The sequence below is a fragment of the Kribbella sp. NPDC026611 genome (assembly GCF_040638345.1).
GTDB lineage: Bacteria > Actinomycetota > Actinomycetes > Propionibacteriales > Kribbellaceae > Kribbella.
The window spans coordinates 278,670-335,474 of the sequence record NZ_JBEZYC010000001.1 but is presented as its reverse complement, the minus strand read 5'-3'; the positions used below and the strand labels follow the sequence as shown (position 1 = coordinate 335,474).

The window sequence follows — 56,805 nt, the reverse complement described above, 5'->3', positions numbered from 1 at the left end:
CTCCTCGGAGTCAGCGACGACACAGTGCGGCGCTGGATCGACCAGGGCCGGCTGCCGTCCGTTCAGGACAGCGGCCGGATGGCAATCGACGGGCAAGCGCTCGCCGCGTTCGCCCAGCAGCTCGCCGACTCCCCCGACCCGGGGAACACGACCGCCGCCTCGGCGCGGAACCGGATGCGGGGCATCGTCACCCGCGTGCTGAAGGACGGTGTGATGGCCCAGGTCGAGCTGCAGGCCGGGCCGTTCCGCGTCGTGTCGCTGATGAGTCGTGAGGCCGCCGACGAGCTCGGGCTGGAGCCCGGTGTGGTGGCCGTCGCCTCGATCAAGTCCACCCATGTCGTCGTCGAGATCCCGGAGGCCTGATGTTCCGCCGTACCGCGTTCGCCGCCCTCGTCGCCGTTGCCGCGCTGACCGTCGCCGGCTGCGGCAACGACAGCCCGGCGGCGTCCTCTGACGGCACCTCCAGCTCGAGCAGCACGCCGGCCGTCTCCGGCACCATCACCGTCCTGGCGGCGGCGTCGCTGACCGGGACGTTCACCCAGCTCGGCAAGGACTTCGAGGCCGCCCACCCGGGCGTGAAGGTGACCTTCAGCTTCGCCGGCAGCTCGGCCCTCGCGAAGCAGATCAACGAGGGCGCGCCCGCCGATGTGTTCGCCTCGGCGGCGCCGAAGAACATGGACGCTGTCACGGACAAGAACGCGCCGGCGAACTTCGTCAAGAACACGCTCGAGATCGCCGTACCGAAGGGGAACCCGGGCAAGATCACCGGGCTGAAGGACTTCGCGGACAAGAACAAGAAGATCGCGCTGTGCGCGGCCCAGGTGCCGTGCGGTGCGGCGGCCGACAAGGTGTTCAAGGCGGCCGGGATCACCGCGGCGCCGGACAGCCTCGAGCAGGACGTGAAGGCCGCGCTGACCAAGGTGAGCCTCGGCGAGGTCGACGCCGCGCTGGTCTACAAGACCGACGTACTGTCCGCCAAGGACAAGGTCGAGGGCATCGAGTTCCCGGAGGCGAGCAAGGCGGTCAACGAGTACCCGATCGCCACGCTGACCAAGGCGCCCAACCCGGAGGGCGCGAAGGCTTTCGTCGACTACGTCCTGTCCGACAAGGGCAAGGCCGTGCTGAGCGCCGCTGGCTTCGACGCACCGTGAGCCGCCGTAGCAGGAGCACGACCGGGCGGCTGCCCCTGATGCTCCTGCTGCCCGCGCTGCTGGGGCTGGCGTTCCTGCTGGTCCCGCTGCTCGGCCTACTGGTCAAGGCGCCCTGGTCAACGCTGCCAGGGCGCCTGCTCAGTTCCGACGTGTGGCAGGCGCTGAGGCTGTCGCTGCTGTGCGCTACCGCTGCTACGGCGCTTTGCCTGGTGCTGGGTGTGCCGCTGGCTTGGCTGCTTGCGCGAGGTGTCCTGTGGGGGCGGAGCATCATCCGGGCCTTTGTCACCGTGCCGTTGGTGCTGCCACCGGTTGTGGGTGGTGTCGCGTTGCTGCTGGTGCTTGGACGGCGCGGTCTTGTCGGCGAGCAGCTTGACCTGTGGTTCGGGATCTCGTTGCCGTTCACAACTGCTGGGGTGGTGGTAGCGGAGGCGTTCGTGGCGATGCCGTTCCTGGTGATCTCTGTGGAGGGTGCACTGCGGGCAGCTGACCCGCGGTACGAGGAGGCGGCTGCGACGCTGGGGGCTGGGCGGTGGCTGACGTTTCGGCGGGTGACGCTGCCGTCGATCGCACCTGGGGTGGTCGCGGGGACCGTGCTGTGCTGGGCGCGGGCGCTGGGTGAGTTCGGCGCGACCATCACGTTTGCGGGCAACTTCCCCGGGCGTACGACGACCATGCCGCTGGCGGTCTACCTGGCGTTGGAGACCGACCCGGACCTGGCCGTCGTACTGAGTCTGGTGCTACTACTCGTGTCGGTCGTCGTACTGGCGTCTCTGCGCGAGCGTTGGATCAGTGGTGTGCAATGACGCTGTACGCCGATCTGCAGGTACGCCGGGACTCGTTCGAGCTGTCACTGGACCTCGTGGTCGAGCCGGGTGAGGTGATCGCGCTACTCGGGCCGAACGGCGCCGGGAAGACCACTGCGCTGCGAGCCATCGCCGGCCTGCTCCCGTTGACCGGCGGACGGGTCGCGCTGGACGACGCAGTGTGGGACGAGCCGCCACGCACCTTCCGTACTGCGGACCGCCGGCCGATCGGCGTGGTGTTCCAGGACTACCTGCTCTTCAACCACCTCAGCTGCTTGGAGAACGTGGCATTCGGTCTCCGTGCTCGCGGCATGGACAAACACACCGCCCGCGCCGAGGCAGCCCGCTGGCTCGAGACAGTGGGGTTGGCGTCGTACGCCCGTACTCGCCCCCGCGCTCTCTCCGGCGGCCAGGCCCAACGCGTCGCCCTGGCACGCGCCCTGGCAACAGACCCGGACCTCCTGCTCCTCGACGAGCCACTGGCCGCCCTGGACGCCAGTACGACGCTCCATGTGCGCGCCGAGCTAGGTCAGCACCTGCAGCGCTTCCCCGGCCGAACTCTGCTCGTCACCCACGACCCGCTCGACGCCATGGTCCTGGCCGACCGCCTGGTCATCATCGAAAACGGCCAGGTAGTCCAGGAGGGCCGTCCCACCGAGGTAGCCCACCGCCCCCGCACCGACTACGTAGCCCAGCTAGTAGGCCTCAACCTCTACCGAGGCAAGGCGTCCGGCACCTCCGTCACCCTCACCAACGGCGGCACCATCACCCTCGCCGAACCCGCCGAGGGAGAGGTCTACGTAGCCTTCCCACCCACAGCCGTAAGCCTCTACCTCGAGCCCCCGGTCGGCAGCCCCCGCAACACCTGGCCCGCCGTAGTAACCGGCATAGAACAACACGCCCACACAGTAAGAGTCCGCCTGAACGCCGCCCCCACAGGCCCACCCGACCTCCTCGCCGAGATAACCCCCGCCGCAGTAGCCGACCTCCACCTAACCCCCGGGCTGCGCTTACACACCACCCTGAAAGCCACCGAGGTCAGCACCTACCCCACCTAGGACCAGGGGAAGTGTGCGGAGAAACTCGAGGGCGTCGAAGGCCGCCCCGGCTGAGGCGACGCCCTGGGTGTGCGAGCGGCCGTCGAGCAGGCGGACGACGGCACCCACTGCCAAGGGAGCGGTGATCGCGTAGATGTCCTCGCCGTGGGCGGTGGCTCGATGGCGCCGGCCGTCTGCGTTGACGATGACGTCGACGACGAAGGTCTGGTCGGAGCGGCCGACCGGGGGCGGGGTGTTCTGGTCGGCCAGGTCGTGAGCTGCCGTGGTCGTCATGTAGGTACGCACCTCAGGCACCGTGAGGTGGCTCGGGATCGTGACGAGGTCGGCCATGCTGAACTCCGGGATCACCCGCCGGATGCCGAGCTGGGGAAACTCCCAGTCCTGCTCGGTCGGTGGATCGTCGTGGTAGCGCAGGACGCCGCCGGTGAATCGGACGCGTCGGCCACCGCGCCGGTCGTGGGAGACGCGGCCGGCGAGGCGGGTCCCAGGTGTCGGGTGCCAGCTGCTCAGGCCGTACGCGACGTGCACCTCGTCGGCTTTCGTGTGTCCGTCGAGCGCGGCGGTGGCGAGGAGGTCGCCGAGACCGCCGTAGAACGCCATCGCCGGGACGACCGGTGTCGTGGAGCGACGGGCGAAGGTGTCGACGTTCGCCTCGATCTCGGCCGCGACATCGACGTACGGAATGCCGGCGCGGCCGGCAGCGGCGATCAGCGGAGCGGCGGTGACGGCGAACGGGCCGGCGCAGTTGATGACCGCGGCAGCCGTGGCCAGCGCGCGGTCCAGGGCGTCGGAGTCGTCCGCGGCCGCCGGGTGGATCGGCTCCCCGTCGGCCACGCTCTCCAGCGCGTCGGCGTTGCGGCCGGAGACTGCCACCGGCAGGCCCTGGCGGCGGAGCTCGTCGACCACGAAACGGCCGGTGTGCCCGGTGGCGCCGTACACGAGAACAGGTTTCATGCCTCGAGTCTCCGGGTCGCACAGCCGCGAGAGTGAGTGTCTGGAACGACACCATGCATACACTTTCGGACATGCGCACGGTCGCGATCGCCACCGCCGGACACCTGCTCCACTTCGAGCTCGGTGTCGCGTACGAGATCTTCGGCAACCCGCCCGCCGGCATCACCGACTGGTACGACGTGATGCTGTGCGGACCCGAACCGGTACGGGTCGGGCCGTTCACCGCCCAGCCGGACGCAGGCCTCGACCGGCTCGCGCAGGCGGACACGGTGATCGTGCCGGCCTGTGTCGACGTCGACGAGCCGCCGGTACCCGAGCTCGTTGATGCAGTCCGAGCGGCCCATGCCTCCGGCGCTCGAATCGCCTCCTTGTGCACAGGCGCGTTCACCTTGGGAGCTGCAGGACTGCTGAAAGGGCGGAGAGCCACAACGCATTGGGCGCACACCGACGAGCTCAGTGCCCGCTTCCCCGATGCCGAGGTCGACCCCGACGTGCTCTATACCGACAACGGCAGCGTGCTGACCTCGGCGGGCAAGGCCGCGGCGGTCGACCTGTGCCTGCATCTCGTCCAGCTCGACCACGGTGCGGTGGTCGCGAACACCGTGGCGCGGCGACTCGTCGTACCACCGCACCGAGCCGGTGGTCAGGCGCAGTTCGTGACCAAGCCCGTTCAGGCCGCCGGCGGGCATCCGCTCGCCGCAGTCCTGGAGTGGGCTCAGCAACGGCTCGACCAGCCCCTGACAGTCACCGATCTGGCTCGCCGAGCCGGGACGAGTCCGCGGCACCTGACCCGCTTGTTCAACGCGACGACCGGCCAGACGCCGCTGCAGTGGTTGCTCGTCCAGCGCGTGCGCCGGGCCCAACAGTTGCTTGAGGCAACCGATACCGGCATCGAAGCGATCGCCCGGAGCACCGGCCTCGGCACCGCGACCACCCTGCGCCGGCACTTCCACCGCGTGGTCGGCGTACCGCCGCACACCTATCGGCAGACGTTCCGCTGAGGCTCAGCACGAGCAACCCGATCGGAAGTTACGCGTTGTGATCGTCTTGACGCGGATTGACATGTTGTAACGGGCGGATTCACGCTCGAAGCGCGCGATCTCGTGACGAAGAGTGTTTAGTTACTCACTCGTAGTGTGTGGGTTCTTCACATCAGGGTGATGACATCGTGCACTACGCGGGGCTGTTCGGGGGGCTCAAGATGTTCGGGGCACCACGGAAGGGGGTCGGACAGTCATGGAGAGTTACGAGTTTTATTGCTTGGCGGATCGTTTCTTCTACGAGACGCCGGCCAACCGCGGTGCCGAGCACCCAGACTTCGCAATCGCGGCGCGCGAGCTGCCCGCGGGTTGGCAGCACGTGGCCGGCGAGACGTGGATGCACTATGCGCCGGCAGATCTCCAGCTGCCCGACCAGGGCTGGAAGATCCACGTGTCGGCGCGGCTCGCGGATGTCGAGCGGACGCTCGAGGCCGTGTGGGAGTACTGCGTCCCGCGCGGGATCGCGTTCAAGTTCCTCCGGAACGAGCCCGTCCTGGTGATGGTTAACTCGAAGGCCGCGCCGCGCGGGTCGAGCGGCAAGTTGGTGACGATCTACCCGACCGACGAGGCGCAGCTCGAGCTCGTGCTCAAGGAGCTCAACGAGATCCTCGACGGCGTCGACGGCCCGTACATCCTGAGCGACCTGCGCTACGGCCACGGCCCGCTGTTCACCCGGTACGGCGCCTTCGTCAGCCGCTACTGCCTCAACGCGGCCGGCGAACGCGTCCTCGCCATCGAGGATGCCCACGGCAACCTTGTCCCGGACCACCGCGGCCCGACCTTCGCGACGCCGCCGTGGATCACGCTGCCGGACTTCCTGCAGCCGCACCTCGACGCCCGCAACGCGGTCACCACCAACGACCTCGCGTACACGATCGACGGCGTCATCCAGTTCTCGAACGGCGGCGGCGTGTACCTCGGCCACCACAACGACACCGGCGAGCGGGTCGTCCTCAAGGAGGGCCGCCCGTACGCCGGTCTCGACATGGCCGGCCGGGACGCGGTCGCGCGGATCGCCCACGAGCGCGACATCCTGCAGCAGCTCGACGGCCTGGACGTCGTACCGAAGACGCATGACTACCTGCAGCTCGGCGACCACCACTTCCTCGTCCAGGAACACATCGACTCGGTGTCGCTGCAACGCGAGCTCGTACGCCGATATCCGCTGACCCACCCGGACGCGACCGAGGCCGACAAGGCGGAGTACGCCGAGTGGGCCGCCGCGATGATCACCCAGATCGCCGAGGCGGTCGGCAAGCTGCACGACCGTGGCGTCGTCTTCTGCGACCTGCATCCGGACAATCTGCTGCTCGACGCCAACGGCAAGCTGACCCTGATCGACTTCGAGGTCGCGACCAAGGCCGAGGACCAGGCCCGCTCGACGCTCGCCCACCCGGGGTACGCCGCTCCGCACGACCGGCAGGGCGTCGATGTCGACCGTTACGCGCTGGCCTGTATCGCGCTCGGCGTCTATGCGCCGCAGGCAACGATCCTGCTGAATCTCCATCCCGGCAAGGCGTTCCAGCTCGCCGATCTGATCGCCGACACGTTCCCGGTCCCGCGGGCCACCCTGGACGCGGCCGTGCGAACCATCGTCGGACCGGACCAGAACCACGACCCCGAGATGGTCGACCTCGCCCTTCCCGGTGCGGCCGCCTGGCCCGAGCTGCGTGAAGCGCTCACCAAGTCCATCAAGGCCAGCGCGACCCCCGACCGCGACGACCGCCTGTTCCCCGGCGACATCGCGCAGTTCCGCAATGCCGGCGGCATCGATCTCGCCACCGGAGCGGCCGGAGTCCTCTACACGCTCGCGACGACCGGCGCCGGACGCGTCCCGGAGTACGACGACTGGCTGCGGTGGCATGCGCTGACCACCGAGGCCGGCCCGGGTCTGTACGACGGCCTCCACGGCGTCGCGCATGTCCTCGACGAGCTCGGCTACCGCCAGGACGCCCTCGACGTGGTCGAGCACACGCTGACCGACGACTGGAGCGCCCGTGAGCTCGGCCTGCACTCAGGCCTCGCCGGCATCGGTCTCAACCTCCTGCATTTCGACACCGAGCCAAGCCTCCGGGCCAAGGCAGTCCGCGTCCTCGACCTCGTCGCAGACCGGCTCGCCACCGACGTCCCGGAGATCAGCGGCGGCCAGCACGCCCGAGCCGGTCTGATGTACGGATCCGCCGGCCCCGCGCTCCTGTTCATCGCCGCGTTCGAGCAGCTCGGCGACACCGGTCTGCTCGATCTAGCCGAGGTCGCGCTCCGACAGGACCTCAAGCGGACCATCGTCACCGACGATGGCATGCGCCAGGTCAACCAGGGCTGGCGGACTTTGCCGTACCTCGAAGAGGGCTCGGCCGGCGTCGCGCTCGTCCTCGAGCGGTACCTGCGTCACCGTCCGTCCGAAGAGCTCGCCGCCACGCTGCAAGAGCTCAAGCGGGTCACGCACTGCTCCTACTACGTCCAGCCCGGCCTGTTCATGGGCCGCGCCGGCCTGCTCCTCACCGCCGCGACACTCGGCGAGGACCAGGCAACGGTCGACGACCTGGTGCACGGCCTCGGCTGGCACGCGATGCCGTACCAAGGCGGCCTCGCGTACCCCGGCAACCAGCTGCTCCGGCTCTCGATGGACCTGGCCACCGGATCGGCCGGCGTCCTGCTGGCCCTGGGAACCGCGCTGCACGACGCGCCGGTCTCCCTCCCGTTCCTCGGACCTCCCCAGTGGTCCGAGTCCCCATCCCGACGATCTGCACCGAAGGAGGTGTAAAACATGGCACTTCTCGACCTTCAGGGTCTCGAGACCCCGGGTTACGGCCACGGCGGCCACCACCACGGCGGCTCCACGCTGACCGTGCTGGGCTGCGCGTCGCAGACCCCGAGCAACCTGAGCCTGCTGCTCTGCCACTGATCGGCAGCTGCGGTCACTGCATAGCCAGGTTTGGCCCTGGGTGGGCGGCATACCCACCCAGGGCCGTACCTGCATTTCGGGCCCGGTGACCGACTCGTCTCGGTCGCCGGGGCTCAGGCTGAGGAAGGAGGAACCCCCGTGCAGTCCTTTCCATGCGCCGAGCGCTCGTCGCTCGTGGAGCAGGTGCACGGTCGTACCGTCGCGGATCCCTACCGCTGGCTCGAGGACGCCTCGGCCCCGGAGACGACGCGGTGGTTGCAGGACCAGGACCACCACTGGCTGGCGTACGCCGGCTCGCTGACCAGCCGCTTCCGGCTGAAGAACACCGTGCGGCAGCTCTCGGCCGTCGGCAGTACGTCGACACCGGTCTGGCGCGGCGGTCGCTGCTTCACGCTCCGCCGCGCGTCCCACGAGCAGCACGCCACGCTCTACGTGGACGACAGCCCTCTGCTCGACGTGCCCGTGCTCGACGGGTGGCAGCCGTCTCCGGACGGCAGCAAGCTCGCCTTCCAGACCTCGCGCGGTGGCGACGAGCAGTCCGTGCTCTCCGTCCTCGACGTCGCGACCGGTCTGGTCATCGACGGCCCGATCGACGGCTGCCGCTACTCCCCCGTCGCCTGGACGCCCGACGGGACGGCCTTCTACTACGTGCGTTTTCGTCAGGTACGACGCCACACGCTCGGCGACCCTGATGACGCCACGATCATGCCGGTCGCGGCGACGTACGGTCTCGAGCTCAGCGCGGACGGCCGCTGGCTGACGATCTCCGCGGCACGCGGCGGGGCGAACGATCTCTGGCTCGCGGACCTGGCGACGGGCGAGCCGCCCACGCCGGTCCAGCAAGGCGAAGACACGACCACGATCATGTCGGTCGGTCGCGATGGCCGCCTGTACGTCGTCACCACTCGCGACGCGCCCACCGGCCGGATCTGCATCGGCGATCCGGAGCGGCCGCGGGTCTGGCGTGACTACGTCCGCCCGGACGGCCCGCTGACCGGCCTAGCGATCCTCGACGACGTCGTACTCGTTGGCACCGCCAACAAGATCACGGTCCATGACCGCGAGACCGGCCGACAGCTGAAGACCCTGGAGTTCCCAGGCTCGGTTGGCTCGCTGACCGGCGACGGTGGCACCCAGGCCTGGTTCAGCTACACCGACACGATCACACCGCCAACGGTCTACACCTACGACGCCACCACCGGACAGGCGAGCGCCCAGCAGACGACCGCCGCAACTGACGTAGAGACCCGCGTCGAGAGCTACACCTCGACCGACGGCGCCGAGCTCGAGCTGCGCATCGTCGGGAAGCCCAATGCCCAAGGGCCTACGATCCTCTACGGGTACGGCGGTTTCGGGCAGACCCTCACCCCGACGTACTCCGCGTTCGCGCTCGCCTGGGTCCAGGCCGGCGGCCTCTTCGTGACCGCGTCGGTCCGTGGCGGCGGCGAACAGGGCGAGACCTCGCACCGCGCCGGCATCCGCGAGCACAAGCAGCAGGTGTTCGACGACTTCATCGCCGCCGCCGAACACCTGATCGCCGAAGGCTGGACGACCTCGGACCAACTCGCGCTCTGCGGCGAGTCGAACGGCGGCCTACTGGTCGCCGCCGCACTCACCCAGCGCCCCGAGCTCTTCGCCGCCGCAGTTTGCTCTGCGCCCCTCACGGACATGGTCCGCTACGAGCTCTCCGGCCTCGGCGAACGATGGGTCGCCGAGTTCGGATCTGCGGCAAATCCGGACGATTTCGAGGTGCTGAGCAGCTATTCGCCCTATCACCGCGTTCAAGAGGGTGTGAAATACCCCGCCGTTCTGCTCACTGCCTTCGGCAACGACACCCGCGTGGATCCGCTGCACGCGCGGAAGTTCTGTGCCGCCCTCCAGCACGCCACGGCGAGCGATCGCCCGGTCCTGCTCAGACACGAGCCTGACGCCGGCCACACCACCGGAGGAGTCAGCCTCGCCGCCGACATGCTGGCCTTCCTCGCCGACCAGACAGGCCTCCGGCCGTGATCACCTTTGGTGAGGTCGCGAAGCGTGGGCGGGGATGGCTGCCACTCATCGGCGTCAATGCCCTGATCGGCAGCGGCGTGACGCTCGCCCTGCCCACGATCCTCGGCCGTTCCGTCGACGCGATCGTGGCCGGCAACGACTACACCCGCTGGCTGATCACCGCCGCCGCGCTCATCGCCCTCGGCGTCGCCGCCAGCATCGTCGACGCGTTCGCCGGCGCCGCCTGCGTCGCCGAGACCACTGCCTGGCTAAGGCATCGACTGGTTCACCATGTCGTCCGCGGCGGCGCCAACGGCACGAAGGACTTCGAGACCGGCGACCTCGTCACCCGCGTCTCCGCCAACGCGACCGACGCGGCCCAGGCCGGACCAGCCGCCGTCACGGCCGTCGCGGCGATCGCGCCGCCGGTAGGCAGTCTCGTCCTGCTCGCAGTCATCGACCTGTGGCTCGCTGTCGCGTTCTTCGCCGGCGTACTCCTCGTCGTCCTCGTGCTCTGGACGTTCGCCCGCCGCACCGCCGACGTCAGCCTCGCCTACCAGGAGACCCAGGGCCGGATCGCCGGTCTGCTCTCCGAGTCGCTGTCCGGCATCCGCACGATCACTTCGGCCGGTACGACGGAACGCGAGGAGCGCCGCATCCTCGCCTTCCTCCCCGACCTGCATCGCCACGGCGTCGTGACCTGGCGGATCCTGGCCCGCTCCGGCGCCCAGGCAGCCGTCGTCGGCCCGCTCGTCCTGGTCGCCGTACTGGCGGTTGGCGGTCTCCAGTTGGTCCACGGACACCTCACCGCCGGCGAGCTGTTCGCCGCCTCGCAGTACGCCGTCCTCGGCGCCGGCCTCGGCAACCTGACCGGCGTCCTGGGCGAGCTCGCCCGCGCGAAGGCCGGCGTCCAGCGCTCCGCCGAGGTGATCGCGATCGACCCGGTCCCGCACGGCACGCTCCAGCTCCCGATCGGACCGGGCCACCTGACCTTCGACGGCGTCAGCGTGGTCGCCGACGGGAACGTCCTGCTGGACAACGTGAATCTCGACCTGCCCGGCGGTGCGACTGTTGCCGTGGTCGGCCCGAGCGGCGCCGGCAAGTCCGTCCTCGCCGCGGTGGCGGCGCGGCTGCGCGACCCGTCGATCGGTCAGGTCTCGCTGGACGGCGTACCACTCCAGGCCGTCAGCCGGCGCGCGCTCCGCAGCGCGGTCGGATGCGCGTTCGAACGTCCGCAACTGGTCGGCCGGACCGTCGGCGAGGCCATCGATCCCGACGCCGTCAGCCCGGTCCGCACCCTGGCCGCGGCCCGCGCGACGCATGCGCACGACTTCGTCAGCCGCCTCCCCGAGGGCTACCTCACTTCGTTGCGCAAGGCACCGATGTCCGGCGGTGAACGGCAACGCCTCGGTCTGGCCAGAGCCTGGTCCGCGAACCGGCTCCTGGTCCTCGACGACGCGACCTCCAGCCTCGACACCGCGACCGAGCACCAGATCAGCCGCACCCTCACCGAGGACCGCCACCACCGCACCCGCCTGATCGTCACCCACCGCCCGGCCACCGCCGCCCGCGCCGACCTCGTCATCTGGCTGGACCACGGCCGGGTCCGCGCCGTCGCCCCGCACGAAGACCTCTGGCACCACACGTCCTACCGAGAAATCTTCGGATGAAACGAGAGCTGGCGTACGGCGCTGCCGCGTTACGGAAACGGGCCACGGTCAGGTTGATCGCATGGTCCGTGCCGGAGATCCTGCCGACGGCGATCTACGGCGTGGCGGTGGCGCGGGCCACGGACAGCTTCCTGGCGGGTCACGCGTGGCGCGGGATCGCCTGGCTGGGCGGCCTGATCGTCACAGCCTGCTTGGGCGCAGCGGGCGCCCGGCAGGTGTACGGACGGCTGGGCGACCTCGTCGAGCCAATGCGTGACGATCTGGTCCGGCGAGTTGTCGGCGGTGCGCTGCGGACCGGGGACGACGGCGCCGTAGCGCGGGTGAACCGGCAGGTCGAGATCGTGCGCGACACGTTCGCCGGGCTGGTCCTGGTACTGCGGAGCTTCGCGGTCACGTTGTTCGGCGTACTGAGCGGGTTGTTGTCGCTCGCGCCGTTGGTGGCGGCGTTCGTCGTACCGCCGTTCCTCGTCGGGTTCGCGTTGTCGCTGGCGGTGCTGGGGATGGCGGCCGACCGGGTGCGGGCGTCGTTGAAGGCGGACGAGGAGCTGGCCGCGTCGGCCGGGATGGTGTTCGGCGGGGTGCGGGACGTGACGGCGACGGGCACCGAGGAGTACGCCGAGTGGCTGGTCGGCACACCGGTCGAGGCGCACGCCGCGGCCGAGCGCGCGTTGGCGAAGGTGGCTGCGCTGCGAACGCTGTGCTTCGCGGTCGGTGGCTGGCTCCCATTGCTGATCCTGCTGGCCACCGGGCCGTGGCTGGTGCACCGAGGGGTCAGCACAGGCACGCTGCTCGGTGGACTCACCTACGTGCTGATGGGGTTGCAGCCGGCGCTGAGCGCGGTGATGGGCGCGCTGGGCGACAGCGGCCTGCGGTACGTGATCACGCTCGGCCGGATCCTGGATGCGTCACACTTCACCCCACACACCGGACAGGTCGAGGACACCCGCGGCTACCAGCTCAACCTGCGCGGCCTGACCTTCGCCTACGGCCCCAAAGCCGAACCAGTGCTCGACAACCTCGAGCTCACCATCCCCGAGGGCGAACACCTCGCCGTCGTCGGCCCGAGCGGTATCGGCAAGTCCACGCTGGCCGGCCTGATCTGCGGCATGCTCTCGCCAACCGGCGGCCACCTCCTGCTGGGCGGCGTACCACCGACCGAGCTGACCATCGACAAGCTCACCGCAACCCGCGTCCTGATTCCCCAAGAGGCCTACGTCTTCAGCGGCACGGTGCGCGACAACCTCGCCTATTTGTTGCCTAACGCAACAAGCAGACAACTCGGCGAAGCGGTCGAGGCTGTCGGTGCCGGCAAGCTCATCAACCGCATCGGCGGGCTCGACGCCGAGATCAGGCTGGCCGAGCTATCCGCCGGCGAGAAGCAGCTGATCGCGCTGGTTCGTGCGTACCTCTCGCCCGCGCCCCTGGCGGTCCTCGACGAGGCCACCTGCTTCCTCGACCCCGAAGCGGAACGCCGAGCCGAGGAGGCGTTCGCCCAGCGCGGCGGCACGCTGATCGTCATCGCGCACCGCATCAGCTCCGCACGCCGCGCTCGCCGCATCCTGGTCCTGGACGGTAACCGGGCCGCGCTCGGCACGCACGCCAGTCTGATGCGCACGTCGCGCATGTACCGCGACCTGCACGGCAGCTGGCTACCAGGCACTCAAACGACAGGCAGTCAAGCGACAGGCACTCGAACGACAGGCCATCAGATCCAGCCGGCGTCCTGAGCCTTCCGAATCGCCTCGATCCGGCTCCGCGAACCGGTCTTCGCAAGAATCCGCGACAGGTAGTTCCGAACGGTCCCCGCACTCAAGCTGAGCGTCCGAGCCACCTCCTGCGCGGTAGCGCCGGTGGTCACCTGCCGCAGCACCTCGCACTCGCGATCGGTCAACGGATTGTCGCCAGCCTTCAGCGCAGCCACCGCCAGCCGTACGTCGACCACCGGCAGCCCCTTCGCGACATCCCGAACCGCCTGTACCAGCTGGTCGGTCGTCGCGTCGGTAGCCATCAACCCGATCCGCGGTGCCTGCTTCACCAGCGCCAGACTGGTCGCTGCGATCGACTCGTGGTCGATCAGCACCAGCACGCCCCGGCCGGTCAGCTTCCGGCAGAGCTCCTCGATCCGGATGCGCCCAGGCAGCTGCGCATCCAGCAGCACGACATGTGGCCGCCGACCGGCCACGTGCAGGACATCCTCCGAGCGGTCCAGCTCTGCCACCACATCCAGGTCGTTCTCGCCTGCCAGCACCGCGGCCAGTGCACCACGCACCAACGTGCCGCGATGGCCGAGAGCCACTCGGATCACCGGTCTTGCCCCCATCAAGGTCGCCTCATCTGCCGGCCACCGCGCGAGATGCCGAGAACCAGTCGAAAACCAGCTGCCGGACGGCGGTGCCCGTGCTTCCATCAACGAGTGAAGTCACCGGATGGCACGCATGAATCCCCCTGCCCCGGCTGCGGAGCCCTGCTGCCCGCCTCCGACTGGCCCGAGGCGCCGAAGTACAACGCGTCCCCGGCGTGCGCTGCGGTGTCCGGCGAGCTGCTCGGCTTCGAGGTCGAGCACGCCGCCCGGCTGGGGTACCTGCACCAGCTGCGCATCGACGCGTACGGCGCCCAGCACGTCAAACCCGGTGCCCCGCGGATCGGCCCGGTGTTCGCGCTGAACGGCCTCTACATGTATTTCGAACGCGGTTCCGGAAACCTCGACGTCCGCACCGCCCACGGCATCATGGCGAATTCGTACGACGACTGGCCGCAACTGACCCCACCCGCCACGGTCGGCTCGCTGACGGCGTACGACGTACTGCACGCGGGCGGTGTCGACGCGGTCGAATCCGCCCTGCTCAGGTGGGCGCAGGAGGCCTGGGAGGCGTGGCCCGAGGATACCCGGGAACTGATCCGGAAGCTGACCGTCGAGCTGGTCCCGGAACGCTATTTCCGGCGCTGAGAAACCGATCGGTCCCAGCGCCGGACACCCGGGCCGGAATGCACTCGAACCAGCGGAAACCGTTCAGTAGCAGGCCTTTCGGAACGTCAGGAAAGAGAAAAGTTCGGGGCAGATCGCGAAGGGGTCTTGCCATTCTCGCCAACCTCGCGCAGGATAACTCAGGTCGCGTCGTTACCGTGGCGTGACCATTCGGACGCTGTCCTGTGACCTGGTTCGACGTGTCCGGGTGCCCCTCCCCCTGCACGGTGCGTTCCACCATGCCCGAGCTCACAAGGAGCGCTTTCCCGATGTCCAAAGCCCGACATGCGCGCACCCGGCGAAGTACCCGCCGGGTGGTCCGGACCCTCTCGATCGCCGGTCTGGGAGCGGGGATCACCGCCGCCGGAGCCGGTGCGGCCATGGCCACGGACTACGTGGTCAAGCCCGGCGACACCCTGTCCGAGATCGCCCAGGCGAACGGTGCCAACTGGCACGAGCTGGCGAAGATCAACCACCTGAAGGACCCCGACCTGATCCTGATCGGGCAGACGCTGACGCTGGACGGCGTGAAGAAGACCGCCGCTCCCGCGCCGAAGCACACCGTGAAGAAGGTCGAGACCCGCAAGGTCCACAAGCACGAGCGCAAGGTCCGGTCCAGCCGCTCCGAGGACCGGGCACCGTCCGGCGAGCGCAAGGCGAGCAGCGGCAAGACCAACCTGAGCGGCGCCTGGGCCAAGGTCGCCAACTGCGAGTCCAGCGGCAACCCGCGCGCCGTCAACCCGGCCGGCTACTACGGGCTGTTCCAGTTCGACCTGCAGACCTGGCGCAGCGTCGGCGGCTCCGGCAACCCGGCCAAGGCGTCGGCCGCCGAGCAGCTGATGCGCGCGAAGAAGCTGTACGCGCAGCGCGGCGCCTCCCCGTGGCCCGTCTGTGGCCGTTACCTCCGCTGACCCCCACCCGCCGGGTGGGTGGTGGTAGAGACCGTCCTCCCACCACCTGCCCGGCACCCCACGTCAGGTGCGGGTGACGACGAGCATCTCGTTGGCGCCGGCCTGGAACTCGTAGGGGACCTTGCGGATCTCGGAGGTGACGCCTTCGAGGGACTCCAGCAGCTCGGGGAGCCACGGGATCGGGTCACCCGCCCCCTGCATCACCAGCGGGAAGACCCGGACCTCGTGGTTGCTGACCCGGATCAGCTCGCGCAGCGCCGCCGCGTGCCACTCCTGGTCGTACTTGTCGGCCCAGGTGAAGAGCAGGTGCGAGCAGAGCACGAGCTCGAACCGCCGGTCCCCGAACGGGAGCTCCGGCAGGCCGGCGGCGATGTACCGCTCCGGTGCGATCTCGATGTCCTGCAGGAACCGGTCCGCGGCCTCGATCCGGTACTCGTCCTTGCGCTGCGGCGACCCGTACCAGTGCCAGACGAAACTGCCCTGGTGCTCGTCGACGATCCCCGAGGTGGCCGGCAGGCTGCGCCGGACGGTGTCCACCAGCTCGGCGGGCTCCAGCTCGTACGCCGGGTCGACGGCGATCGCGTCCACGCCGCGGGCGGCGGCCTCGGCGGTGAAGCTCGCGCCACCCGCGCACGAGTCGAGCACCGAGTCGGGGAGTTCCTTCAGGTCGAACATCGCTTCGTACTCGGCGTACGAGCGCGAGGTCACGAGCACAGGTCTTACCTTTCGACGGTGGCCTTCCGATGGATCCGGCGGTCGAGCGCGGTAGCCCCCGCCGCCAGAGCCAGGAACAGTACCGCCACCAGCAGACAGTTCAGCAGCACCCGTCCGTACCCATGCGCGCCGACGTCCACGAACGGGTACGGGTAGAAGCCGACGAACGCGCCCCGGACCAGGGTGAACACCAGCCAGAGCAGCGGGAACACGATCGACCAGCCGACGATCCGCCAGTCGGTCAGCCCGCGCGGGCCGAACAGCAGCCACCCGAGCACACCGACGACCGGCGCCGCCGTGTGCAGCAGGAAGTTCGCCACCTCACCCCAGCCGTGGAAGTCGGCGTCCCGGGCGAGCACTGCGTGGTAGACGATGCCCGTCACCGCGATACAGAGCACGCCGTTGAGGCGAAGGGTCTTGAAGACCGGGTCGTTCCGGTTCGGACGCAAGGCCAGGACCAGGGCGGTCCCGCCGAGCAGCAGGTTCGACTGGATCGTGAAGTAGGCGAACACATTGAGCACCCGCTCCGGGTTCTCCTGGTAGAACCCGTCGCTCGAGTGCGCCGTGACCAGCAACTGCACCACGAGCCCCGCCGCGACCACCAGCGCGGTCAGCGCCGCCCAACTCCGCCCCGTCGTCGTCATTTCCGCAATGTACGACGAGAGCTCAGGCGGACTGCTTCTCCCGCGCCGCCTCGTCCCGGTCCGAGTCGCCACCGAAGGAGTAGCTGAACGACACGATCGCATCGATCACGAGCACGATCGTCCACGTCCACGCCGGCCCGAGCGCGGCGTCGTACCCCCGGCCGGACAGCAGGCCGAGGCCGATCATGATGCCGACCCCGACCACATAGGAGAGCAGGTGCCGGTACCAGCCGGCTCGCTCCAGGCGCGCCCGCTCCGGGCCCTTCTTCGGCGGCTTGACCGGCCGCGGCGCACCGCCGAGGTAGTGCGCGGCCCACTTGTCCGCCCACTTCAGCGTCTGGTGACCGAAGCCGACGCTGACGCCGATGAAGATCGCGGCGAGCGAGTGCTTGAAGGCCGGCTCGCCGCCGCGGTGGATGTCGAGAATGCTGGCGACCAGCATCACCACATCGACCAGCGGTACGGCGGCCAGCAGGACCAGCCCGGCCTTCGGCAGCTTGAGCAGGTAGCGCGTCGCCATGCCCGCGGCGAGCAGCACCCAGAACCCGATCTCGCACCCGGCGATCACAGCGAGCAGCACAGCGGTTCACCCTCCCGAGGTTTTTTAGTACGACTGTGTTGTGAAACGACAGTAACACGGACGTGCTAAAAAGGGCAGATGCCGAAGATCGTCGATCACGCCGCCCGCCGCGAGGAGATCGCCGAGGCGCTCTGGCGGGTGGTCCGCCGGGACGGGATCCGGGCCGCCTCGGTCCGGACCATTGCCGCCGAGGCCGGCTGGTCCGCGGGCGCCGTCCGGTACTACTTCCCGGACCAGGACGGGCTGCTCGGTTTCGCGATGGATCTGGTCACCCGCCGAGTCTCCGCGCGGATCGATGCGCTGGAGCCGAAGGGCACCGCGACGGCGATCGTGCTGCGGTACCTCGAGGAGGTGCTGCCGCTGGACGCGGAGCGGCGGGCGGAGTTCGACATCTGGATGGCGTTCATGGCGCAGGCACAGGCCGAGACCGGCGCCGCGAGCTTGCGCGAACACGTCGACACCGTGCACAACGACCTCCGGACATTGTGCGAGCGGCTGCTCCTTTCACTGGCCGAAGAAGGGCTGCTGAAAGCGGGTCTCGACGTACGGCGCGAGGCCGAGCGGTTGCACGCCTTGCTCGACGGGCTGGCACTGCACGCGACCATCCAGCCGGAACGCACCACACCGGCCCGCTTACGGCAGCTGATGCGCGCGCACGTTGAGACGTTAATGGCCTGAAAAGTCCTTGCAAAGCGAGCTTTTCGGAGAAGAATCGCCGCAGGCCGCCTAAAACCCCGCGCCACGTGGCACGATCACCAACATGGAGTCCGAGGGGGTGATCGTCGTCAGTGGAATCATGGCGTCGGGGAAGTCGTCGGTGTCCCAGTTACTGGCCGAAAGATTTCAGTACGGCGTGCATCTTCGCGGCGATGTTTTTCGCCGGATGATCGTCAGCGGACAGGCCTCGATGGCCGACGACGTGCTCGAGGCCCAGCAGCAGCTCCAGCTCCGGTACCGGCTCGCCTGCCTGTCCGCGGACGAGTACGCGAAGGCCGGTTTCACCGTGGTCCTGCAGGACGTCGTGATCGGCGAACTGCTGCGCGAGTTCCTGGACGGTATCCGGACCCGGCCGCGGTACCTCGTCGTGCTGACGCCACGGCCCGAGGTGATCTCCGGCCGGATCGGTGGTGCGCACCATCTGGTCGACGAGCTCGACTACGAGCTGCACGCGTTCAGCCCGCGCCGGGGGCTGTGGCTGGACAACTCCGACCTCTCGGTCGGCGAGACGGTCGACGCCATTCTCGGCCGCCTCGACGAGGCACGCTTCGAGTAGTGACCGGCCCGGCTACCCGAGGGTAGTTTGAGTGGATGACCGTACGACGGACGTCCTGCAACCTTTGTGAAGCGATCTGCGGCGTGCTCGTCACCGTCGAGGACGGGCGGGTCACCGACATCCGCGGCGACGAGTCCGACCCGCTGTCCCGCGGTCATATCTGCCCGAAGGCCGTCGCGCTCCGCGACCTCCAGGACGACCCGGACCGGCTGACGACTCCGGTACGGCGAACCGCCGACGGCTGGGAGCAACTCGGCTGGGACGCGGCGTACGAGCTGGTGGTCGACAAGCTGGCCGCGGTCCAGCGCGAGCACGGGAAGAATGCAGTCGGCGTCTACCTCGGGAACCCGAACGTGCACAGCCTCGGCGCGCTCACCCACATGCCGACGATGGTCCGGCAACTGCGGACGCGGAACCGGTTCAGCGCGACGTCGATCGACCAGCTCCCGCACATGCTCGCGTCGTACCTGTTGTACGGGCACCAGTTGATGGTCGCCGTACCGGACATCGACCGGACGTCGTACCTGCTGATGCTGGGCGCGAACCCGCTGGCGTCGAACGGGAGCATGATGACCGCGCCCGGCTTCGGACGGCGGTTGAAGGACCTGCGCAAGCGCGGCGGCCGCGTCGTCCTCATCGATCCGCGGCGGACCGAGACGGCGGCGGTCGTGGATGAGCACCACTTCGTCCGCCCGGGGACGGACGCCGCGTTCCTGCTCGCGCTGATTCATCAGGTGATCGCGGACGGGCACGCGCGGCCGGCGGCGTACGTCGACGGGTTCGCGGCGGTCGAGGCTGCAGTGGAGGACTGGACGCCGGAGCGGGCGGCCGCGGTCACCGGCATCGCCGCGGACGTGATCCGGCGGATCGCTGGTGAGTTCGGGACTGCCGAGCGAGCGGCCTGTTACGGGCGGGTCGGGGTGTCGACGCAGCAGTTCGGCGCGGTCTGCCAGTGGGCAATCCAGGTGCTCAACATCATCACCGGGAACCTCGACCGGCCGGGCGGCACGATGTTCCCGCGGCCGGCGGTGAACGCGCTGGCCGGCCTGGGCCGCGGGCATCTCGGGGTGTGGAAGAGCCGCGTGCGTGGTCTGCCGGAGTTCGGCGGCGAGCTGCCGGTCGCCACGATGGCGGAGGAGATCCTGACGCCGGGCGAGGGGCAGATCCGGGCAATGGTGACAGTCGCGGGCAACCCGGTGCTCTCGACGCCGAACGGCCGCAAACTCGACGAGGCGCTCGGGACGCTCGACTTCATGGTCGCGATCGACCCGTACATCAACGAGACGACCCGGCACGCGGACGTGATCCTGCCGCCCGCTCCGCCGCTGGAACGCGATCACTACGACGTGATCTTCCACCAGCTCGCCGTCCGGAACACCGCGCGCTGGAACGACGCAGTACTCCCGAAGCCGGCCGAGGCCCGGCACGACTGGGAGATCTTCCGCGACCTCGGGCTGGCCCTGGTACGGCGTACTCCCTGGAGTCGGCGCAGGCTCGAAGTGATGGCCCGGCTCCGCCTGTCGCCGAAGCGGATCGTCGACGTGGGCCTGCGGATCGGCCCCTATCGCCTGTCGCTGGCGAAGGTACGGCGTACGCCCGGCGGGCTCGACCTCGGTCCGCTGCAACCGGCGCTGCCGCGAGCACTGCACCACAAGTCGAAGCGGATCGACCTGGCCCAGCGGATGATCCTGGACGACCTGCCCCGGCTCGACGCGCTGGCTCTGGTCTCGCCCGACGAGCTGCTCCTGATCGGCCGCCGGCACCTGCGGAACAACAACTCCTGGATGCACAACTCCGCGCGACTGGTGAAGGGCAAGCCCCGGCACCACCTGCTGATGAACCCGGACGACCTGGCGAAACGGTCGCTGACCGACGGGCAACTCGTCAGCGTCACGTCGGCCGCCGGCTCGATCGCGGTGGAAGTTGCCGCGAGCAACGACATTATGCCGGGGGTGGTCAGCCTGCCGCACGGCTTCGGGCACGGCCGGCCGGGTGCGCGGCTGTCCGTCGCGAACGAGGTACCGGGGCCGAGCGCCAACGACCTCACCGACACCGAGCTGACCGACACCGTGGCCGGCACCGCCGCGGTGAACGGCGTGCCGGTCACGGTGACCGCTTGCTAACCGGTTGCTAACCGGGCGGCGGTCCTGAGCTGTCGCGGATGATCAGCAGCGGAGTGGAGTAGAGGTGCGCCTGCGGCTGAGCTCCGTTGAGGAGATCGAGCAGGCGGTGTGTCACCTCGGCGCCGTACCCGACGATGTTGTGGCTCATGGCGGTCAGCGCCGGGTGGGTGATGCGGCACAGCGTCGAGTCGTCCCACGCGACCAGCGTGATGTCGTCCGGGGTGCGCAACCCCTGGCCCTGCACGACGGCGAGACCGGCGACGGCCATCAGGTCGTTGTCGTAGATGATCGCGGTCGGCCGCGCGCCGTTGCCGAGCAGCTCGCGCGTCGCGGCCACCCCTTCGACGGCGGAGAAATCGGTGTGGCGGACCTGGCCGGTCAGGTCGAGCCGGCGGGTGGCGACCTCGAACGCGCGGTCCCGGATCCACACATCGCCGTACTCCGGCGGTCCGGCGACGCGGGCGACGTCGCGGTGGCCGAGGGACGCGACGTGGTCGAGCGCCGCGTTCATGGCCGCCGTACCGTCGGTCCACACGCACGGCATGCCGTCCGCGAGGGCCGGGTCGCCGACGAGCACAGCCGGCAGGGACAGCTTGCGCAGCAACGGGATGCGCGGGTCACCGACGCGCAGGTCGACCACGATCACACCGTCGACCCGGCGTTCCGCGGCCCATTTCCGGTACGTCGCCAGCTCCTCGTCCAGGTCGGCCACGACCTGGAGGGCCAGCGCGTAGGACTTCTCGGACAGCACCGACTCGACGCCGCCGACGAAGCCCATGAAGTACGGCTCTTCGATCAGGGTCTGCGCGGTGCGGGCGAGCACGAGACCGAAGGTCTCGCTCCGGGCCGCGGACAGCTGGCGGGCAGCCCGGTTGGGCACCCACTCCATCTCGGCGGCTACCTTCAGCACCCGCGCGCGGGTGGCTTCGGAGACGCCTGGCTGGTTGTTCAAGGCGTACGACACGGCACCTTGGGAGACCCCACAGCGCCGGGCGATCTCCTTGATGGTCACACGGGGCACAGCAAACAACTCCTCACGGGCGGCCGGACCGCTGACGGTCGGTCCGGAATCCCTCAGTGTGCGCCGATTCGAACCCACTGTCACCAGCTGAGCACACAAAGTGACCGTTTGATCAAACCTTTTCCAGGGCCTGGTGACCGCCCAGTGGTTGGGAAGAGGCTGGTGGGGGAAGAGGTGGGTGGGATACGGTTGCCGTCGTAACTTAACCGGTTCGGCTTACGAGTCGGTGGGCATCCCAGGGCAGCGGATGGGCCGCCGGCGAACAAGGAGAAACCATGGTCGCAGTGGACAACTTGTCCCTCCAGTTGTACACGGTCCGGGGCAAGCTCGAGGAAGACTTCGACGCCACCCTGGCCCGGATCGCGGAGATCGGTTACACGAAGGTCGAGCCCTTCGGTGTCACCAGCTTCGCGGACCGGCTCGCCGACGCGCTGCCCAAGCACGGTCTGTCGGCGCCCACCACGCACGCGGGCCTGCTGCGTGACGACAGCGCGCCGATCTACGCCGCCGCCCAGCGGCTCGGCATCAGCACCGTCATCGACCCGCACACGGACCCGGCCCGCTGGCAGTCCGCGGACGGGATCAAGGAGATCGCGCAGGGCCTGAACGAGGCCGCGAAGGAGGCCGCCGACCACGGCATCACGGTCGGCTACCACAACCACCAGTTCGAGCTCGAGTCGAAGATCGACGGCGTGCACGGCCTGGAGATCCTGGTCGACAACCTGTCCGACGACGTGATCCTCGAGGTCGACACCTACTGGGCCTTCGTCGGTGGCGCCGACGTGGTCGCGCTGCTGGGGAAGTTCGGCGACCGGGTCAAGGCGATCCACGTCAAGGACGGCGACGGGACGCTGAACAACAAGGCCCAGGTCGCGGTCGGCGACGGCAGCATCCCGGTCCGGGACATCCTGGCCGCGGCACCGAACGCGCTCCGCGTGGTCGAGCTGGACGACTTCACCGGCGAGATCTTCGACGCGGTCGAGGGCAGCCACACGTTCCTGACCGGAGAGGGCGCACCTGAATGAGTGCTGTCGGCGTAGGTGTGATCGGCGCTGGAGTCATCTCCGACGCCTACATCAAAAGCATGCAGAGCTTCCCGGACCTGAAGGTGCTCGCCATCGGCGACATCCGGCCGGAGGCCGCCAAGGCGAAGGCCGAGGAGTACGGGATCGAGGCCCACGGCGGCCCCGAGGCCGTCCTGAGCCACCCGGACGTCGAGATCGTGGTCAACCTGACCATCCCGATCGCGCACGTCGAGGTCGCCCTGGCAGCAGTTGCCGCAGGCAAGCATGTCTGGAGCGAGAAGCCGTTCTCACTGGACCAGGACAGCGGCCTCAAGCTGCTGGCCACGGCCCAGGACGCCGGCGTCCGCCTCGGCTGCGCGCCGGACACGATCCTCGGCCCGGGTCTGCAGGAGTCGCGGCGCATCATCGAGCGCGGTGACATCGGTACGCCGCTCACCGCGCTGACGCTGATGCAGTCGCCCGGCCCGGAGTCCTGGCACCCGAACCCGGCGTTCCTGTTCCAGGAGGGCGCGGGCCCGCTCTGGGACATCGGCCCGTACTACCTGACCACGCTGGTCCAGCTGTTCGGACCGGTCGCGGCGGTCGCGGGGATCGGCTCGAAGTCTCGCGAGAAGCGCACCATCGGTTCCGGTCCGCTGGCCGGGACGGACTTCGACGTGACGGTGCCGACCCACGTCAGCGCGATCGCGAAGTTCGAGTCGGGGCAGTCGTCGCAGAGCATCTTCAGCTTCGACTCGCCGTTGCCGCGGGCCGGGTTCGTCGAGATCACCGGCTCGGACGCGACCCTCGCCGTACCGGACCCGAACGGGTTCGACGGTGCGATCAAGATCCACCGCCGGGACGCGGACGACTGGGAGACGATCGCGGACACCAAGGCGGTCGCGCAGCGCGGTACCGGCGTACTGGAGATGGCGCGGGCGATCCGCTCCGACCGGCCGCACCGGGCGACCGGCGCGCTGGCCTTCCACATCGTCGACGTGATGGGGTCGATCACGCAGTCGATCGACACCGGTGCGTTCGTCGACGTGAAGAGCACGGTCGAGGTCGCGCCGATCCTGCCGGACGACTGGGACGTTACGGCCGCGACTCTGTGAGCACGATCCTCCTGGATCCCCGGCGGACCGTGGTGTTCGCCGGGGACTCCGTCACCGACTGCGGCCGCCGTACCGACCCCGACGGGCTCGGCGACGGCTACGTCCGCGACCTGTACGCCGAGCTCGGCGATCGCCGGCCGACAATCGTCAACGCCGGTATCAGCGGCAACCGCGCGGTCGACCTGGCCGCGCGCTGGTCCGCTGACGTGCTGGCCCACGATCCGTCGCTGGTGTCGATCCTGATCGGGATCAACGACACCTGGCGACGGTACGACGAGGACGATCCGACCACGCCCGAGTCGTTCGAGGCGTCGTACCGCTCGTTGCTCGACCCGCTCGACTGCCCGGTCGTCCTGATCGAGCCGTTCCTGCTGCCGGTGAAGGCCGGGCAGGACACATGGCGCGAGGACCTGGACCCGAAGCTCGAGGTGGTCCGCAAGCTCGCGGTCGAGTACGGCGCGATCCTGGTGCCGGCCGATATCGAGTTGAACAAGCAGGCGGCGTCCGTCGGCGCCGCCACCCTGGCCGACGACGGCGTCCACCCGACCGCTGCCGGCCACCGGGCCATCGCCGCCCTGTGGCGGCGCTTCGTGCTGGAAGACTGACCTCTGTGCCGCGCCTACGCCCGGTGGGTCGCGGCGCAACTAAACCGGTTCATCTGGAGACCGACTGTGATCAAGACCGTTGACCTGACCAGCGCCGCCTGGACCGTGACCGCCATCGAGGGACCGGGGCCGGCCGAGCTGCTCGGCCGGGCGGTCCCCGCGACCGTGCCGGGTGAGGTGCACACCGATCTGCTGGCGGCCGGGGAGATCCCGGATCCGTTCGACGGCGCCAACGAGTCGGACCTGCACTGGATCGGGCGCACCCGGTGGAGCTACCGGACAACCTTCGGCTGGACCGCGGACGGCAACGACCGGCAGGAGCTCGTCGCCGAGGGCCTGGACACGGTCGCGACGGTCACGCTCAACGGTCACGAGCTCGGCCGGACGGCGAACCAGCACCGGTCGTACCGGTTCGACGTCACCGGCGCACTGGTTGCCGGAGACAACGAATTGGTGGTCGAGTTCGTCGGTCCGGTGACGGCGGTCGAGGCGGCGCGGGCCAAGGTGGGCAGCTGGCCGCACACGAACCTGCACCCGTACAACGAGCTGCGCAAGATGGCCTCGAACTTCGGCTGGGACTGGGGACCGGATGTCGCGACCGTCGGCATCTGGCGGCCGATCCGGATCGAGTCGTGGTCCGGCGTACGGATCGCCTCGGTCCGCCCGTTGGCGAGCGCCGACGGCGTGCTGAAGACGCACGTCGCGCTCGCGTGGACCGACACGGCCGCGGAGCACGCGACGGTGACCGTCGAGGTCGGCGGGACCACGGAGTCGGCGACCGTCAAGCCTGGCTGGGACTCCGTCGTCCTCACCAACACCGTCAACGCCGTTGACCTGTGGTGGCCGCGCGGCCATGGCGAGCAGCCGCTGTACGACGTGACCGTGACGCTGGCCGACCACGACGAGTGGACCGGACGGGTCGGATTCCGCGACATCACCGTGAACGTCGCCCCGGACAGCCACGGCACGCCGTTCGTGATCTCGGTGAACGGCAAGCCGATCTACGTGCGCGGCGCGAACTGGATCCCGGACGACGCGTTCGTCACCAGGTTGAACGCCGAGACGTACCGGACCAGCATCCAGGACGCGGTCGATGCCGGGATGAACCTGCTGCGCGTCTGGGGCGGTGGAATCTACGAGAGCGAACACTTCTACGACAGCTGCGACGAGCTCGGGATCCTGGTCTGGCAGGACTTCCTGTTCGCGTGCGCGGCGTACTCCGAGGACGAGCCGCTGTGGAGCGAGGTCGAGGCCGAAGCGCGCGAGGCCGTCACCCGGCTGAGCCGGCACGCCAGCCTCGCGGTGTGGAACGGCAACAACGAGAACATCTGGGGGTACGTCGAGTGGGGCTGGCGGGAGCCGCTGGCCGGCCGGCCGTGGGGCGCGGGGTACTACCTCGACCTGCTGCCGCGGATCGTGGCCGAGCTCGACCCGCGGACGCCGTACTCCGCCGGTAGCCCGTACTCGTTCGACCGGTTCATCCACCCGAACGACGAGCGGCACGGGACGATGCACATCTGGGACGTGTGGAACCAGGTGGACTACACGACGTACCGGAAGTACCAGCCGCGGTTCGTGTCCGAGTTCGGATTCCAGGGTCCGCCGGCCTGGTCGACGCTGACGTCGGTGGTGCACGACGCGCCACTGGATCCGTACGGCCCGGAGATGCTCGTGCACCAGAAGGCGTTCGAGGGCAACCTGAAGCTGGAGCGAGGGCTCGGCGAGCATCTGCCGAAGTGGAAGGACATCGACGACTGGCACTGGACCACGCAGCTGAACCAGGCGCGAGCAGTTGCCTATGGCATCGAACACTTCCGCTCGCTGTCCCCGTTGAACACAGGCGCGGTGGTCTGGCAGCTGAACGACAACTGGCCGGTGGTGTCGTGGGCCGCGGTCGACGGTCACGGGATCCGGAAGCCGCTGTGGTTCGCATTGAAGCGCGTGTACGCCGATCGGCTGCTGACCGTGCAGCCGCGGGACAACGGGCTGGTCGTTGCCGCGCACAACGAAACCGACGAGCCGTGGTCCACCGAAGTGACGGTGACCCGCCGATCGACGGCTCGCGGTGGTGAGGTGCTGGCCCGGGAGAGGTTCGCTCTGGAGGTCGGCGCCCGGGCGGCGACGCTGAACGACTTGCCCGAGTCCGTGGCCGTCGCGGCGGACGCCGCCGGCGAGTATCTGGAAGTGCGCGCCGGCGACGCGTCGGCGTACTGGTACTTCGTGGAGGACACGAAGCTGAAGCTCGCCGGTGACGCCTACACGATCGAGGTGACGCCGACCGACGACGGGTACGACGTGACCGTCACCGCGACCGCGCTCGCGAAGGACCTCGCGCTGTTCCCGGACCGGCTGGACGCGGCGGCTCGGGTGGACTCCGGCCTGGTCACGCTGTCCGCGGACGAGAGCCACACCTTCCACGTGACCGGCGGCAAGGCGCCGGAGTGGATCGGCGTACCGGTGCTGCGGTCCGCGAACGACCTCGTGAACTGACTTACGACGAGACCTTGACTAAAGGTGCGGCGGGACCGCAACTTAGGGGTGAACCCCCTGGTCCCGCCCCACCTCGGAGGTCTTGCCGCGATGCCCAGATTCCGCGTTCTCGCCGTCGCCCTGCTCGGATTCGCAGCGCTTCTGGTGGCTCCCACCACCGCGTCGGCCGCGATGCCGGCCTGCCAGCACTTCTACACCGGACCGATCCCGGACCGGCCGATCTCCGGCGGTCACGGGGACGGGACGACCGCTCCGAAGTACGACGTGAGTGGTCGGCTGCCGGCGCCGACGGGTGTGAGCGGCGGTCTCGGCTCGGACGGTCGCGTGACCTTTACGTTCAACCGGGTGGCCGGCGCGAAGGCGTACCGCGCGTTCAGGAACGGTCAGGCGTTGCAGTGGATCAGCGACTGGGGTCAGCCGACACTGCAGGTCACTGACTCCAGTCCGTGCGCGGGTGCGCACTACCAGGTTTACGCGATGTCCGCCGAGGACACGTCCGCTGCGTCGATCGGCCAGATCAGCACGTCGTACCGGCTGAACTCGTCGAACCGGTTGGCGTCGTACACGATGCCGGTCGGGACCACGCTGAACTACCGGGTGTCGGCGTACAACGACGTCGCACAGACTGCGCTCGGCTACAACGCCGGTACCGGGATCTGCGCGGTCGACGCGCGGATCATCCCGTGGGGTACGCGGCTGTTCGTTCCTGGTTACGGGCACTGCTACGCCGTGGACATCGGCAGCTGGATCAAGGACGACATCGTCGACGTGTGGTTCCCGCCGGGTCCGGCTGCGGACAACTGGGGGATCCAGCGGCTCACACTGACCGTAGAGTGACTGGGTGCCCTTCGCCGTACCGCTGACCGACTCCGCCGAGCTGCGACCGCTCGAGCCGTGGCAGGCCGGTGAGTTCCTGGCGCACGTCGACAAGGCGCGCGACGCGCTGGCGCAGTACGTCCCGTGGGCCGAGGTGGTGACCGACGAGGACCGCGCCCGGAGCTACCTGAGCCGCTACGCCCGTCGGCAGGCCGCGGACGAGGGACGCATGTACGGCATCTGGCTGGAGGGTGAGCTGGTCGGCGGGGTGCAGCTGCGCGGGTTCGACAGCGACTCGGGTACGACGGAGCTCGGTGCGTGGATGGCTCCGGAGGCGCAAGGCCGTGGTCTGATCACGCGGGCTGTGCAACGGCTGATCGACTGGGTGATCGGCGTACGCGGTCTGAACCGGGTGGAGTGGCGCTGCACGTCCGACAACACCCGGAGCGCGGCTACGGCCCGACGGCTGGGGATGGTGTACGAGGGCACGCTGCGGCAGGCGTTCGTGCACCACGGTGAGGTCCATGACGTGCAGGTATGGGCGATGACTCGGGGCGACTGGGAGCAGCGGCCCTGGGGATAGGCATACTGGGTAACCATGGCTGTCTACTGGGGGAAGCGGGCCGTTGCCTGTCTGCTGCTGTTGTCGCTGACGGCATGCAGTGATCGGACGCCGTCGTCCAGCGGTGTGGTGCCGGAGACGCCGACCACTACCGCTCCCCCGCCGGTCCGCACGGTCAGACCGACCCTGCCGGTGGTTGTGGCACGGCCGGGGGCCTCCAGCTCCAAGGTGATGCCGGTGCTCGACCACGGGCCACGCAACAAGAAGCAGATCGCGCTGACGTTCGACGCCGATCTCACGGCTCTCATGCGGAAGCGGCTCTACAGCGGCAAGGTGAAGTCGTACTACAACAAGGCTTTGATCGATGAGCTTCGCGCGCTGCATGTGCCGGCCACGCTGTTCCTGACCGGCATGTGGATGGAGCAGTATCCCCAGGTGGTCCGCGAACTGGCGGCGGACCCGCTCTTCGAGCTCGGCACCCACACCTACGACCACCGCGGCTTCACCAAACACTGCTACACCCTCGGCACAGTCCCCCAGGAGGACATGCTCGCCGACGTACGCCGAGCCATCGTCGAACTGGACCGCCTGGACCCCCACGCCACCAGATGGTTCCGCTTCCCCGGCGGTTGCTACGACGCCACCGCCCTCCACGAACTGGCCCCCGCCGGCGTCACCGCAGTAGGCCTAGACGTCCCCGGCGCAGACGGCTTCGCCAAGTCCCCCCAACCCATCATCAATCAGGTCCTGACCCACGCCCAAAACGGCTCAATAGTCGTCCTCCACATGCACGGCGGCGACAACGCCCCCTACACAGCCCAAGCCGTCGGCCCCATAGTCCACCAACTCCGATCCCACGGCTACCAACTCGTCACAGTAACCCAACTGGTCAAAAGCTAGAAAGAGATTAAATAACCATAAAATAAGAGCAGAGAAAGAAGAGATTTAGAGGAGTGGCTGGCTTCAGCAGTCGGCCGGAAGTTCGTCTCCGTGCCGCCAGCGCATCAGAATGCAGACCGACAAGTGGTGCTGGCACAAGCCGAGCGTCGGCGGGCGCCGCAAACGCCGGACCAACCGGCCAGAAACTCCAACTCTTCTATTGCGATCGGTCGATGTGCGTTCTGACACGCTGATGTCGCGTAGCTAATCTCAGTCGGTCGCCGAACCCGGCCACCACTCCAAATCTCTCTTCTTCCTCTGATCTTTTCTTTAATCTCTTCCTTGAAGGCCTACTCGAGACTTCTGAATAGCCCTCTTTTTCTCTCTTCCAGAATCTAATCCACGTTGACGGCTACGTATTTTATTTCTAGGTATTCGTCTATACCTACCGCGCCGCCTTCGCGGCCGAGGCCGGATTGTTTTACGCCGCCGAAGGGGGCGGCGGGGTTGGAGACGATGCCTTGGTTGAGGCCGATCATTCCGGCCTCGAGGCGTTCGGAGACGCGGAGGGCTCGGGTGAGGTTTTCGGTGAAGAGGTAGGAGACCAGCCCGAAGTCTGTGTCGTTCGCCATCGCGATCGCCTCGTCTTCGGTTTCGAAGGCGGTCAGCGGGGCGACCGGGCCGAAGATCTCCTCCTTCTGCAGCCGCGCGCTCGCGGGTACGTCGGCCAGCACGGTCGGCTGGTAGAAGTATCCGTTGCCCTCAGCAACCGATCCCCCGGTCAGTGCGCGCGCCCCCTGGGCGATCGCGTCCGCGACCAGGTCGTTCACCTTGTCCCGCTGGGTGCCGTCGATCAGCGGCCCGACGTCGACACCGTCCTCGGTCCCGCGGCCGACCTTCAGCGCGGACATCCGCTCCGTCAGCCGGGCAGCGAACTCCTCCATCACCGACGAGTGCACGTAGATCCGGTTGGCCGCCGTACACGCCTCGCCGCCGTTGCGCATCTTGGCCAGCATCGCGCCCTCGACCGCCTTGTCCAGGTCGGCGTCCTCGAACACGAGCAGCGGCGCGTTCCCGCCGAGCTCCATACTCGTCCGCAGGACCTTCTCGGCGGCCTGCTCGATCAGCTTGACGCCGACCGGGGTCGAGCCGGTGAAGGACAGCTTGCGCGCACGTCCGTCGCGGATCAGCGGCTCCATCACCCCACCCGAGTTGTGCGTCGTGATCACGTTCAGAACGCCCGCCGGCAGACCAGCCTCGGTCATCAGCTCGGCCAGCTTCAGCATCGACAGCGGCGTCTGCGCGGCCGGCTTGATCACCATCGTGCAGCCTGCCGCAACCGCCGGGCCGATCTTCCGGGCGCCCATCGCGGCCGGGAAGTTCCACGGCGTGATCAGCAGGCACGGCCCGATCGGCTGGCGCATGACCAGGAACCGGCCCTTGCCGTTCGGTGCGATCTGGTACCCGCCGTCGATCCGCACCGCTTCCTCGGCGAACCACCGGAAGAACTCGGCCGCGTACGCGATCTCGCCCTTCGACTCGGCCACCGGCTTGCCCATCTCGAGCGTCATCAGCAGCGCGAGCTCGTCGGCCCGCTCGGTCATCAGCTGATAGGTCCGGCGGAGGATCTCGCCGCGCTCACGCGGTGGCGTCGCAGCCCAGTCGGCCTGCGCAGCGACCGCTGCATCCAGCGCGGCCTTCCCGTCGGCCGGGCTGGCGTCGGCAACCTCGGTGAGCGTCTCACCAGTGGCTGGGTCCTCGACCGCGAGGGTCTTGCCGCCCTCGGCCGCGACCCACTTGCCGCCGATGAACAGCTCGGTCGGACACGCCTCGAGGACTTCCCGCTCTGACGCCATGACCCCGCCTCTCGTCTGGTTCGCAGTACCCAGACTAGGCCGTGGCTATCAAGGGTGGCGCGTGCCTCGGGACGGTGCGAATGATGCGGGTCAGGCCGGCCGCGACCGTGCGCAGGATGGACGCGCGGATCAGTCCGTCGAAGGCCAGCGGGACGAGCATGATCTCGTCAGCGGTCGTCGCCGCCACCAGTGTGCCCAGCTCGGACGCGACGGTCGCTCTGGAGCCGACGATGTGACCAGGGTCGTCCAGCAGCCGCTCTGCACGACCACGCTCCCGCCCAGTCAGCGGCGGCTCGAGCAACGCCATCAGCTCGGCCGGTGTGGTCCGTGGGCCGGCCGCGGCGAGCCGCGTCTTCACCCGCACGTACTCCGCAAACCGGATGACCGCCTCCTCCTCCGAGTCAGCCGCCACCACCCCGACCGTGACGGCCAGGTAGGGCTTCGTCGTCGACCCAGTAGGCACGAAATGATCCCGGTACGCCGCTACCGCCGCAGGCGTCATCGCCGCAGCACAGTGATGCGCCAGAAACACCGGCAACCCACGTACGGCGGCCGTAGCGGCAGCACCCGGGTGGTCGGCCACCACGAACACCGGCGTCGGCAGTCCCGCCAGCGAGAGCCGTACGTCGCCCACCGGCGCCCGCCCGGGCAGTCCGTCACGCAGGAACCCGCACAGCTCGTCCAGCCGCTGCGGAAACGTGTCACGGGCCCCGCCCCCGAGCGCAGCCGACGTACTGGCCGCCATGCCGTGCTGCTGGCCCACACCGAGGTCGATGCGGCTCGGGTACGCAGCTGCGAGCGCGGCGAACTGTTCTGCGACCACCAGGGGCTGGTGGGTGGTCAGCAGGAGTCCACCGGCCCCCAGCCGGATCCGGTCCGTCCGCGCGGCGAGGACCGCCGCGAGCACGGCCGGTGCTGCGCCACCGACGCCTCGGACGCCGTGCTGCTCCCCCACCCAGAAACGGCGATACCCGAGGTCATCGGCGGCCTGTGCCACCTCCGCGGTCTCCCGGAGCGCGGCCGCAGCCGACTGACCGGGCAGCTGCGGTACGACGTCCAGCACCGAGTGAGCCGAGACGGGTAGTCCAGGAGCGACAGGGGAAAGCACCTGTTCACGGTGACAGCGGCAGCGGGGTCCGCGCATGGGTGTTCGGCCCCCATGTTCCGGGCGTCGTCCACCCATGCGCGGGTGCCGGTCCAGCGACCGGAAATTGGGGGTGCGGAGCTCTTGCCCGGCCCGTCCGGCAGGAGCATCGTTCCGGGCGTTCCTTCCAGATTTCGCGGACAGAGGAGGCCGGCGACGAGTGCACACACCTAGCTGGGAACCGTAGCGTTCCCGACCGAGCCGGCCGGCCTTCCACCAGAGGCCGATCGGCCGGGAGCTGCTGCCGCGGGGTGGTCAACCCCCAGTCGTCACCCCGCGGCAGGCACCCCGGCCGGTAACGATCAGCCGGCCCGGAACCACCAGCTGACGTCCGGTGACACCGCCCTGTCACCGGCGCGGACAGTCCTGTCCCTGCTCCCGGCCGAAATATGGGGGCCGCTTACCCATGTCTGGACACCTGCCCCGGTGGCAGCCTGTGCGCGTGCTCAACTCTGCGACCGCCGGGCCGGCCCGGACCAACCAGCGCGAGACCTGGTGGTCGGCCGGACTACGCCCGCACGAGTGGACCCACGGACCCGCTCCGGCGTGGGCGGAGTACGTCGAGCGGAGCGTCGAGTCGAGCGTCGAGTCGAGCGCAGCCCTCCAACCGAGCGCGCCTGCCGCCGGTCGAGGCCCTGCAGGGACCGGTGTCACCGGCGGCCACACATCAGGTGGGGCGGCCGGGGCAGCGGGTGGGTCTGACACGGACTGGCGGCAGGCGCTCATGCGCTGCCTGGCACCACTGCTCGACGCGGCCCGGCGGGACCTGGCCGCGGCCGGGCACACCGGCGTACTCACCGAGCAGTTCCTGCAGCGGCTCGGGCTGCGGCTGGTGCGGCTGGCGTCGCGGACGCTGGTGCTCGAGCTCGCCCGCGCGCGGGACCGCGGTGAGCTGGCCGGTGCGACCCCGGCCGACCGTTTTCTGGACTTCACCCACCGGCTCGTCGGAGGGAGCGAGCTGGCGGAGTTCCTGGCCGCATATCCGGTGCTGGCCCGGGTCCTGGGCGAGTCGTGCCGGCAGGGTGTCGAGGGTCACCTCGAGCTGCTGGCGCGACTCGCCGAGGACCGTGAGTCGCTCGTCACCGGACTGCTGGACGGCCGGGACCCCGGCGCGCTGACCGCGATCGATCCCGGGGGCGATCCCCACCGGGGCGGGCGGTGCACCGCGATCCTCACCTTCGCCGACGGGCGGCGCCTGGTCTACAAGCCCAGGCCGCTCGAGCTGCACCGGCACTTCAACGAGTTCGTCGGCTGGCTGACCACAAAGACCGGTCTCGACCTGCGCATTGTCGACCTGGTCACCCGCGACGGCTACGGCTGGCTGGAGTACGTCGTCCACCAGCCGTGCGCGGACCTGGCCGCCGTACGGCGCTTCTACCACCGGCAGGGCGCTCTGCTGGCCTTGCTGTACGTGCTGGACGGCACCGACATGCACTACGAGAACCTGATCGCCGTTGGTGACCAGCCTGTGCTCGTCGACGTCGAGACGCTCTTCCACCCCAGCCACATGCCGGTTGGTGCGTGGAGCCGTGACCCCGCACACCGCACACTCCTCAGCTCGGTCTATCGCACCGCACTGCTGCCGCTGCTGGTCAGCGGAGAGCACGGTGTGGCAGACATGTCCGGGTTCGGAGGTGACGAGGGCAGCGTGGCACCGACGAGCGTGGTCGACTGGGCCGACGCCGGCCTCGACTCGATGCACCTGGTCCGCCGACCGGGTACGACGCATCGTGCGGCCAACCGGCCGTTGCTCGACGGCGCAATGATCGAGCCCCGTGAGCACGAGATCGCTGTACAGGCAGGGTTCCGGGCCGCGTATGAGGCGATTGCCCGGCACCGTCACGAGCTGCTCGCGCTGCTCTCCCAGTGCGCTTCGGACCAGCTCAGGTTCGTACCGCGGAACACCAGCCTCTACACCAGCCTGCTGGACGAGGCCACGCATCCCGATGCGCTGCGGGACGCGGCGGGTCGGAGTCAGCTGCTCGACCTGTTGTGGGACGCCGACGAAACGCTGCATGCGGTCGTCCCGTACGAGCTGGCAGACCTGTGGGCGGGCGACGTACCGCTGTTCACCACACGGCCGGACAGCCGGGATGTGTGGGCGTCTGACGGCACGCGGATCGCTGATGTCCTTGCTACTGAAGGGCTGACCGCGGTCAAGGCCAAGATCGCGAGCCTTGGCGACGTCGACGAGCACCGGCAGCGGTGGCTCATCTCCGCGTCACTCGCCACCCGACCGGAGCCGATCGTCCACAACACAACTGCCATCCGCCAACACCTCGGTGCGAGCGAGGCAGACCCCGAGCGCCTGCTGGCCGCAGCTACTGACATAGCTGACGAGATCGTCGCCCAGGTGATCAGCGAACCAGGCGGCGCGGCCAACTGGCTCGGTCTGGAGCTCCTGGACGACCACCACTGGTCCGTCCGCTCCATGGGCGCGGGCCTCTCCAACGGCTACACCGGTACGGCGCTCTTCCTCGCGCAGGTCGGCGTACTCACCGGCACCTCGAAGTACTGCGACCTGGCGCGCGACGCGATCCGTCCGATCCCACAGCTCCTCGCAGCTCTGGGCGAAGACCTCGAGTCCGCACAGCTCGTCGGACCGGGCTTCCATGGCCTCGGCGGTATCAGCTACGCCCTCAACCGGCTCTGCAGCCTGCTGGGTGATCCCGAGCTCACCAACTGGCTGGCAACGTCACTGGAGCTCACTGAGCAGCTCGTCCCCGACCCGACCGAGTTCCCGACGTACGCCGAGGGTGCGGCCGGCGGACTCGCTGCTATGCAAGCGATTGACGGCCTCCCGGCCGCACAACGCCTGGCCGACCGGTACGCCGACGAACTGGTCGCCGCTGTGGAGCGCGGGCTCCGCGAAGGCCTCCGTGCACCCCAGAGCGGCCTAGCCCGTGGCTACCAAGGCATCGCCTGGTCGCTGGGACAGTACGGCGTACCGGGTGACCGGTACCTGAACGCGGCCCGGACCGCAGCCGACCTGGATCGGCGCGAGGTCCCGGGCGGATATGGCTGGTGCTCCGGCGATGCCGGGACCGCGATGGCCCGGTGGGCGGCCGGCGTACCCGCGGACCTCGACATCTACCTGAGGACCGCAGCAGAACGTCCGGTGCTCGCAGACATGAGCCTGTGTCATGGCGAGCTCGGCGCGGTGGAGTCGCTAGTGTGGCTCGCCGAACGCGAACACCCAGCCGCAGAGGCGGTACGGCGTCGCCGTGCCGGGCTGGTGCTCGCGGCAGTGCAGCAGTACGGACCGCAGTGCGGGACACCCCGAGCCGTGCCGTCTCCAGGCTTGCTGACCGGTCTGGCAGGGATCGGCTACGGGTTGCTCCGGCTGGCGTTCGCCGAACGCGTACCTTCCGTCCTGCTGCTCGAACCAACCACCGGGTCGAGGTGCCCATCACAGCACCGGAACCCACACAGTGACAGGGGAGAAGCATGACCGCCCAGCACCAAGAACCACAGCCCGAAGCCCGGCCCGCCCAAGGCCCGGACCCGATCGGCCCGATCACGTTGCCGACCCGAACCAGGACCGGCGCCCGCGCGCTGGCCCTCGTCGGCACCGTAGGCCTGAGCGCCTTCGCCATCGCAGCCGTCACCGACGGCTGCAGTACCTGGACCACCATCAGCGTGAACTGAGCAGGGTCCAGCGATCGTTTGACTGAAGCGGGTAACCGGCCACGGGGGTGGCCGGTTGCTCAGGTCAAGTACCTGCGCGAGCAGCGATCCGTCGTTACAGTTGGCAATCATGCAGACCCGTTCGCCCAAGGTGGTCGGCAGGAACCCGGAGATCGATCATCTCCAGCACCTGCTGGCTGCTGCCCGAGGTGGCCGCGGGGGTGCGATCTTCCTGACCGGTGAACCCGGTATCGGCAAGAGCCGGCTCGCCGCGCTTGCCACCACCGAAGGCCTCGAGCACGGCATGGCGACGTTGCGCGGCCGGGTCGGCGCGATCGGCACCATGGTCGCGTTTCGCCCGTTCACCGAGGCATTGCTCTCGCTGGTCCGCCGCGGCGAGATGCCGGACACCACCGGCCTCGGTCCGTACCACCAGGTGCTCGGCCGGCTGGTCCCGGACTGGGACGACGGTACGGCGCACAGCACCGCCACCTCACCGGTCGTCCTCGGCGAAGCGGTCCTCCGGCTGCTCGGGCTGGTCGCCGGTGATCGGGGCTGCCTGCTGGTCCTCGAAGACCTGCACGGGTCCGATCCGGAGACGCTGGCGGTCATCGAGTACCTGCTCGACAACCTGGACGACCAGCCGATCGCACTGATCGCGACGCTGCGCTCGGAGGCCTGTCCGGCGCTCGAGCTCGCCAGGCTGTCCGCACAGCGCGGATCGGCGCAGCTGCTCGAGCTGCAACCGCTCGAGCGCGACGAGGTCGGTGAGCTGGCAGCGGGCTGCCTCGAAGTACCGGACACCGGCGTACCGGAGTCACTGGTCGATCGGCTGTGGCACGACAGCGCCGGAATCCCCTTCATTGTCGAGGAACTACTGCAGGAGGCGAGCCGGACCGGGCAGCTGTTGTCGAAAGCCGACGGCAGCGTGCAGGTGGTCGACGGCCTGCACACGAACGTGCCCGCCGCCGTCGTCCGCAGCATCAGCAGCCGCACCGATCAGCTGGGTGCACAGTCCCGCGACCTGCTCGTGCTGGCCGCAGTGATCGGCCACAGGTTCCCGTTGAGCGTGGTGCGCAAGGCAACAGGTACCGACGAACGGCTGCTGCTGGCCACATTGCGCGCCGGACTGGCCGCGCAGCTCGTCGGTCCCGACGAGCCGGTGCCGGACTGGTACGCGTTCCGGCATCCGTTGACCGCCGAGGCCTTGCTGGCCGGCCTGACGCCGACCGAGCGAGCCACGCTGGCGCGACAGTGTGCGGACGCGATCGAGGAACTGCACCCGGGACTGCCCGGTGAGTGGTGCCAGATGGTTGCGGAGCTGGCCGAAACCGGTGGCGACCTGGCCCGCGCCGGCCGGTTGTTCGCGACCGCCGGCCGACGCTCGTTCGGCGAGGGCTCGATGGGTTCGGCGGTGAAGCTGCTGGAGCGCGCGAGCGCCCTGCTGGCGGGCGATCCGGACATCTCCACCCGGGCCGAGGTGCTGAAGTCGTTGCTACTGGCCCTGAGCGAGACCGGACAGTTCGAGACCATCGGCGCGCACGCGCGGACGGTCGAGGAGATGGCCGACCGGAACCTCGACAGCCGCCGGGTCGCGGCCTTGCACGTCCAGCTCGCGAACGCCGAGCAGATGGCCGGACGCTGGGCCGCCGCCCTCACCCACGTCGCGACGGCTCGGACGCTCCTCGGCAAGAATGCCGGGGACGCCGATCTCGCGCCGGTGGACGCGATCGCGGCGAACCTGGAGATGGCCCGCACCAACCCCGGCCGGCTCCGCGCCGCGACCGAGCTCGCGACCCGGGCGGCCGAAGCAGCAGAGCGGGCGAACCTGCCAGAGGTGGCCTGCGAAGCGCTGCACATGCTCGGCATCCTGGCCCGGGAGCACGACCTCGATCGGTCGATCGACTACTTCCACCGGGCCGGAAAGGTCGCCGAGGAACACGGAATGACGTTCCTGCGGGTGTGCTCGCACATCTTCCAGGCCGGCACGATCTGCCTGGCCAACGGGAGCGTTGCCGAGCTCGAGCGGGCCCGCCAGCAGGCGCTGCGGATCGGCGCGATCCCGTTGGTGTACGACATCGACGGAGTGCTCTGCCAGCAGGCCGTCATGCGCGCCGAGTACGACCGGGCAGCCGAGATCATCGACGAGCACCGGGAGGTCATCCGGAGGTTGCGGATGGGCCGCTCGGCGACGTACTTCCTGGTCACCAGGGCGATGCTCGAAGCCCATCAGGGGCGTCGGGCCGCGATGGAGGAGACGTTGGCGGAGGTCGCCAACTGGGGCGGCGAACGCGCGTCGTACGAGCTTCCCATCTCCTACGGCCTTGCTCGGGCGTTCTGTGCGTTGCTCGAGGAGAACAGGGAGTTGGCCGACTCCGACATGGCGCAGGCGCTGGCGTACGACGCGCAGAATCCGACCACCTTCCACACCTCCGGCAAGAACGGGCTGGGGCTGCTGCTCGGTGTGCTGTCCGGGCGGAACGGTTGGGCGCACTTCGAGGCGGTGACCGCGACCGCGGCGAGTGGGATGCGCTGGAACAAGCAGTTCGTTCAGCTGGCGCATGCGGTGCTGCTCGGGCGGGACGGGCAGGTCGAGGCGGCCAACACCAAGGTGCGGGAGGCGATGGAGACTGCGGAGCTGTATCCGTTGCCGAAGCACCTCGGGCTCCGGCTGATCGCCGAGCCGGCGCACGCGGACGGGTGGGGTGAGCCCGTTGCTTGGTTGCGGCAGGCCGAGGACTACTTCCACAACGCCGACGTGCAGGCCGTGGCGAGTGCTTGCCGCAGTTTGCTCCGCCAGCTCGGTGCAACCGTGTCCCAGCGCCGGAGTGGTTCGGAGCAGGTGCCGGCACACCTGCGGCAGCTCGGCATCACCACGCGCGAGTACGAGGTCTGCCGCTTACTGGTGGACCGGATCGGCAACAAGTCGATAGCGTCGCGGCTGCACATCTCGCCCCGAACGGTCGAGAAGCACGTCGCCAGTCTGATGACGAAGACCCGGCAACCGGACCGGGAGGCACTGAGCAGTTTCGCCCGGACCGTGCTCCCCGACTGACAGTTCCTATCCCGGTCCTGTCCCCGGTCGTACGCCGGTACCGCGCCCGGTACTGGTTCGGGGCCGATTCCGGGTCGGGTGCGTGTGCTGGCACTGCCGGTGCCGGATGGGTGATAGTTGTCGACTCACGCACCGGCGCCGCCCGGCGGTGTAACGAACCAGTATTTACGAACGCTCGCTATCTATACTGGGTGAGTGGCAGGCAAGGGGTCGGACATGAGCAAGGGAACGGTCGGCGGCGGCGGAACGACGATGCTGCGGCGGATCAATGTCGCCTCGGTCCTGGATGCGGTACGCCGTTCCGCGCCGGCACCGCTGCGCGTCGCCGAACTGGTCGAGCGGACCGGTCTGGCCAGACCGACGGTCGCGCAGGCCGTCGACGAGCTGCTGGACGCCGGCTGGCTGCAGCAGCACGGCCCGGATTCCGCGGACCGATCGCTCGGCCGACCGGCCATCCGCGTGTCGCTGCGCGGCCGCGCGGCGCCGGTGCTCGGGCTCGACGTCGGCCCGCACCGGGTGACCGTAGGCGTCTCCGACCTGGCTGGTCGCAAGCTGTCCCTGGTACGCCGCTCCGGCCCGGGCTGGACCGCGCAGGAGCTGCTCGGCGTGATCAGTGAGGTCATCACCGAGGCCCTGGCCGAGGCGGAGGTGCCGGCCGAGGACGTGGCGGCTGCTGTCGCCGCGAGCCCCGGCATCGTGGACGAGCACACCGGACGCGTTCAGCTGGTCCCGTCCGTCCCCGGCTGGTCTGCCATCGACCTGATCAAGCATGTCCGTGGCCTGCTCGACTGCCCGGTCATGCTCGACAACGACGCCAACCTGGCCGCTCTGGCCATCGCAGCTGCCCGCGGCGGCACTGGCACGCTGCTGGCGGTTCAGTGGGGTGAGCGGCTCGGTGCCGGCATCGTCATCGACGGACGGCTGCACCGAGGCACAGGTGCCGCCGGTGAGATCGGCTTCATCGCTACCGATACAGACGACGTGATCAACCCGGAGGACAGCCGCGGCCCGCTGGAGCGTGCGGTTGGCTCGGAAGCCATCGCCGCGCTGGGCAGGCAGGCTGCGCTGGACAACCCGCAGTCCCGGCTGGCCGAGCTGGGCGGTGAGCAGCTCGACACCGCCGACGTCTTCGCGGCAGCGGCCGAGCGTGACCCGGTGGCGCAGGCCGTCGTACAGCAGGTCGCTCGGGCGTTCGCTCGCGCGTTGGCACCCGCCGTGCTCGTGCTGGACCCGACCGCTGTGGTGATCGGTGGCGGTGTGGCCCGCGCCGGCGCCGTACTGCTGGACGCGATCTCGGATCAGCTACGGCTGCTGACGCTCAACCACCCGAAGCTGGAGCTGTCCGCGCTGGCTGAGGACGCGGTGGTCACCGGCGCCATGCGGATGGCGCTGGACGAGGTGTGGCAGCGCAAGCTGCCGACGCCGGCGATGACCAGCACTACCTAGCCACCACTGGTCCGCTGACCAGCTTCACACCGGGCTCGCCGCACCAGCAGGTGTAGGCGAGCTCGTACACGACCTGTCCGGCCAGATCGACGCGCCGGTCCAGGCCGGTCACCATGCTCATCGGCAGCAGCGACCGCCGGTCGCAGGCCGAGCACGTCACGACGATCATCGCGGGCCCCACGACGGGTAGTGGCGGTTGACGTACAGCCGCCAGATCGCTGTGCAGTGGTCACGGACATCGTCCAGGAACCATCTCCACCGTAAAGCCCGACTCACCTGCATGCGCTCACTCATTGTGCACATCCACTACGGAAGGATACTGCCACGACTGTTTCAGTAGAATGAGCGTACGCCAGCGCCCCGGGCACAGCGGAAGGGGGTTCAGCTCAGCGCGGCAGCGGCGATGGCGTCGGGACGGTCCAGGTGCACCAGGTGAGCGGCGTCGGGCAGGACCTCGACGGTCGCGCCGAGGACCTCGGCCAGCCGGCGCGAACCCGCCAGCCAGCTCCTGGCGGTCGGTCGCGAGGTGCCGCCGGTCGCGACCAGCATCGTCGTCGGCGCGATCGTGCCGACCGGTCCGGCCGTCAGTTTCGCCACCTCGGATGCGATCACCCAACTGCCCGCGAGCTCGGTCCAGAACAGCAGCCAGGCGGTCGGAGCGCCGTACCGCTCCCTGATTGTTGCCTTAGACAACGAATCGTGGTGGGAGATGCTGCCGATCCGGGTCACCAGCCAGCGGAGCGCGCCCGCGGTCAGTCGCGGCAGGCCGATCCGCCCCAGCGACGTGGTGATCGACCGGAGGATCCGGTCCGCGCGGGTCCCGGGGTAGAAGACGCTCCACCCGGTCTCAGAGGTCAGGCTGGTGTCGACCAGGACCAGCTTCCGCACCTCGAGCGGCCGGGTCAGGGCCCAGCGCAGGACGACCAGTCCGCCGATCGAGTGCCCGATCAGGCCGACTTCCGCGTCCGGTGCCAGCCCGGCCGCGGCGCGCAGCGCGTCGACGTCCGAGGCGAGCGGCGTACGCCACGGGTCGAGGACGCGGACGTCCGCGTCCGGCAGCAGCTCGACGACCCGGCCGAACTCCTCCGGAGTCTCGGCCAGGCCGGGCACCACGATCCACGTCAGGCTCATCGAAGCCAAGCTTGCCTCAGACCTGGTAACAGCACCGCCAGCAACAGGCAGACGAGAACCACCGAGACCCGCTGCAGGATCCCCGGGGCGTGCAGCTCGTCACCGGTCAGCACCTCCAGCCCGGTCTTGACCCCGAGCCACACGTTCGTCACCGCCACCCCGGCCGCGAGTACGGCGACCAGCCTGCCGAGCGCGCCGCCCCAGCCGAACCGTCGCAGGACGAGCACCGAGAAGATGCCCAGGGCAATCGTGCCCAGACCGGCGAGGGTGGACGTCGCCTCGTGCACGAAGAGCGCGAACCCGTCCTGCCCGCTCGACTCCGCCGCGCGGCAGGCCGCACTGATCGACGGCGCGCAGTCCATCGGCGAGAGCGAGTCGAAGAGCGTCCCGATCGCGAAGACCGCCGTACTGATCAGCAGGCCGGCCACGTCCCGGTGCCGACGCGCCGCCGGCCGGGCCAGCAGTACGGCGATGACGAGCAGGACGGCGGTGGCCAGGTCCATACCGCGCGCGTACAGGCTGGTCGCCTGGTCTTTCGCGCCGAGCTCGCTGAGGAACGAGTTGCGGACGTCGAGCGGGAAGCCGGCCGCGATCTCGAGGAGCAGGCTGCAGTAGAGCACGCCCGCGGCAATCATCAGGTTGCGGACGAGGCGGTAGGGCACCAAGAACATACTGGCCAGCGTTTCACAGCAACCTAAGTCTTGGCTGTGGCGTCAACTGTACTGTCAGGGTGGTGCTGGGTACACCGAAGTCTCAGGGAACAAGTGGGATGATCGGCTGGTGCGGTCGGAACAGCAAGCAGTGATTCCCGTGTGGCAGCACCGGGCCGCGGTCTGGGTCGGCCGGGTCGTTGTCGCAGCCTCGGTGTGGTCGTTCTTCGCCATCCCCTTGCACTTCTTCGCGCCGGTGCTGGTGAAACGCGTCGACATCGCGTTCGACTTCGTCGGCATCCCGGCCGGGCACACGATCCTGCCGGCGGTCTACCTGGCCGTCGTCGGTAGTGCCCTGCTGCGCGGCAAGCGAGCCGCGCTGCTGTGGGTGCTGTGGGTGTTCGAGGGGCTGTGGCTGCTCGGCCTGACCGGGTACATCGCCTTCGCCACCGTCCTGCTGAGCAGTCCGAACGACAAGGACCTGCTGTCCGACCTCGACCGCGACCCGGTGTCGAGCCTGGAGTGGGCGATCGTCCAGTGGTTCGTCGTCGCCGCGCTGATCGTGCTGCTGTGGAAGATCCGCGGCGCGTTCCCGGCCCGGCTGGCGCCCGGTACCCGCCGGCTCGCGGTCGGTGCGCTGGTGCTCGGTCTGATGGTCTCGGTCGCGGTCAGTGTCACGCTGACCCAGGTCTTCCCCCGCACGCTGTCCGGCCAGCGGCAGAAGATCGGCTGGGCCGTCGTCGCCGCGCTCGGCCAGTCGCGCAGCAAGATGGGCGGCCACGAGGGCCACGGCTGGATCGGCCTGACGGTCGGCGCGATCTCGACGGCCTCGCTGGTGATCGCGTTCTGGATCTTCCTCCGCTCGGTCCGCCGGGTGCGGTACCTGACCCAGCCCGAGGAGTTCGAGGTACGGCGGCTCCTGCTCCTGCACGGCGAGCGCGACTCCCTCGGGTACTTCGCCACTCGCCGGGACAAGGCGGTGATCTTCGCACCGGGGAACGACGCCGCGATCGCGTACCGGGTGGTGAACGGCGTCAGCCTGGCCAGTGGGGATCCGCTGGGTGATCCGGTCGCCTGGCCGGGCGCGATCCAGCGGTGGCTCGACGAAGCCCGGCGGTACGGGTGGTCCCCTGCGGTGCTGTCGGCGAGCGAGGAGGCCGCACACGCGTACGTCGATGCCGGCCTGCGGGCGCTGGCGATGGGCGACGAGGCGATCATCGACGTGGCGGATTTCACACTCGAAGGCCGGACGATGCGTCCGGTGCGGCAGGCAGTCACGCGGGTGCAGCGGGCCGGGTACCACGCGGAGGTCGTGCGGCACGGTGACCTGTCGCCGGAGACGCTGGCGGAGTACGTGCACCTCGCCGAGCGGTGGCGGGGGGCGCGGACCGAGCGTGGGTTCTCGATGGCGCTCGGGCGGCTGGGCGACCCGGCCGACGCGCGCTGCGTGATGGTGATCGCGCGGGACTCCGAGGGGACGGTCCGCGGTCTGCTGTCGTTCGTACCGTGGGGGGTGCGCGGCGTCTCGCTGGACCTGATGCGGCGCGACCCCGAGTCCGCGAACGGGCTGATGGAGTTCATGGTCACGTCCCTGGTCGACGCGTGCGGCGACCTCGGCGTACACCGGATCTCGCTGAACTTCGCGATGTTCCGGGAGATCTTCAGCGACGCGGAGAGGGTCGGCGCCGGCCCGGTGCTGCGGTTGACGAACGCGCTGCTCACCGCCGGTTCGCGGTTCTGGCAGTTGGAGAGCCTGTACCAGTCGAACGAGAAGTACCTGCCGCGGTGGTCCCCGCGCCTGATGTGCTACTCGCGGGGCGCATCACTCGCCCAGGTCGTGCTCGCGGCCGGTACTGCGGAGGGCTTCCTCCCCGCACCGCGTCCGTGGACCCGCGTCGACAGCGCGGAAGCGGCGGAGCGGCACTCGATCATGACCGCCGACGGTGGTGCGTTCGCTGCCGCCGTACGGGCGCAGGAGGTCGAGCTGCTGCGGCCGGTGCTGCCGGAGCGCAAGCTCACCGAGCAGGAGCAGATCCGGCGGACCAAACTCTCCGAACTCGTTGCCGCAGGCATCGAACCGTACCCGGTCAGCGTGCCGCGGACGGAGACGCTGGAGCGCGTCCGCGAGCTGTACCCGAACCTGGCGCCCGATCACCACACCGGGCACACGGTGTCGGTGACCGGCCGCGTGATGCGGATGCGCGACCACGGTGGTCTGGCGTTCGCCCAGCTGCAGGACGGCCTGGCGCAGTTGCAGGTGATGCTGACCGCCGAGGACTGCGGCGACGTACCGCTGGACCAGTGGCGGCGGCTGGTGGACATCGGGGACCACGTGAGCGTCACCGGCGAGGTCGTGACGAGCCGGCGCGGCGAGCTGTCGATCGCGGCGACCTCGTGGGTGATGGCGGCGAAGTGCCTGCACCCGTTGCCGGACAAGCGAAAGGGGTTCACCGACCCCGAGGCGCGGGTGCGGCAACGGCACATCGACCTGGTGATGAACCCGGACTCGCTGCGGATGATGCAGCAGCGCAGCGCGGCCGTGCGGGCCTTGCGGAACGGGTTCGAGACGCGCGGGTTCATCGAGGTGGAGACGCCGATGCTGCAGGCGGTGCACGGCGGCGCGAACGCGCGGCCGTTCGTCACGCACATCAACGCCTACGACACCGAGCTGTTCCTGCGGATCGCGCCGGAGCTGTTCCTGAAGCGGCTGAGTGTCGGCGGGATGGGCAAGATCTTCGAGCTCAACCGCAACTTCCGCAACGAGGGTGCGGACGCGACGCACAACCCGGAGTTCACGTCGGTCGAGGCGTACCAGCCGTACGCCGACTACCACGTGATGCGCGAGCTGACCCGCGAGCTGCTGATCGAGACGGCGACCGCGGTCTTCGGCAAGCCGGTGGTCCGGCGGCCGGACGGCGACCTGGACATCTCCGGCGAGTGGCCGATCATCACGGTCCACGACGCGGTCGGCAAGGCCGTCGGTGAGTCGCTGAGCCCGGACACCCCGGTCGAGCGGTTGCGCGAGCTGTGCGCGGAGCACGGCGTACACACGACCTTCGAGATGAGCGCCGGCGAGCTGGTGCTCGAGCTGTACGACGAGCTGGTCGAGCCGAACACCACGCTGCCGACGTTCTACACCGACTTCCCGCTGGAGACGTCGCCGCTGACCCGCACGCACCGCTCCGAACCACGCCTGGCCGAGCGCTGGGACCTGGTCGCCTTCGGCGCCGAGATCGGTACGGCGTACTCCGAGCTGGTCGACCCGGTCGAGCAACGCCGCCGCCTCACCGAACAGTCCATGAAGGCCGCGGCCGGCGACCCCGAGGCGATGTCGCTGGACGAGGACTTCCTCTCCGCCCTCGAGTACGCCATGCCCCCGACCGGCGGCCTCGGCATCGGCGTCGACCGGGTGATGATGATGCTCACCGCCCAGAACATCCGCAGCACCCTCGCCTTCCCCTTCGTCCGCCCGGCAGCACGCGACTGAGAAGCTCGAGTTCCGTTAAGACACGAGCGTTTGCTCGCCTCTTCTTGGTCGCGCCGCTTACCCTTGCCGCGGACGGGTGAGGGGTTGTCTCCCGATCCCGCGCCGTAGCGAGCATGTGCTCGGTGCGGTGCATCGGCGCGGGGGAGCGAAGGTCTCGATGCGGAGCATCGTGGCCTTTGCTCCCGTGCGGCGAGGTGCCGTGCCGAGTGCAGCGCAGTAGGCGCGGGATCGGGAGACAACCCCTATGGGCGACCTGGGGGTTTTGGGGATGCGGCGCTGGGCTGCGCTATGGGTGGGTGTTGGACTGCTGACCGGTTGTGGTGGGGGGCCGGGTCCGAGTCCGGTGGCTGAGTCGACGCCGACGAGCAGTACGACGTCAGCGCCGGCGCCGGCGTCTTCGGTACCGCCGGCGGGGCCGTTGGGGTCGGCGGCGTACCAGGCTGAGCTGGCCAGGATCGACCAGGTGCTGGCGAAACCGGCGCAGGCGTTGACGCGCGTCCGCACGGCCGAAGGGCTGACCGAGGCGATGGGCACGCTGGCGACCACCATGAACACCGTCGCGACCCGGCTGGCGGATCTGCAGGTCACATCCCGGCTGACCGCCGTCCACCAGTTGCTGCAGGAGCGGCTCGGGGTGGCAGCCACGACCCTCGGCAAGTCGGACGAGGCGGAGGAGAACGCGCGGTGCGGCGGGGCGGCGTACACCTCGCAGAAGATCCAGCGGCAGCTGCTCGCGGACCTGGCCGGCGCGTTGGAGCCGATGGAGCGGCTCAAGCTGAAGTTCGGCAGCACGCTGCCCGACCCCGGGCCGGCGCCGAAGCTGGAGACTCCGTCGAGCGGCGAGATCCTGGTCCGCAAGGGCCCCGAGGGGACCGGGCGGCTCAAGCTCACGAACGGTACGGCGAAGGACGTCGCGGTCTCGATCGTCACCGAGGGCAAGCCGCCGGGCCAGCCGCAGCTGCTCGTCTACCTCCAGGCGACCAAGTCGACCATGATCGACCGCATCGGCGGGGCCTACCAGATCTACTTCAAGAGCGGCTCGGAGTGGAACCCCGACCGCAAACAGTTCAGCGCAAACTGCGCATTCCAAAAGTTCGACCAAACCTTCGGCAAGAACCAGGGCTGGCAGGTCAACCTCCAACCAACCCCCGGCGGCAACGCCAAAACCACCGAGGTCGAAGCCTACTAAGCCTGGTCTCCTACAGGTCGTCGGGCAGCAGCCGGAACGCCTTGTGTGGGGTGAGCGGCCGCAGCGCACGGAAGTCGCGGCGGTCGAGCGTGAGTACGGCGTCGGTCCGGTAGTCGGCCGCCAGGGCAACACTGATCGCATCGGCGAGATCGAGGTCCAGATCGGCGTACCGGCTCATCACCGCGAGCCCGGTCGCCAGCGTCTCCGCGCCGATGTCCGGCACCTGGAACCGCATCCTCCGAACCTGCGCCAGCAGTAGCTCATGAATCGTCGACCTGGCCGCGCTGCCAAGCCGCGCACGCGCCAGATGGTCGACTTCGGCAAGAACCAGCGGCGAGAGAACTACTGTTCCGGCGTCTTGCAGGACCTGTCTGCACAGCGGACCCTCAGGTGCCTTGCGATCGAACGCTGCGATGATTCCTGAGGTGTCGGCGACGACGATCACCGGTCGGCGCGACGGGTGATCTCGGCCCGGATCTCGTCGTTGGTCACCGGTTCGCCGCTGCCGTCGAACGTGGGCCAGTCCAGCGGCTCGTCCCAGACCCGGTTCGCCATCGCAGCCAGGTGGATGCCCTCACGGATGATCTCCGCCTCCGGGATCCCACGCCGGCGCGCCGCATCCTTGATCAGCGCCAGATCCTCTGGATCGGCGTACACGTTCGTGCGCTTCATCGACATGTACCAACCCTAACACCTGTACTACAGGCCGAGGCCGTGGAGGAGTTTGTTCAGGGCGTTGGTTAGGCCGGTGGGGTGGTTGGGGGTGGAGGGCGGTGTGGTGGGGGTGCTGGGGGTGGTGGGTGGGTTGGTTGTGGGGGTGGCGGTGGGGTTTGGTGGGGGTGGGAGGGTGCGGGTTGTGGGTGGGAGTTGGGTGGCTGGGGGCGGGGTGTGGTGGGACTGTTCGACGAGTTCCGGGGTGGGGACGGTGGTGGTCTCGGGGATGGTGGAGGTGGGCGGGAGGTAGCTCTCGCCGGGGGTGGTGGTGGTTCGGGGTAGCTCGGTCGGTGGGGGTGTGGAGGGCGCGACCGGGGTGGCGGTTGGGCTGTTCGTGAGGTTGGGGACGGTCGGGGTAGGGCGACCCGGCTGCAGGCCGGCGACCGGGGAGGCGGGTTTGGGGCCGCCGCCGAGGAGGGGGAGGAAGTACGGGCGGGGGCCGCCGAGGAGCGCAATCACGGCGAGGACGGCGTACGCGAGCAGCAGGACAGCGGCGCCGGCGGCGACCTGCTTCCAGAGGCGGGGGTTCTGCCAGGGCGGCGTTCCGGCCGAGGCAGAGATCGGTCTCACAAGTCCCGCAGGTTAGCGGTTGACGAGGCGCTTCAAACAGTTCTTGGAAGAAATTCCACGTCAAACCGAAATCCCCGGACAACGCGGTACCACTTACGCGTCCGTAGCAATGCGGTGAGTTAGCTGACGACGCGCCGACTTCCCGGCACCCCGGCCAGGTCAGCTGTCAGCCTGCTCTCATGACGAACCTCGTGCTCCTGCACGGCCTCGGCGCCAACGCCCACATCTGGGACACCTGGCCGGAGCCGAACACGGCACCCGACCTCCCCGGCCACGGCGACGCCCCGAGCCTTCCGTCGTACACCTTCGCCGGCATCGCCACTGCTGTCGCCGAGAGCCTCGCGGTACGCCGTGACCTCCGCATCGTCGGCCATTCCCTTGGTGGCGTGATCGCCCTGGAGCTCGCGAGCGGACGGTACGGCATCGACGTCACCCGGGTCGTCGCCCTCGGAGTCAAGGTCGCCTGGTCCGCCGACGACCTGGCCCGCGCTCACGCCCTGGCCGCTAAGCCGGTCACCTGGTTCGACACCCGCGAGGACGCCGCAGCCCGCTTCCTCAAGGTCTCCGGCCTCCAGGGACTCGTAGACCAGGCCGCCGCCGTGGTCGACCACGGGCTGCGCGAGCAAGAGGGCCGCTGGCGTCTCGCCATGGATCCAGGGACCTTCGGCGTCGGGGCACCGGACATGCCCGCGCTGGTCGCCGCCTGCCGAGCCGAGCTGATCCTTGCGCGCGGTGAACGCGATCAACTGAACACCGACGCGGAGCTTCGAACACTCCATGATCAAGTGATCACCCTGCCTGGCCTCGGCCACAACGCTCAGGTCGAGAACCCGGCCGCGGTCGCGGCACTCCTTACGTCAGCGCCTGCAGGCCGATGACGGAGAGCAGCCGAAGCTTCTCGGCGGCGTCGGTTCCCGGAGCCGCCGTGTAGACGACCAGTCGCAGGTCGCTGCCCGGCACCGCCAGGACGTCGCAATCGATCGCAAACGATCCGACCTCGGGATGGTTGATCGTTTTTCGCTCGCTCTGGTGAAAACCGATCACCGGGTCGTCCCACAGCCGCGCGAACTCGGCGTACCCATCCCGCAGGTCCGCGACCAGCGCGATCAGCTCCGGATCGCGCGGGTACCGGGCCAGCGCGGCCCGCAGATCGGTCACCATCGCGATCCGGAACTGCCGCCGCTGCTCGTCCGTCTGGACCACACGATCACCCTGCGCCGCATAGTGCCGCCAGATGATGTTCCGCTCCCGGCCGCGCCAACTGGACGGGTCGCCGATCACCGCCGCGAACAACGGGTTGCAGGTGATCAAGGTCCACGCCGCGTCGCAGACGCACAGCGGCGCACCGTCCAGCTGGTCCACGATCCGTTGCACGCCAGGCGGGATGTACGCCGACATCCGCCCCGGCGACGGCTCGACCTCACCCGCCAGCACGAAGAGATGGTTGCGCTCGGCATCATTCAGCCGCAACGCCCGGGCCAGCGCGGTGAGCACCTGCACCGACGGCGAGTCCGATCGGCCCTGCTCGAGCCGGACGACATAGTCCACCGACAGCCCGGCCAGCTGGGCAAGCTCCTCCCGCCGCAACCCGGGCGCCCGGCGCCGCCCACCCGAAGGCAGGCCGGCCTCGGCCGGCGTCACGCGATCCCGCCATGCGTGCAGCGTCCGCCCCAGCTCACTCATGCCCCCAGTATTGCGCCCGACCATGGCCACAGCCTGGTACTGCGATTCCCTAGGACACCGCGGGTGCTGCCTAGCTGCCGGACCGCGGGCCAGAGTGGAGGTCATGACCACGACACTCATCACCGGAGGCAACAAGGGCCTCGGCTACGAGACCGCACGCCGCCTGATCGAAGCCGGACACACCGTGTACATCGGTGCTCGCGACCCGCAGCGCGGCAAGCAGGCCGCTACCGACCTCGGCGCGCACTACCTGCCGCTCGACGTCACCAGCGACGAGTCCGTCGCCGCGGCCGCGGAGCAGCTCGACCATCTCGACGTACTGATCAACAACGCCGGCATCCCCGGCCCGCGCAAGACCGTCCCGGAGCTGACCGCGGACGACTTCCACCAGGTCTTCGACCTCAACGTCTACGGCCCGGTCCGGATGATCCACGCGTTCCTCCCGCTGCTCGAGCGCAGCGCCAACCCCGTCATCGTGAACGTCTCCAGCGGCCTCGGTTCGATCGCCACCGCCGTCGACCCCGAGGCGCAGACGGCGACCGTCCCGGTCTGGGTGCCGACCCCGGTGTACGGCGCCTCGAAGGCGGCCCTCAACATGCTGACCGTGCAGTACGCGCGCCAGCTGCCCAACCTGCGGATCAACACCGTCGACCCCGGCTACACCGCGACCGACTTCAACGCCAACAGCGGCTACCAGACGGTCGAGGAGGGCGCCGACATCATCGTCCGGCTGGCGATGATCGACCAGTCCGGACCGACCGCGGAGTACCTGAGCCTGCACGGCACCGTGCCCTGGTGACCGGGGGTGATCGAAGGTGATCGCAGATGATCGAGGTGGTCGGGACTGATCGCGGGTGATCGGGGACGATCGAAGGTGATCGAGGTGGCTGGGACTGATCGAGGTGATCGGGTGATCAGCACTCGATCACGTTGACCGCGAGCCCGCCGCGCGAGGTCTCCTTGTACTTGACCTTCATGTCCGCGCCGGTCTCGCGCATCGTCTTGATCACCTTGTCCAGCGTGACCACGTGGACGCCGTCGCCGTGCATCGCCATCCGGGCCGCGTTGATCGCCTTCACCGACGCCATCGCGTTCCGTTCGATGCACGGGATCTGGACCAGGCCGCCGACCGGGTCGCAGGTCAGGCCGAGGTTGTGCTCCATCGCGATCTCGGCCGCGTTCTCGACCTGCTCCGGCGTACCGCCGAGCACCTCGCACAGCCCGGCCGCGGCCATCGAGCAGGCCGAACCGACCTCGCCCTGGCAGCCGACCTCGGCACCGGAGATCGACGCGTTCTCCTTGTACAGCACGCCGATCGCACCGGCGGTCAGCAGGAACCGGACCACGCCGGCTTCCGTGGAACCGGGCACGAACCGCCGGTAGTAGTGCAGGACGGCGGGAATGATGCCGGCGGCACCGTTCGTCGGCGCGGTGACGATCCGGCCGCCGGACGCGTTCTGCTCGTTGACCGCGAGCGCGAACAGGTTGACCCAGTCCATCACCTTGAGCGGATCGACCGACCAGGGGTCGCTGCTCAACCGGTGGTGCAGCGCGTGTGCCCGGCGCGGCACCTTCAGCCCGCCGGGCAGGATGCCCTCGGTCTCGCAGCCCTCGCGGACACAGTCCTGCATGACCTGCCAGATGTGCAGCAGCCCGCTGCGGATCTCGTCGTGGGTCCGCCAGGCCAGCTCGTTGGCGAGCATCACCTCGCTGATCGTGAGCTGCGACTCGCGGCATCGGTCGAGCAGCTCGGCGCCGGTGGTGAACGGGTACTTCACCGGCGTCGTGTCCGGCACGATCCGGTCCCCGGCGGCCGCGTTCTCGTCGACGACGAATCCGCCGCCGACCGAGTAGTAGGTGCGCTCGCGCAGTACCGCGCCGTCCGCCGAGCGGGCCACGAACGTCATCCCGTTCGGGTGGTACGGCAGGGCTTTGCGCCGGTGCATGATCAGGTCGGTGTTCTCGTCGAACCTGATCTCGTGCGTGCCGGCCAGCGCCAGCCGGCCGCGTTCGCGGATCGTCTCGACCCGGGCATCCACGGCATGCGTGACGACGGTCTCGGGGTCCTCACCCTCGAGCCCGAGGATCACCGCCTTGTTGCTGCCGTGCCCGTGCCCGGTCGCGCCGAGCGAGCCGAACAGCTGCGCCTCGACGGTCGTCGTCGCGCTGAGCAGGCCCGCGTCCCGCAGGCCGAATGCGAAGGTGCGGGCCGCGCGCATCGGTCCCACGGTGTGGGAGCTCGACGGGCCGATCCCGATACTGAACAGGTCGAAGACGCTGATCGCCATCGTGTGGAGGTTCCTTCCGGTCGCCGTTGACCGATTGGTGTCCTCCCCGCTCTGTTGGACCGAGCGTCCTCCAGAGGTGCCTCGCCCGCGCGGTGAAGGTGCCTGAGAGATTCTTGGGGAGAGTTGCTCCTACGGCGCCCGGGCTGCGGAAACTCCTCCGGCCCGGGTCTCTCCCGCACGGGTTCATGCGGCTGTTGATTTGTCCGACGTGTGGACGGTACGGCGCTGTGCCCGCGGCCGTCAATCTCGACCCTAGCAAGTCCCCGAGCGGCGCTCCCGGGTCCGGCGGGGGCTTGTCCCGGATGTCTGGGTGCAAGCGATTGCCCAACGATCGGGGGCATGGAAAACACCAGACGCGTGCTCGCCGGCGCTGTGGCCGTCGGCGTCGTCGCCGTCGGGATCGGCGCGCTCCCGGCGACGGCCAGACCCACGACCAAGACGGTCCAGTGGACCGACTGCAAACCTGAAGGCAAGGACGACCCGGCAGAGGTGAAGGGCTCGCAGTGCGCGACCCTGCAGCTGCCGATCGACTGGCGCCACCCCAACGGGCCTACCTTCGAGCTGGCGGTCGCCCGCCGGACGGCGAAGGTCCCGAGCGAACGCGTCGGCGTCCTCCTCTTCGGCCCGGGTGGCCCCGGCGACTCGGGCGTCGACCGGATCAAGACCGGGATCAGCAGGTTCAGCCCGACGCTGCAGGACCGCTTCGACATCGTCAGCTTCGACCCACGCGGTATCGCCCGCAGCAACCCGGTGCTGTGCTCCGGCGAGCTGCTCGCCAAGCAGCCGTCACCGCTGATGACGAGCCAGGCCGACTTCGACGCGACCGCCGACTACAACCGCGTGCTCGCCAAGGACTGTCGCGCGCACACCGGTCCGCTCTACGACCACATCGACACCTGGCAGACCGTGCGGGATGTCGAGGCGATCCGCAAGGCACTCGGCGAGCGGCAGATCTCGTTCCACGGCACGTCGTACGGGACGATGCTCGGTGCGCAGTACGCCGAGGCGTACCCGCAGCGCGTGCGCGCCATGGTGATCGAGAGCGTGCTCGACCACAGCTTGCCGACGGCGCAAGCGTTCCTCGACGACCAAGCGGCGCCGGTGCAGGACTCGTTCGACGAGTTCGTGAAGTGGTGCGACGCGACCACGAGCTGCGTACTGCACGGCCGAGACATCCGCGCGCTGTGGGACAAGGTGCTGGCGAACTCGGCCGACCCGTTCATGCTGAGCTTCCAGGTGTTCCGCACGTTCTACGGGCCGCAGTGGTCCGCGCTCGCGCAGAAACTGAAGGACCTGGAAGCCGGTCAGTCGGCGACACCCCCGCCCACCCCGACCGGGCTGGTCAACAACACGCTGGCGCCGTTCTGCCAGGACTGGAACCTGCCGGTGCGGAGCTACAGCGAGTACGCCGGTCTGCTGCAGCGCATCGCCCACAACAACCCAGACATGCGGTACCCCGGTCAGTTGCTGGCGATCTCGAACTGTCTGGGCGCACCGAAGGCCAACAACCCGCAGCACGTGCTTCAGGTGCACGGGCTGAAGACTCCGATACTGCTGGCCAACGCCATCCATGACCCGGCCACCGGCTACCGCGGCGCGCAGAGCGTGGCGCGACAGGTCGGCAAGCAAGGCGTGCTGCTCACCTACGAAGGCTGGGGACACGGGAGCTACAACAAGAGCCCGTGCATGCAGGCGACGATCGACAACTACCTGGTCAGCAAGGTCGTGCCGAAGCGCGGCACGAGCTGCCCCGCCGTCCCGCCGGTGGGCTGAGTGGATACCGGGGCCGGCGCTCCCAACCAGCGTCGGCCCCGGAGCCTGGTCAAACCTGTCAGACCGGTACGCCGGTCACTTCGAGGACGCGGTCGAGCTCGTCGCCGCGGACGAGGCGGCCGGCCATCAGCCGGAGCTCCGAGCAGGCGGTCTGCAGCGCCTGCGTCTGCGTCCGGCAGTTGTCGACGTACCAGAACGGGTCGTCCGGTTGTGGGTCGTCGGCATCGTCGATGTCGGCGTACCAGTGCTGGTCTCCGCAATGGACCACACGCACCCGTAGATTCATGATGACTACTCCCCGTGCCCAGGAAACCTGGGTCCCCCCGGGCCCAGTCGAGGCCGGCTCGGCCTGGCGCGTGGTCCGCGGCCCCCCACTGCCACGCGCCGGGCCGAATCGACCCTCCCCCGCCAGTTACATCGGCTGCCAGCGGCGGATGTTACTGCTTGTGATCAGATAATTTTGAGTAGCGCCGCGATCACTGACCGTCGCGGTGCTTGCGGGTCCACTGCTCCAGCCCGTCGGTGGTGATCGGCAGCGCCTCGGTGAGGATCTCCAGCCGGTCGGAGTGCACGACGACGTTGTCCTCGATCCGGATGCCGATACCGCGCAGCTCCGGCGGGACGGTCTCATCGTTCGGGTGGAAGTAGAGGCCCGGCTCGACCGCGAGCGCCATCCCGGCCTCGATCGTGCCGGCGAAGTACGCCTCCGGCCGGGACGCGTCGCAGTCGTGGACGTCGAGGCCGATGTAGTGGCCGGTCCCGCAGACGATGAAGCGGCGGTGCTGCTGCCCGTCCGGGCCGAGCAGCTCGTCGAGCGACGCGTCCAGCAAACCCCAGTCCCGCAGCCCCTCGGCCAGCACCCGCATCGCCTCGTACTGGAACGCGCGGTACGGCGCTCCGACCCTGACGGCCTCGAGCGACGCGAGCTGCGCCTTGTGGACCAGATCGTGCACCTGCCGCTGCGCCGCGGTGTACTCGCCGCTGGCCGGGAAGGTCCTGGTGACGTCCGCGGTGTAGAGCGTGCGCGTTTCGACGCCCGCATCCAGCAGGATCACGTCACCCTCGTTGACCGGACCGTCGTTGCGGACCCAGTGCAGCACCGGCGCATGCTTGCCGGCGGCAACGATCGAGGCGTACCCGACGCCGTTGCCGGCGGTCCGCGCGCGGCGGTCGAAGGTCCCTTGCAGCCAGCGCTCGCCGCCGCCACGGACGGCCTCCGGCAGCTCGCGCGCGACATCCTCGAACGCGAGCACGCTGGCCGCGACCGCGTCGCGGAGCTGGTCGAGCTCCCAGTCGTCCTTGATCCGGCGCAGCTCGGCGAGCGTCTGGCGGAGCGCGTTGCCGTCGCTCGGCGCGGTCCGCACGAGCGCGTCGAGCATCGGCTCGACGCCCGGGACCGACAGCATGAACGGGACCGCGCCGCGGACGGCCGACGGCAGCTCCTCGATCGGGCGGCAGGCGATCTGCAGCGCGTCCGACCAGTCCTTCAGTCCCGGGACCGGCCCGATCCACAGCTCGCCGTCGCGCGCGTTGGCGAAGAAGTCGGCTTCCTCCGGCCCGGCCGTCTCGCGCAGGTACAGGGTCGCGTCGCCGTCACCGGAGAGCACCAGTACGGCGCCCTCGGCCTGGCAGCCGGTCAGCCAGACGAAGTCACTGTCGGCGCGGAAGTCGTAGTCGGTGTCGTTGGACCGGACCGGTGCCCGCCCGGCCGCCAGCGCGATCCTGCGGCCTGGCAGCGCGGCGGCGAGCTTCCGCCGGTGCTCGGCGGCGGCCTCGGCGAGGCCTTGCGGTACCGAGACCGACCGGTCGACCGGTCCCCAACCGCGCGCGATCGACTCCCGGAACCCCTTGGCATCGATGGGGCGGTACGACTTCGGCGTCAGTTCGGTCCGGGCGTCGTCGGTCATGAGCTGAGCTCCCCTTTGCAGCTGTCGGTGGTCCAGGGCGTGTCTGGTGGTCCAGCGCCGTAGCGAGCAGGTGCTCGGTGCGGTGCATCGGCGCGCGGGGGCGAAGGGTTCGATGCGGAGCATCGTGCCCTTTGCACCCGTGCGGCGAGGTGCCGTGCCGAGTGCCGCGCAGTAGGTGCTGGACCACCAGACACGCCCTCACATCAACGCAGGTTCGGACCGGCGGGCGCAAGCCCTTATCCGTTATCGCGCGCGGAAGGCTTCGAGGATGCCCTGCTCGGAGTCGAGCAGGTACTGGTGCAGGTCGACGGCGGCCTGCTCGTACTTGCGGGTCTCCAGCAGCTCGAGCAGGCCACGGTTGCGCACAATGTAGGGCTCGTGCAGCTCCCGCGGTGTCGCGATGACGTGGAAGAGGAGTCGGAGCTCCGCGAGCAGCCGGCCGGTCATCGCGTCCATCCGGGCGCTATCGGCGAGCCCGATCAGGTGCTCGTGGAAGCGCATGTTCGCCGTACCGACAGCCGGCCAGCGGTCGGCGAGCGCAGCGACCTCGGCGGCCTCCACGTCATCGTGCAGCGGCTCGAGCCGGCTTGCCGGGAGCTCCGGGTCGCGCTCGGCCAGACCACGGATCACGTCGACCTCGAGCACCCGGCGCAGGCGGTAGAGGTCGACCACGTCCCGCTCTTCGAGCTCGGGGACGAAGACGCCGCGGTGCAGCTTGTAGACCAACAGGCCTTCATGGGTGAGCAGCCGGAACGCTTCACGCAGCGTGTTGCGGCTGACCTCCAGGACCTCGGTCAGCTCGATCTCGGACAGCTGCGCACCCGGCGGCAGCGCGCCCTCGGTGATGCTCCGCCGGAGGATGTCCGCGGCCCGCTCGGCCGAGCTGCTCCGGTCCAGCCGCGCGACATCCGCGGCCACGGTCCGCAACCACGCCTGCCGTGCCGTGCCCTGCTCTGTGCCCTCAGCCCCACCCGTACTCATCTCCAGATCATCGCTCACCACCGGTGCGCAGG

50 protein-coding genes and 1 riboswitch (1 of these 51 cut by a window edge) are annotated in these 56,805 nt (G+C 69.3%); of the genes, 31 read left to right on the top strand and 19 right to left on the bottom strand.

The window, feature by feature from the left end; all coding sequences use genetic code 11:
• The 4 genes in view from AB0E69_RS01680 to AB0E69_RS01665 are tightly spaced (at most 38 nt apart) and all read left to right on the top strand, a layout consistent with a single transcriptional unit that may run on beyond the window.
• On the top strand, positions 1-363 hold the 3' portion of the coding sequence (locus AB0E69_RS01680; protein WP_360137841.1) for a TOBE domain-containing protein. It extends 45 nt beyond the left edge of the window; only the last 363 of its 408 coding nucleotides appear in the window; its start codon lies off the left edge, out of view; it ends in the stop codon at positions 361-363.
• Positions 363-1,151 carry a molybdate ABC transporter substrate-binding protein gene (gene modA, locus AB0E69_RS01675; protein WP_360137838.1) on the top strand — a complete coding sequence of 263 codons (789 nt, stop codon included), beginning with the start codon at positions 363-365 and terminating at the stop codon, positions 1,149-1,151. Before AB0E69_RS01680 ends, modA begins: the two co-directional genes overlap by 1 nt.
• Positions 1,152-1,189: 38 nt before the next feature.
• On the top strand, positions 1,190-1,954 hold the full coding sequence (gene modB, locus AB0E69_RS01670; protein ID WP_360137835.1) for a molybdate ABC transporter permease subunit: 765 nt from the start codon (positions 1,190-1,192) through the stop codon (positions 1,952-1,954).
• Positions 1,951-3,012 carry an ATP-binding cassette domain-containing protein gene (locus tag AB0E69_RS01665; RefSeq protein ID WP_360137832.1) on the top strand — a complete coding sequence of 354 codons (1,062 nt, stop codon included), beginning with the start codon at positions 1,951-1,953 and terminating at the stop codon, positions 3,010-3,012. The genes modB and AB0E69_RS01665 overlap by 4 nt, the downstream gene beginning before the upstream one ends.
• On the opposite strand, the gene AB0E69_RS01660 is transcribed toward AB0E69_RS01665, so the two are convergent.
• Positions 2,965-3,966: a saccharopine dehydrogenase NADP-binding domain-containing protein gene (locus AB0E69_RS01660; protein ID WP_360137829.1), complete on the bottom strand. Its 1,002-nt coding sequence runs from the start codon at positions 3,964-3,966 to the stop codon at positions 2,965-2,967. The genes AB0E69_RS01665 and AB0E69_RS01660 overlap by 48 nt on opposite strands.
• 71 nt (positions 3,967-4,037) lie before the next feature.
• Here AB0E69_RS01660 and AB0E69_RS01655 point away from each other — a divergent pair, with 71 nt between their 5' ends.
• The 6 genes from AB0E69_RS01655 to AB0E69_RS01630 all read left to right on the top strand — a co-directional run bounded on the left by AB0E69_RS01655 (position 4,038) and on the right by AB0E69_RS01630 (position 13,297).
• Entirely contained in the window at positions 4,038-4,967 is a 930-nt protein-coding gene (locus AB0E69_RS01655) for a helix-turn-helix domain-containing protein (protein ID WP_360137826.1), read from the top strand.
• Between the two features lie 235 nt (positions 4,968-5,202).
• The gene (gene lanKC, locus AB0E69_RS01650) at positions 5,203-7,770 is read left to right on the top strand and encodes a class III lanthionine synthetase LanKC (RefSeq protein ID WP_360137823.1); all 2,568 of its coding nucleotides are present in this window, start codon (positions 5,203-5,205) and stop codon (positions 7,768-7,770) included.
• A 3-nt stretch (positions 7,771-7,773) separates the two neighbouring features.
• A complete protein-coding gene (locus AB0E69_RS01645) occupies positions 7,774-7,911 on the top strand; it encodes a SapB/AmfS family lanthipeptide (protein WP_130387812.1) in 138 nt (45 codons plus the stop codon).
• 138 nt (positions 7,912-8,049) lie between these two features.
• The gene (locus AB0E69_RS01640; protein ID WP_360137820.1) at positions 8,050-9,921 is read left to right on the top strand and encodes a prolyl oligopeptidase family serine peptidase; all 1,872 of its coding nucleotides are present in this window, start codon (positions 8,050-8,052) and stop codon (positions 9,919-9,921) included.
• Positions 9,918-11,570 (top strand): ABC transporter ATP-binding protein, encoded by a 1,653-nt coding sequence (locus tag AB0E69_RS01635; RefSeq protein ID WP_360137817.1) that lies wholly within the window; start codon positions 9,918-9,920, stop codon positions 11,568-11,570. Before AB0E69_RS01640 ends, AB0E69_RS01635 begins: the two co-directional genes overlap by 4 nt.
• Complete coding sequence (locus AB0E69_RS01630; RefSeq protein WP_360137814.1) at positions 11,567-13,297, top strand: ABC transporter ATP-binding protein; 1,731 nt, start codon at positions 11,567-11,569, stop codon at positions 13,295-13,297. Before AB0E69_RS01635 ends, AB0E69_RS01630 begins: the two co-directional genes overlap by 4 nt.
• Here the strand turns inward: AB0E69_RS01630 and AB0E69_RS01625 are convergent.
• The gene (locus AB0E69_RS01625; protein ID WP_360137811.1) at positions 13,276-13,875 is read right to left on the bottom strand and encodes a response regulator transcription factor; all 600 of its coding nucleotides are present in this window, start codon (positions 13,873-13,875) and stop codon (positions 13,276-13,278) included. The two genes, AB0E69_RS01630 and AB0E69_RS01625, sit on opposite strands and share 22 nt — an antisense overlap.
• 108 nt (positions 13,876-13,983) lie before the next feature.
• Here AB0E69_RS01625 and AB0E69_RS01620 point away from each other — a divergent pair, with 108 nt between their 5' ends.
• Both AB0E69_RS01620 and AB0E69_RS01615 read left to right on the top strand, forming a co-directional pair.
• On the top strand, positions 13,984-14,517 hold the full coding sequence (locus AB0E69_RS01620) for a DUF5946 family protein (RefSeq protein WP_360137808.1): 534 nt from the start codon (positions 13,984-13,986) through the stop codon (positions 14,515-14,517).
• Positions 14,518-14,804: 287 nt separating this feature from the next.
• Positions 14,805-15,446 (top strand): transglycosylase family protein, encoded by a 642-nt coding sequence (locus AB0E69_RS01615; RefSeq protein ID WP_360137806.1) that lies wholly within the window; start codon positions 14,805-14,807, stop codon positions 15,444-15,446.
• 63 nt (positions 15,447-15,509) lie between these two features.
• Here the strand turns inward: AB0E69_RS01615 and AB0E69_RS01610 are convergent, their stop codons facing one another.
• Genes AB0E69_RS01610 through AB0E69_RS01600 form a run of 3 tightly spaced genes read right to left on the bottom strand, consistent with a single transcriptional unit; the run spans position 15,510 to position 17,384 of the window.
• Positions 15,510-16,160, bottom strand: coding sequence for a hypothetical protein (locus AB0E69_RS01610; RefSeq protein WP_360137803.1), 651 nt, complete (start codon positions 16,158-16,160; stop codon positions 15,510-15,512).
• A gap of 5 nt (positions 16,161-16,165) precedes the next feature.
• Positions 16,166-16,804, bottom strand: coding sequence for a Pr6Pr family membrane protein (locus tag AB0E69_RS01605; protein ID WP_360137800.1), 639 nt, complete (start codon positions 16,802-16,804; stop codon positions 16,166-16,168).
• A 22-nt stretch (positions 16,805-16,826) separates the two neighbouring features.
• Positions 16,827-17,384: a 2TM domain-containing protein gene (locus AB0E69_RS01600; RefSeq protein WP_360137797.1), complete on the bottom strand. Its 558-nt coding sequence runs from the start codon at positions 17,382-17,384 to the stop codon at positions 16,827-16,829.
• A gap of 78 nt (positions 17,385-17,462) precedes the next feature.
• Here AB0E69_RS01600 and AB0E69_RS01595 point away from each other — a divergent pair, with 78 nt between their 5' ends.
• The 3 genes from AB0E69_RS01595 (at position 17,463) to AB0E69_RS01585 (ending at position 20,780) form a co-directional block, all read left to right on the top strand.
• Positions 17,463-18,062, top strand: a complete 600-nt coding sequence (locus AB0E69_RS01595; RefSeq protein ID WP_360137794.1) for a TetR family transcriptional regulator C-terminal domain-containing protein — start codon at positions 17,463-17,465, stop codon at positions 18,060-18,062.
• Positions 18,063-18,144: 82 nt separating this feature from the next.
• Positions 18,145-18,657: an AAA family ATPase gene (locus tag AB0E69_RS01590; RefSeq protein WP_360137791.1), complete on the top strand. Its 513-nt coding sequence runs from the start codon at positions 18,145-18,147 to the stop codon at positions 18,655-18,657.
• Between the two features lie 35 nt (positions 18,658-18,692).
• A complete protein-coding gene (locus tag AB0E69_RS01585; protein WP_360137788.1) occupies positions 18,693-20,780 on the top strand; it encodes a molybdopterin-dependent oxidoreductase in 2,088 nt (695 codons plus the stop codon).
• Positions 20,781-20,787: 7 nt separating this feature from the next.
• Here the strand turns inward: AB0E69_RS01585 and AB0E69_RS01580 are convergent, their stop codons facing one another.
• Positions 20,788-21,801: a LacI family DNA-binding transcriptional regulator gene (locus AB0E69_RS01580; protein ID WP_360137785.1), complete on the bottom strand. Its 1,014-nt coding sequence runs from the start codon at positions 21,799-21,801 to the stop codon at positions 20,788-20,790.
• Positions 21,802-22,076: 275 nt separating this feature from the next.
• On the opposite strand from AB0E69_RS01580, the gene AB0E69_RS01575 reads away from it, so the two are divergent.
• The 7 genes from AB0E69_RS01575 to AB0E69_RS01545 all read left to right on the top strand — a co-directional run bounded on the left by AB0E69_RS01575 (position 22,077) and on the right by AB0E69_RS01545 (position 29,293).
• A complete protein-coding gene (locus tag AB0E69_RS01575; protein WP_360137782.1) occupies positions 22,077-22,826 on the top strand; it encodes a sugar phosphate isomerase/epimerase in 750 nt (249 codons plus the stop codon).
• A complete protein-coding gene (locus AB0E69_RS01570) occupies positions 22,823-23,920 on the top strand; it encodes a Gfo/Idh/MocA family oxidoreductase (protein ID WP_360137779.1) in 1,098 nt (365 codons plus the stop codon). The genes AB0E69_RS01575 and AB0E69_RS01570 overlap by 4 nt, the downstream gene beginning before the upstream one ends.
• Positions 23,917-24,525 carry an SGNH/GDSL hydrolase family protein gene (locus tag AB0E69_RS01565; RefSeq protein ID WP_360137776.1) on the top strand — a complete coding sequence of 203 codons (609 nt, stop codon included), beginning with the start codon at positions 23,917-23,919 and terminating at the stop codon, positions 24,523-24,525. Before AB0E69_RS01570 ends, AB0E69_RS01565 begins: the two co-directional genes overlap by 4 nt.
• 66 nt (positions 24,526-24,591) lie before the next feature.
• The gene (locus tag AB0E69_RS01560; protein ID WP_360137774.1) at positions 24,592-27,015 is read left to right on the top strand and encodes a glycoside hydrolase family 2 protein; all 2,424 of its coding nucleotides are present in this window, start codon (positions 24,592-24,594) and stop codon (positions 27,013-27,015) included.
• Between the two features lie 90 nt (positions 27,016-27,105).
• The gene (locus tag AB0E69_RS01555; RefSeq protein WP_360137771.1) at positions 27,106-27,852 is read left to right on the top strand and encodes a 3D domain-containing protein; all 747 of its coding nucleotides are present in this window, start codon (positions 27,106-27,108) and stop codon (positions 27,850-27,852) included.
• Positions 27,853-27,856: 4 nt separating this feature from the next.
• On the top strand, positions 27,857-28,414 hold the full coding sequence (locus AB0E69_RS01550; protein ID WP_360137768.1) for a GNAT family protein: 558 nt from the start codon (positions 27,857-27,859) through the stop codon (positions 28,412-28,414).
• 15 nt (positions 28,415-28,429) lie between these two features.
• Positions 28,430-29,293: a polysaccharide deacetylase family protein gene (locus AB0E69_RS01545; protein ID WP_360137765.1), complete on the top strand. Its 864-nt coding sequence runs from the start codon at positions 28,430-28,432 to the stop codon at positions 29,291-29,293.
• 374 nt (positions 29,294-29,667) lie between these two features.
• Here AB0E69_RS01545 and AB0E69_RS01540 read toward each other — a convergent pair whose 3' ends face one another.
• Together AB0E69_RS01540 and AB0E69_RS01535 are read right to left on the bottom strand one after the other, a co-directional pair.
• Positions 29,668-31,128, bottom strand: a complete 1,461-nt coding sequence (locus AB0E69_RS01540) for an NAD-dependent succinate-semialdehyde dehydrogenase (protein ID WP_360137762.1) — start codon at positions 31,126-31,128, stop codon at positions 29,668-29,670.
• Positions 31,129-31,162: 34 nt separating this feature from the next.
• Positions 31,163-32,236 (bottom strand): MsnO8 family LLM class oxidoreductase, encoded by a 1,074-nt coding sequence (locus tag AB0E69_RS01535; protein ID WP_360137759.1) that lies wholly within the window; start codon positions 32,234-32,236, stop codon positions 31,163-31,165.
• Between the two features lie 478 nt (positions 32,237-32,714).
• On the opposite strand from AB0E69_RS01535, the gene AB0E69_RS01530 reads away from it, so the two are divergent.
• The 4 genes from AB0E69_RS01530 to AB0E69_RS01515 all read left to right on the top strand — a co-directional run bounded on the left by AB0E69_RS01530 (position 32,715) and on the right by AB0E69_RS01515 (position 40,400).
• Positions 32,715-35,723, top strand: coding sequence for a type 2 lanthipeptide synthetase LanM family protein (locus tag AB0E69_RS01530; protein WP_360137756.1), 3,009 nt, complete (start codon positions 32,715-32,717; stop codon positions 35,721-35,723).
• Positions 35,720-35,920: a hypothetical protein gene (locus AB0E69_RS01525; protein WP_360137754.1), complete on the top strand. Its 201-nt coding sequence runs from the start codon at positions 35,720-35,722 to the stop codon at positions 35,918-35,920. The genes AB0E69_RS01530 and AB0E69_RS01525 overlap by 4 nt, the downstream gene beginning before the upstream one ends.
• Positions 35,921-36,029: 109 nt before the next feature.
• Entirely contained in the window at positions 36,030-38,954 is a 2,925-nt protein-coding gene (locus AB0E69_RS01520; RefSeq protein WP_360137751.1) for an AAA family ATPase, read from the top strand.
• 216 nt (positions 38,955-39,170) lie between these two features.
• Complete coding sequence (locus tag AB0E69_RS01515) at positions 39,171-40,400, top strand: ROK family transcriptional regulator (protein ID WP_360137748.1); 1,230 nt, start codon at positions 39,171-39,173, stop codon at positions 40,398-40,400.
• Here AB0E69_RS01515 and AB0E69_RS01510 read toward each other — a convergent pair.
• The 3 genes from AB0E69_RS01510 to AB0E69_RS01500 all read right to left on the bottom strand — a co-directional run bounded on the left by AB0E69_RS01510 (position 40,393) and on the right by AB0E69_RS01500 (position 42,202).
• Complete coding sequence (locus AB0E69_RS01510; protein ID WP_360137745.1) at positions 40,393-40,569, bottom strand: hypothetical protein; 177 nt, start codon at positions 40,567-40,569, stop codon at positions 40,393-40,395. The genes AB0E69_RS01515 and AB0E69_RS01510 overlap by 8 nt on opposite strands.
• A gap of 212 nt (positions 40,570-40,781) precedes the next feature.
• A complete protein-coding gene (locus AB0E69_RS01505; RefSeq protein ID WP_360137742.1) occupies positions 40,782-41,531 on the bottom strand; it encodes an alpha/beta fold hydrolase in 750 nt (249 codons plus the stop codon).
• On the bottom strand, positions 41,528-42,202 hold the full coding sequence (locus AB0E69_RS01500; RefSeq protein WP_360137739.1) for a DUF998 domain-containing protein: 675 nt from the start codon (positions 42,200-42,202) through the stop codon (positions 41,528-41,530). The genes AB0E69_RS01505 and AB0E69_RS01500 overlap by 4 nt, the downstream gene beginning before the upstream one ends.
• A gap of 109 nt (positions 42,203-42,311) precedes the next feature.
• On the opposite strand from AB0E69_RS01500, the gene lysX reads away from it, so the two are divergent.
• Together lysX and AB0E69_RS01490 are read left to right on the top strand one after the other, a co-directional pair.
• Positions 42,312-45,668 carry a bifunctional lysylphosphatidylglycerol synthetase/lysine--tRNA ligase LysX gene (lysX, locus tag AB0E69_RS01495; RefSeq protein ID WP_360137736.1) on the top strand — a complete coding sequence of 1,119 codons (3,357 nt, stop codon included), beginning with the start codon at positions 42,312-42,314 and terminating at the stop codon, positions 45,666-45,668.
• A gap of 343 nt (positions 45,669-46,011) precedes the next feature.
• Positions 46,012-46,857, top strand: coding sequence for a hypothetical protein (locus tag AB0E69_RS01490; protein WP_360137733.1), 846 nt, complete (start codon positions 46,012-46,014; stop codon positions 46,855-46,857).
• A gap of 10 nt (positions 46,858-46,867) precedes the next feature.
• Here the strand turns inward: AB0E69_RS01490 and AB0E69_RS01485 are convergent, their stop codons facing one another.
• The 3 genes from AB0E69_RS01485 to AB0E69_RS01475 are packed head-to-tail and all read right to left on the bottom strand — an operon-like array spanning position 46,868 to position 48,141.
• Complete coding sequence (locus tag AB0E69_RS01485) at positions 46,868-47,302, bottom strand: PIN domain-containing protein (protein WP_360137730.1); 435 nt, start codon at positions 47,300-47,302, stop codon at positions 46,868-46,870.
• The gene (locus AB0E69_RS01480; protein WP_360137727.1) at positions 47,299-47,535 is read right to left on the bottom strand and encodes a CopG family transcriptional regulator; all 237 of its coding nucleotides are present in this window, start codon (positions 47,533-47,535) and stop codon (positions 47,299-47,301) included. The genes AB0E69_RS01485 and AB0E69_RS01480 overlap by 4 nt, the downstream gene beginning before the upstream one ends.
• A 21-nt stretch (positions 47,536-47,556) precedes the next feature.
• A complete protein-coding gene (locus AB0E69_RS01475; protein WP_360137724.1) occupies positions 47,557-48,141 on the bottom strand; it encodes a hypothetical protein in 585 nt (194 codons plus the stop codon).
• Between the two features lie 179 nt (positions 48,142-48,320).
• Here AB0E69_RS01475 and AB0E69_RS01470 point away from each other — a divergent pair, with 179 nt between their 5' ends.
• Positions 48,321-49,019 carry an alpha/beta hydrolase gene (locus AB0E69_RS01470; protein WP_360137721.1) on the top strand — a complete coding sequence of 233 codons (699 nt, stop codon included), beginning with the start codon at positions 48,321-48,323 and terminating at the stop codon, positions 49,017-49,019.
• Here the strand turns inward: AB0E69_RS01470 and AB0E69_RS01465 are convergent.
• Positions 48,994-49,824: a helix-turn-helix transcriptional regulator gene (locus AB0E69_RS01465; RefSeq protein WP_360137718.1), complete on the bottom strand. Its 831-nt coding sequence runs from the start codon at positions 49,822-49,824 to the stop codon at positions 48,994-48,996. The two genes, AB0E69_RS01470 and AB0E69_RS01465, sit on opposite strands and share 26 nt — an antisense overlap.
• A gap of 103 nt (positions 49,825-49,927) precedes the next feature.
• On the opposite strand from AB0E69_RS01465, the gene AB0E69_RS01460 reads away from it, so the two are divergent.
• Positions 49,928-50,623 (top strand): SDR family NAD(P)-dependent oxidoreductase, encoded by a 696-nt coding sequence (locus AB0E69_RS01460; RefSeq protein WP_360137715.1) that lies wholly within the window; start codon positions 49,928-49,930, stop codon positions 50,621-50,623.
• Positions 50,624-50,738: 115 nt separating this feature from the next.
• Here AB0E69_RS01460 and AB0E69_RS01455 read toward each other — a convergent pair whose 3' ends face one another.
• Entirely contained in the window at positions 50,739-52,112 is a 1,374-nt protein-coding gene (locus AB0E69_RS01455) for an L-serine ammonia-lyase (RefSeq protein WP_360137712.1), read from the bottom strand.
• An 80-nt stretch (positions 52,113-52,192) separates the two neighbouring features.
• Positions 52,193-52,298, bottom strand: a riboswitch (glycine riboswitch).
• Positions 52,299-52,451: 153 nt separating this feature from the next.
• Here AB0E69_RS01455 and AB0E69_RS01450 point away from each other — a divergent pair.
• A complete protein-coding gene (locus tag AB0E69_RS01450; protein ID WP_360137709.1) occupies positions 52,452-53,885 on the top strand; it encodes an alpha/beta fold hydrolase in 1,434 nt (477 codons plus the stop codon).
• Between the two features lie 58 nt (positions 53,886-53,943).
• On the opposite strand, the gene AB0E69_RS01445 is transcribed toward AB0E69_RS01450, so the two are convergent.
• The 3 genes from AB0E69_RS01445 to AB0E69_RS01435 form a co-directional block, all read right to left on the bottom strand.
• Positions 53,944-54,171, bottom strand: a complete 228-nt coding sequence (locus tag AB0E69_RS01445) for a hypothetical protein (RefSeq protein WP_360137706.1) — start codon at positions 54,169-54,171, stop codon at positions 53,944-53,946.
• 190 nt (positions 54,172-54,361) lie between these two features.
• Positions 54,362-55,792, bottom strand: coding sequence for an aminopeptidase P family protein (locus AB0E69_RS01440; protein ID WP_360137703.1), 1,431 nt, complete (start codon positions 55,790-55,792; stop codon positions 54,362-54,364).
• A 243-nt stretch (positions 55,793-56,035) separates the two neighbouring features.
• A complete protein-coding gene (locus AB0E69_RS01435) occupies positions 56,036-56,773 on the bottom strand; it encodes a GntR family transcriptional regulator (protein WP_360137700.1) in 738 nt (245 codons plus the stop codon).
• Between the last annotated feature and the right edge of the window lie 32 nt (positions 56,774-56,805).

Coding starts and splice junctions, on each gene's coding strand:
- modA (WP_360137838.1), top strand. CDS start 363: ATGTTCCGCCGTACCGCGTTCGCCGCCCTCGTCGCCGTTGCCGCGCTG.
- modB (WP_360137835.1), top strand. CDS start 1,190: ATGCTCCTGCTGCCCGCGCTGCTGGGGCTGGCGTTCCTGCTGGTCCCG.
- AB0E69_RS01665 (WP_360137832.1), top strand. CDS start 1,951: ATGACGCTGTACGCCGATCTGCAGGTACGCCGGGACTCGTTCGAGCTG.
- AB0E69_RS01660 (WP_360137829.1), bottom strand. CDS start 3,966: ATGAAACCTGTTCTCGTGTACGGCGCCACCGGGCACACCGGCCGTTTC.
- AB0E69_RS01655 (WP_360137826.1), top strand. CDS start 4,038: ATGCGCACGGTCGCGATCGCCACCGCCGGACACCTGCTCCACTTCGAG.
- lanKC (WP_360137823.1), top strand. CDS start 5,203: ATGGAGAGTTACGAGTTTTATTGCTTGGCGGATCGTTTCTTCTACGAG.
- AB0E69_RS01645 (WP_130387812.1), top strand. CDS start 7,774: ATGGCACTTCTCGACCTTCAGGGTCTCGAGACCCCGGGTTACGGCCAC.
- AB0E69_RS01630 (WP_360137814.1), top strand. CDS start 11,567: ATGAAACGAGAGCTGGCGTACGGCGCTGCCGCGTTACGGAAACGGGCC.
- AB0E69_RS01615 (WP_360137806.1), top strand. CDS start 14,805: ATGTCCAAAGCCCGACATGCGCGCACCCGGCGAAGTACCCGCCGGGTG.
- AB0E69_RS01605 (WP_360137800.1), bottom strand. CDS start 16,804: ATGACGACGACGGGGCGGAGTTGGGCGGCGCTGACCGCGCTGGTGGTC.
- AB0E69_RS01595 (WP_360137794.1), top strand. CDS start 17,463: ATGCCGAAGATCGTCGATCACGCCGCCCGCCGCGAGGAGATCGCCGAG.
- AB0E69_RS01590 (WP_360137791.1), top strand. CDS start 18,145: ATGGAGTCCGAGGGGGTGATCGTCGTCAGTGGAATCATGGCGTCGGGG.
- AB0E69_RS01585 (WP_360137788.1), top strand. CDS start 18,693: ATGACCGTACGACGGACGTCCTGCAACCTTTGTGAAGCGATCTGCGGC.
- AB0E69_RS01575 (WP_360137782.1), top strand. CDS start 22,077: ATGGTCGCAGTGGACAACTTGTCCCTCCAGTTGTACACGGTCCGGGGC.
- AB0E69_RS01570 (WP_360137779.1), top strand. CDS start 22,823: ATGAGTGCTGTCGGCGTAGGTGTGATCGGCGCTGGAGTCATCTCCGAC.
- AB0E69_RS01555 (WP_360137771.1), top strand. CDS start 27,106: ATGCCCAGATTCCGCGTTCTCGCCGTCGCCCTGCTCGGATTCGCAGCG.
- AB0E69_RS01545 (WP_360137765.1), top strand. CDS start 28,430: ATGGCTGTCTACTGGGGGAAGCGGGCCGTTGCCTGTCTGCTGCTGTTG.
- AB0E69_RS01540 (WP_360137762.1), bottom strand. CDS start 31,128: ATGGCGTCAGAGCGGGAAGTCCTCGAGGCGTGTCCGACCGAGCTGTTC.
- AB0E69_RS01525 (WP_360137754.1), top strand. CDS start 35,720: ATGACCGCCCAGCACCAAGAACCACAGCCCGAAGCCCGGCCCGCCCAA.
- AB0E69_RS01520 (WP_360137751.1), top strand. CDS start 36,030: ATGCAGACCCGTTCGCCCAAGGTGGTCGGCAGGAACCCGGAGATCGAT.
- AB0E69_RS01515 (WP_360137748.1), top strand. CDS start 39,171: ATGAGCAAGGGAACGGTCGGCGGCGGCGGAACGACGATGCTGCGGCGG.
- AB0E69_RS01510 (WP_360137745.1), bottom strand. CDS start 40,569: ATGATCGTCGTGACGTGCTCGGCCTGCGACCGGCGGTCGCTGCTGCCG.
- AB0E69_RS01505 (WP_360137742.1), bottom strand. CDS start 41,531: ATGAGCCTGACGTGGATCGTGGTGCCCGGCCTGGCCGAGACTCCGGAG.
- AB0E69_RS01500 (WP_360137739.1), bottom strand. CDS start 42,202: ATGTTCTTGGTGCCCTACCGCCTCGTCCGCAACCTGATGATTGCCGCG.
- AB0E69_RS01480 (WP_360137727.1), bottom strand. CDS start 47,535: ATGTCGATGAAGCGCACGAACGTGTACGCCGATCCAGAGGATCTGGCG.
- AB0E69_RS01470 (WP_360137721.1), top strand. CDS start 48,321: ATGACGAACCTCGTGCTCCTGCACGGCCTCGGCGCCAACGCCCACATC.
- AB0E69_RS01465 (WP_360137718.1), bottom strand. CDS start 49,824: ATGAGTGAGCTGGGGCGGACGCTGCACGCATGGCGGGATCGCGTGACG.
- AB0E69_RS01460 (WP_360137715.1), top strand. CDS start 49,928: ATGACCACGACACTCATCACCGGAGGCAACAAGGGCCTCGGCTACGAG.
- AB0E69_RS01455 (WP_360137712.1), bottom strand. CDS start 52,112: ATGGCGATCAGCGTCTTCGACCTGTTCAGTATCGGGATCGGCCCGTCG.
- AB0E69_RS01450 (WP_360137709.1), top strand. CDS start 52,452: ATGGAAAACACCAGACGCGTGCTCGCCGGCGCTGTGGCCGTCGGCGTC.
- AB0E69_RS01445 (WP_360137706.1), bottom strand. CDS start 54,171: ATGAATCTACGGGTGCGTGTGGTCCATTGCGGAGACCAGCACTGGTAC.
- AB0E69_RS01440 (WP_360137703.1), bottom strand. CDS start 55,792: ATGACCGACGACGCCCGGACCGAACTGACGCCGAAGTCGTACCGCCCC.
- AB0E69_RS01435 (WP_360137700.1), bottom strand. CDS start 56,773: ATGAGTACGGGTGGGGCTGAGGGCACAGAGCAGGGCACGGCACGGCAG.